The 57,671-nt window shown below is 70.9% G+C and carries 35 protein-coding genes (2 of these 35 cut by a window edge); 19 read left to right on the plus strand and 16 right to left on the minus strand.

Going from position 1 to position 57,671, the window contains the following annotated elements:
* The 10 genes from VZQ01_RS08570 to VZQ01_RS08615 all read left to right on the plus strand — a co-directional run.
* On the plus strand, window positions 1-677 hold the 3' end of the coding sequence (locus VZQ01_RS08570; protein WP_426747504.1) for an MATE family efflux transporter. Its footprint begins 766 nt before the window's first position; only the last 677 of its 1,443 coding nucleotides appear in the window; the start codon falls outside the window, past its left edge; its stop codon occupies window positions 675-677.
* 200 nt (window positions 678-877) lie between these two features.
* Window positions 878-2,104: an inositol-3-phosphate synthase gene (locus VZQ01_RS08575; protein WP_267697281.1), complete on the plus strand. Its 1,227-nt coding sequence runs from the start codon at window positions 878-880 to the stop codon at window positions 2,102-2,104.
* A gap of 7 nt (window positions 2,105-2,111) precedes the next feature.
* On the plus strand, window positions 2,112-3,044 hold the full coding sequence (locus VZQ01_RS08580) for an HD domain-containing protein (RefSeq protein ID WP_426747505.1): 933 nt from the start codon (window positions 2,112-2,114) through the stop codon (window positions 3,042-3,044).
* Window positions 3,041-4,240 (plus strand): class I SAM-dependent methyltransferase, encoded by a 1,200-nt coding sequence (locus VZQ01_RS08585; RefSeq protein ID WP_426747506.1) that lies wholly within the window; start codon window positions 3,041-3,043, stop codon window positions 4,238-4,240. Before VZQ01_RS08580 ends, VZQ01_RS08585 begins: the two co-directional genes overlap by 4 nt.
* Window position 4,241: 1 nt before the next feature.
* The gene (locus tag VZQ01_RS08590; RefSeq protein WP_426747508.1) at window positions 4,242-5,276 is read left to right on the plus strand and encodes a Gfo/Idh/MocA family protein; all 1,035 of its coding nucleotides are present in this window, start codon (window positions 4,242-4,244) and stop codon (window positions 5,274-5,276) included.
* Window positions 5,267-6,100: an MBL fold metallo-hydrolase gene (locus tag VZQ01_RS08595; RefSeq protein WP_223785941.1), complete on the plus strand. Its 834-nt coding sequence runs from the start codon at window positions 5,267-5,269 to the stop codon at window positions 6,098-6,100. The genes VZQ01_RS08590 and VZQ01_RS08595 overlap by 10 nt, the downstream gene beginning before the upstream one ends.
* Window positions 6,097-7,572 carry a YcaO-like family protein gene (locus VZQ01_RS08600; RefSeq protein ID WP_426747509.1) on the plus strand — a complete coding sequence of 492 codons (1,476 nt, stop codon included), beginning with the start codon at window positions 6,097-6,099 and terminating at the stop codon, window positions 7,570-7,572. Before VZQ01_RS08595 ends, VZQ01_RS08600 begins: the two co-directional genes overlap by 4 nt.
* Window positions 7,573-7,575: 3 nt before the next feature.
* On the plus strand, window positions 7,576-8,442 hold the full coding sequence (locus tag VZQ01_RS08605) for a sugar phosphate isomerase/epimerase family protein (protein ID WP_223750341.1): 867 nt from the start codon (window positions 7,576-7,578) through the stop codon (window positions 8,440-8,442).
* The gene (locus tag VZQ01_RS08610; RefSeq protein ID WP_223750340.1) at window positions 8,439-9,725 is read left to right on the plus strand and encodes a glycosyltransferase family 4 protein; all 1,287 of its coding nucleotides are present in this window, start codon (window positions 8,439-8,441) and stop codon (window positions 9,723-9,725) included. The genes VZQ01_RS08605 and VZQ01_RS08610 overlap by 4 nt, the downstream gene beginning before the upstream one ends.
* Window positions 9,722-10,495: a PIG-L deacetylase family protein gene (locus VZQ01_RS08615; RefSeq protein ID WP_426747511.1), complete on the plus strand. Its 774-nt coding sequence runs from the start codon at window positions 9,722-9,724 to the stop codon at window positions 10,493-10,495. The genes VZQ01_RS08610 and VZQ01_RS08615 overlap by 4 nt, the downstream gene beginning before the upstream one ends.
* A gap of 63 nt (window positions 10,496-10,558) precedes the next feature.
* On the opposite strand, the gene VZQ01_RS08620 is transcribed toward VZQ01_RS08615, so the two are convergent.
* On the minus strand, window positions 10,559-11,386 hold the full coding sequence (locus tag VZQ01_RS08620; RefSeq protein WP_426748944.1) for an NAD-dependent epimerase/dehydratase family protein: 828 nt from the start codon (window positions 11,384-11,386) through the stop codon (window positions 10,559-10,561).
* Window positions 11,387-11,484: 98 nt separating this feature from the next.
* On the opposite strand from VZQ01_RS08620, the gene VZQ01_RS08625 reads away from it, so the two are divergent.
* From VZQ01_RS08625 to VZQ01_RS08635, 3 genes are all read left to right on the plus strand, one after another.
* Window positions 11,485-12,267 (plus strand): helix-turn-helix domain-containing protein, encoded by a 783-nt coding sequence (locus tag VZQ01_RS08625; protein ID WP_426747512.1) that lies wholly within the window; start codon window positions 11,485-11,487, stop codon window positions 12,265-12,267.
* A 166-nt stretch (window positions 12,268-12,433) separates the two neighbouring features.
* Complete coding sequence (locus VZQ01_RS08630; protein WP_426747513.1) at window positions 12,434-13,387, plus strand: outer membrane protein assembly factor BamB family protein; 954 nt, start codon at window positions 12,434-12,436, stop codon at window positions 13,385-13,387.
* A gap of 142 nt (window positions 13,388-13,529) precedes the next feature.
* Window positions 13,530-14,450: a hypothetical protein gene (locus VZQ01_RS08635; RefSeq protein ID WP_223750337.1), complete on the plus strand. Its 921-nt coding sequence runs from the start codon at window positions 13,530-13,532 to the stop codon at window positions 14,448-14,450.
* A gap of 383 nt (window positions 14,451-14,833) precedes the next feature.
* On the opposite strand, the gene VZQ01_RS08640 is transcribed toward VZQ01_RS08635, so the two are convergent.
* Complete coding sequence (locus VZQ01_RS08640; RefSeq protein ID WP_223750336.1) at window positions 14,834-15,658, minus strand: helix-turn-helix transcriptional regulator; 825 nt, start codon at window positions 15,656-15,658, stop codon at window positions 14,834-14,836.
* Between the two features lie 101 nt (window positions 15,659-15,759).
* On the opposite strand from VZQ01_RS08640, the gene VZQ01_RS08645 reads away from it, so the two are divergent.
* Entirely contained in the window at window positions 15,760-16,629 is an 870-nt protein-coding gene (locus VZQ01_RS08645) for an SDR family oxidoreductase (protein ID WP_426747514.1), read from the plus strand.
* Between the two features lie 57 nt (window positions 16,630-16,686).
* On the opposite strand, the gene VZQ01_RS08650 is transcribed toward VZQ01_RS08645, so the two are convergent.
* Window positions 16,687-19,287, minus strand: coding sequence for an Ig-like domain-containing protein (locus tag VZQ01_RS08650; protein ID WP_426747515.1), 2,601 nt, complete (start codon window positions 19,285-19,287; stop codon window positions 16,687-16,689).
* A 370-nt stretch (window positions 19,288-19,657) separates the two neighbouring features.
* Window positions 19,658-19,984, minus strand: coding sequence for a hypothetical protein (locus tag VZQ01_RS08655; protein WP_426747516.1), 327 nt, complete (start codon window positions 19,982-19,984; stop codon window positions 19,658-19,660).
* A gap of 34 nt (window positions 19,985-20,018) precedes the next feature.
* Here VZQ01_RS08655 and VZQ01_RS08660 point away from each other — a divergent pair, with 34 nt between their 5' ends.
* Window positions 20,019-20,327 (plus strand): nuclear transport factor 2 family protein, encoded by a 309-nt coding sequence (locus tag VZQ01_RS08660; RefSeq protein WP_223785933.1) that lies wholly within the window; start codon window positions 20,019-20,021, stop codon window positions 20,325-20,327.
* 39 nt (window positions 20,328-20,366) lie between these two features.
* Here VZQ01_RS08660 and VZQ01_RS08665 read toward each other — a convergent pair whose 3' ends face one another.
* The 3 genes from VZQ01_RS08665 to VZQ01_RS08675 form a co-directional block, all read right to left on the minus strand.
* On the minus strand, window positions 20,367-20,957 hold the full coding sequence (locus tag VZQ01_RS08665; protein ID WP_408891257.1) for a hypothetical protein: 591 nt from the start codon (window positions 20,955-20,957) through the stop codon (window positions 20,367-20,369).
* A gap of 14 nt (window positions 20,958-20,971) precedes the next feature.
* Window positions 20,972-21,469 carry a DUF1697 domain-containing protein gene (locus VZQ01_RS08670; protein ID WP_426747517.1) on the minus strand — a complete coding sequence of 166 codons (498 nt, stop codon included), beginning with the start codon at window positions 21,467-21,469 and terminating at the stop codon, window positions 20,972-20,974.
* A 114-nt stretch (window positions 21,470-21,583) separates the two neighbouring features.
* A complete protein-coding gene (locus VZQ01_RS08675) occupies window positions 21,584-22,258 on the minus strand; it encodes a hypothetical protein (RefSeq protein WP_426747518.1) in 675 nt (224 codons plus the stop codon).
* 544 nt (window positions 22,259-22,802) lie between these two features.
* Here VZQ01_RS08675 and VZQ01_RS08680 point away from each other — a divergent pair.
* The gene (locus VZQ01_RS08680; protein ID WP_426747519.1) at window positions 22,803-23,924 is read left to right on the plus strand and encodes a helix-turn-helix transcriptional regulator; all 1,122 of its coding nucleotides are present in this window, start codon (window positions 22,803-22,805) and stop codon (window positions 23,922-23,924) included.
* Between the two features lie 41 nt (window positions 23,925-23,965).
* Here the strand turns inward: VZQ01_RS08680 and VZQ01_RS08685 are convergent, their stop codons facing one another.
* A complete protein-coding gene (locus VZQ01_RS08685; RefSeq protein ID WP_426747520.1) occupies window positions 23,966-24,811 on the minus strand; it encodes a hypothetical protein in 846 nt (281 codons plus the stop codon).
* Between the two features lie 171 nt (window positions 24,812-24,982).
* Between VZQ01_RS08685 and VZQ01_RS08690 the strand changes: the two genes are divergently transcribed.
* The gene (locus tag VZQ01_RS08690; protein WP_426747521.1) at window positions 24,983-26,431 is read left to right on the plus strand and encodes an FAD-binding protein; all 1,449 of its coding nucleotides are present in this window, start codon (window positions 24,983-24,985) and stop codon (window positions 26,429-26,431) included.
* A 142-nt stretch (window positions 26,432-26,573) separates the two neighbouring features.
* Window positions 26,574-27,050: a hypothetical protein gene (locus VZQ01_RS08695; protein WP_426747522.1), complete on the plus strand. Its 477-nt coding sequence runs from the start codon at window positions 26,574-26,576 to the stop codon at window positions 27,048-27,050.
* A gap of 6 nt (window positions 27,051-27,056) precedes the next feature.
* Here the strand turns inward: VZQ01_RS08695 and VZQ01_RS08700 are convergent, their stop codons facing one another.
* Both VZQ01_RS08700 and VZQ01_RS08705 read right to left on the minus strand, forming a co-directional pair.
* Window positions 27,057-27,878 (minus strand): HEAT repeat domain-containing protein, encoded by an 822-nt coding sequence (locus VZQ01_RS08700; RefSeq protein WP_426747523.1) that lies wholly within the window; start codon window positions 27,876-27,878, stop codon window positions 27,057-27,059.
* Window positions 27,879-28,076: 198 nt separating this feature from the next.
* Window positions 28,077-28,262 carry a hypothetical protein gene (locus VZQ01_RS08705; protein ID WP_426747524.1) on the minus strand — a complete coding sequence of 62 codons (186 nt, stop codon included), beginning with the start codon at window positions 28,260-28,262 and terminating at the stop codon, window positions 28,077-28,079.
* A 188-nt stretch (window positions 28,263-28,450) separates the two neighbouring features.
* Between VZQ01_RS08705 and VZQ01_RS08710 the strand changes: the two genes are divergently transcribed.
* The gene (locus VZQ01_RS08710) at window positions 28,451-28,825 is read left to right on the plus strand and encodes a hypothetical protein (protein ID WP_426747525.1); all 375 of its coding nucleotides are present in this window, start codon (window positions 28,451-28,453) and stop codon (window positions 28,823-28,825) included.
* A gap of 1 nt (window position 28,826) precedes the next feature.
* Here the strand turns inward: VZQ01_RS08710 and VZQ01_RS08715 are convergent, their stop codons facing one another.
* The 6 genes in view from VZQ01_RS08715 to VZQ01_RS08740 are tightly spaced (at most 46 nt apart) and all read right to left on the minus strand, a layout consistent with a single transcriptional unit that may run on beyond the window.
* On the minus strand, window positions 28,827-29,843 hold the full coding sequence (locus VZQ01_RS08715) for a fumarylacetoacetate hydrolase family protein (protein WP_426747526.1): 1,017 nt from the start codon (window positions 29,841-29,843) through the stop codon (window positions 28,827-28,829).
* Window positions 29,844-29,857: 14 nt separating this feature from the next.
* Window positions 29,858-35,074, minus strand: a complete 5,217-nt coding sequence (locus VZQ01_RS08720) for a MupA/Atu3671 family FMN-dependent luciferase-like monooxygenase (RefSeq protein WP_426747527.1) — start codon at window positions 35,072-35,074, stop codon at window positions 29,858-29,860.
* Window positions 35,074-39,141, minus strand: a complete 4,068-nt coding sequence (locus VZQ01_RS08725) for a type I polyketide synthase (RefSeq protein ID WP_426747528.1) — start codon at window positions 39,139-39,141, stop codon at window positions 35,074-35,076. The genes VZQ01_RS08720 and VZQ01_RS08725 overlap by 1 nt, the downstream gene beginning before the upstream one ends.
* Entirely contained in the window at window positions 39,134-45,025 is a 5,892-nt protein-coding gene (locus VZQ01_RS08730) for a type I polyketide synthase (RefSeq protein ID WP_426747529.1), read from the minus strand. Before VZQ01_RS08730 ends, VZQ01_RS08725 begins: the two co-directional genes overlap by 8 nt.
* A 46-nt stretch (window positions 45,026-45,071) precedes the next feature.
* Entirely contained in the window at window positions 45,072-54,770 is a 9,699-nt protein-coding gene (locus tag VZQ01_RS08735) for a non-ribosomal peptide synthetase (RefSeq protein WP_426747530.1), read from the minus strand.
* On the minus strand, window positions 54,767-57,671 hold the 3' portion of the coding sequence (locus tag VZQ01_RS08740; protein WP_426747531.1) for a non-ribosomal peptide synthetase. 1,151 nt of this gene lie beyond the right edge of the window; 2,905 of the gene's 4,056 nt are visible here — the last part of the coding sequence; its start codon lies off the right edge, out of view; the stop codon is at window positions 54,767-54,769. The genes VZQ01_RS08735 and VZQ01_RS08740 overlap by 4 nt, the downstream gene beginning before the upstream one ends.

The following is a 57,671-nucleotide window of genomic DNA, read 5'->3' on the forward strand; positions in this document are numbered from 1 at the left end:
AGCTGCGCCGCCGTCACCTGCGCGTGGAGCCCTCCACGCTGCGCTCGCTGCTCAAGCTGTCCGGCGGCGCCATCCTCCAGTCGCTCTTGGGCATGTCCAGCTGGCTCGTGCTGATGCGCATCGTCGCCACCTTCGGCAGCACGGCGCTCGCGGGCTACACGCTGGCCATGCGCATCCTGCTCTTCGCCCAGCAGCCGTCCTGGGGCCTGTCCCACGCCGCGGGCACGCTCGTGGGTCAGAGCCTGGGGGCGGGCGACACCGAGCGGGCCGAGCGCGCCGCGTGGCGCGCCAGCTTCTACACGCTCGGCTTCCTGGGCGTGGTGGCCGTGGGCTTCCTGGTCTTCGCCGAGCCCCTCATCCACCGCTTCACCTCCGAGCCGGAGGTGGCCCTGCACGCCGTGCGCTGCCTGCGCATCGTCAGCTGCAGCCTCGCCCTCTACGCCTTCGTCACCGTGCTGCCCCACGCCTTCAACGGCGCGGGGGACACCACCACGCCCACCGTGGTGAACGCCCTCTTCTCCTGGGGCCTCCAGCTGCCCCTGGCGTATGTCCTCTGCCATCCGTTGGGCTGGGGCCCCACGGGCGCGTTCGTCGCCATCGCCATCACCTACGGCGCGCTGGGTCTGACGAGCGCCGCCCTCTTCCGCAGGGGCGGGTGGAAGCTTCGACACGTCTGATACACGTCGCTGGCATCCGACATTCGGCACGCCCCGGAGACAGAGTTGAAAGCACCCACCCAGGTGCCGACTTTCCCGGAACTCTCGCAGCGTGTGAGTCCCCGGAGTATCCGGGACACCGGAGGCGCCCGACACCCCGGAGCGCTCCCGGCCCCACCGCGGCGAGTCCCAGGGTGCGGCAGTCGGTGGGGGCGTCAGACATGGCGAGCAACGAGCGGCTGGGAGTGGCGATTGTGGGTTTGGGCGGGGCGGTGGCCACCACGGCGGTGGCGGGCATGGAGCTGCTGCGCCGGGGACGCGTGGACACACGAGGGCTGCCGCTGGCGGACGTGAAGGGCCTGGGGCTCGTGGAGTACGACGCGCTCACGTTCGGCGGCTGGGATTTGTTCGACGAGGACCTGGCGAAGGCGGCGCGCAACCACGCGGTGCTGACGGAGGCCCAGCTTTCGGCCGTGACGCCCACGCTGGAGCGCATGCGCCCCTGGGCCGCGGCCTCCAACCCGAGGTTCTGCAAGAACATCGTCGACACGACGGCGAAGAAGGCCCGCTCCCTGCGTGAGCAGGTGCAGGCCATCCGCGACGACCTCGCCCGCTTCAAGAAGGACGAGAAGCTGGACCGCGTGGTGGTGGTGAACCTGGCCTCCACGGAGAAGAGCGTGGACCTCACCCGGCCCCAGTTCGCCACGCCGGAGTCCTTCGAGAAGGCCCTGGACGCGAACGACGCGGACATCGGCCCCGCGATGCTCTACGCGTACGCGGCCATCGTGGACGGCGTGCCGTTCGCCAACTTCACGCCCAGCGTCGCCGCGGACGTGCCCGCGCTGCTCGAGCTGGCGAAGCGCACCGGCGCGCCCATCGCCGGCAAGGACGGCAAGACGGGGCAGACGCTGCTCAAGACGGTGCTCGCGCCCGCGCTGAGAGATCGCGCGCTGCACGTGGACGGATGGTACTCCACCAACATCCTGGGCAACCGCGACGGCGAGGCCCTCGACGACCCGGCGTCGCGGCAGAACAAGCTCGACACCAAGGGCGCGGCCCTGGACAGCATCCTCGGCTACAAGGTCCAGGACCACATCGTCCAGATCCAGTACTACCGCCCGCGCGGGGACAACAAGGAGGCCTGGGACAACATCGACGTCACCGGCTTCCTCGGGCAGCCGATGCAGCTCAAGCTCAACTTCCTCTGCAAGGACTCCATCCTCGCCGCGCCGCTCGTGGTGGAGCTGGCGCGCACGTTGGACCTGGCCAAGCGCCGGGGCGAGGGCGGCGTCATCGACGCGCTGGGGTGCTTCTTCAAGGCCCCCATGTCGCCGGACGGCCAGCCGGTGGAGCACGCCATGGCCGAGCAGCAGCGCCGCCTGATGGCGTGGCTGTCCAAGGGCCGCGTGCAGCGCACGGAGTCCACCCCCGAGCGCATCAGGGGCTGACACCACCATGAACACACCCGCGCGTGACTCGGCGGCGGCCCCGGGCCGCCTCGCGAAGCTGCGTCCGCTCCTGTCGGAGCTGATGGACCTCAAGCGCACCCGCACTCCGGACCATCGGGAGGGCCTGGCGGCCCATGGCTTCCGTCGCGCGTGGGCGGCCCTGGCGGCGGGCATGGACCCCGGCACCGTGGCGCTCCAGGAGACGGCGCGCGCGGTGGCGGCGGTGCGGCTGTGCGGCCTGGACGCGGACCTCCTCCAGCGGGCGGGGCTGTCCCCGCTGGACACGACGCGGGTGCTGCGCCGGGGCCTGGACGCGGTGGCGGGGCCGCTGGACCCAGGCCTGCGCGAGCAGCTGTCGCTGGCGCTGATGCCCTCCTCCGAGGCCACCCCCGGCACGCCGCCGGCGTTCGTGGAGCGGCTGGTGCACCAACCCCGCGCCGGGGCCACGTTCCCCGGCCGGGCACGCCTCGTCGTGCCACCGCAGGAGAGCCACGCCGACCACTGCTACGCGGTGGCGGTGGGGGCGGTGCTCGTGTCCCCCCACTTCGGCGCGGCCCCGGCCCTGCCCTTCCTGGCGGGCCTGTCGCATCACCTCTTCAACGCGGCGCTGCCGGACGCGGGCTACAGCGGCGAGACGCTGCTGGGGGACCTGCTCGAGCCCCTGATGAAGCGCCTCACCGAGGCGGCCCTGACACAGCTCCCGCCCCGGCTCCGCGAGGCCGTGCGCCAGGCGCTGACGCTCACCGGCAACGTGGATTCGGCGGAGGCGCGCGCCTTCAACGCCGCGGACACGCTGGACCGGGTGCTGGAGCTGGAGGCCCACGCCCGCGCGGCGGCCTTCACGCTGCGCCAGGCGCTGGAGGACCTGGAGCTGCTCCACCCCGGCCCGCTGCAGGCCTTCGGCAACGACGTGCTTCGCGAAGCGGAGGTGTGGCCATGAGGCAGCCGTGGGACACCGCCGCGCCGCCGCCGCATCCGCGCCATCCCCTCACGGGACTGCCGTTGACGCGCGTGTCGCCCGAGCTCTGGTCGGATGGCGCCACGTGCTGGCCCGTCGTGGACGGCATCCCCTTCCTGCGCACCGGCCGGGAGGCCCTGCGCGAGGCCGTGGTGAGCGCGCTGGAGCGAGGCGACCGCCATCACGCGCGCGCCCTGCTGCTGCGGGACCAGGATGACCATGCGCGCCTGCCGCCCCCGCCCCTGTCCTCCACCGCCGCCGTCGTGGCGGGCGTCGAGTCGGGGACGATGGGGCTTCGCGAGGCCATGGAGCGCCTGGGCTTCGGGCCGGTGGCGCCCTACTTCGCGCACCGGCAATCCGCGCCCACCTTCCTGAGCGCGCTGGGCCTGCTGGCGCAGCACTGGGACGCGCCGCCGTGCGTGGTGGAGCTGGCGTGTGGCATCGGCCAGGTGCTGCGCGAGGTGTCCCTGCGGGGCACCCCCGTGGTGGGCGTGGACGTGGTGTTCGCCAAGCTGTGGCTCGCGCGTCACTTCATCGTGCCCCAGGCCGTGCTCCTCTGCGCGGACGCGGCCGCGGACCTGCCCATCGCGCCGCTCGAGGGCGCCACCGTGCTGTGTCACGACGCGCTCTACTTCCTGCCGGACAAGGCCCGCGCGCTGGCGGAGCTGCGCCGCGTTGCGGGGCCCTCCGGCCGCGTGCTCGTGGGCCATGCCCACAACCGGCACGTCGACCAGCGGGGCGTGGGGGGCACGCCGCTGGACCCCGCCGGATACGCGGCGCTGATGCCCGGGGCCGCCTGCTATGACGACGCTGGATTCGTCACCCGCTTCCTCGACGGGGGCGCCGTGGCCGATACCCCGCTGCCCCAACTGGAGCGCGCGGAGGCCTTGAGCTTCGCGTGGCCCCCGACGCCGGGACGCAGGTCCATCGACTTCGGCGTGGCCGCGCCGGGCGCGAGGCTGAGCCCCAATCCGCTGCTGGAGGCGCACGACGGCCGGGTGCGCCCCGCGTGGCCCACGCCTGGCCTGGCCGCCGAGTACGCGAGCGCCCACTACCTGTGCTCGGACGCGCCCGGGGACGCGGCCCTGCTGCGGCGGGCCGCCACCGACGCGACGCCCGAGCAGCGGGCCGCGCTCGTCAGGCGGCGGTGGCTTTTGAACCTTCCAGAGAGGTGGTGACATGTCCGGGGCGAAGCCAGGAGGCCGCACGCTGGGCTGGGCGGTGGTGGGGTGCGGTCTGGTGGCGCGGGAGTACGTCATCCCGGCGCTCCAGGGCGCGCGCAACGCGCGGCTGGTGGCGCTGTGCGACTCGGACGCGGAGGCGCTGATGCGCATCCCGGCGGACGACGTCGTCCGTCACACCGCGCTGGAGGCGGCGCTGGCGGACCGGAGCGTGGAGGCCGTCTACATCGCCACGCCCAACCACCTGCACGCCGCGATGACGGAGGCGTGCGCGGCGGCGGGCAAGCACGTGCTGTGCGAGAAGCCCATGGCCATCACGGTGCAGGACGGGCTGCGCATGCTGTCCGCGTGTCGGCGCGCGGGCGTGCACTACGCCACCGCGTTCGACCAGCGCCACCACGCCGCGCACCGCAAGCTGCGCACGCTGGTGAAGGAGGGCGTGCTGGGCACCCTCACCCAGGCGCGCATCCACTACGCCTGCTGGCTGCCCGCGGACTGGGCGCCCGACAACTGGCGCATCGACCCGGAGCGGGCCGGCGGCGGCGCGATGATCGACCTGGCGCCCCACGGGCTGGACCTGCTGGAGGTGGTGCTGGGGGATGAATGGCAGTCGCTCGTCGCGATGACGCAGCGGCGCGTGCATGACTACGCGGTGGACGACGGCGCGGTGCTGATGGGCCAGTTCCGCGGCGGCGCGCTGGGCGTCCTCCAGGTGGCCTACAACTGCCCGGACGCGTACCCCCGGCGCACGCTGGAGCTCATCGGCACCCGCGCGCGCGCGCTGGCGTACAAGACGATGGGGCAGACGCCCGGCGGGACGCTGTCGCTCACCGACGCGACGACGGGCGAGGAGACGTGGCTCCCCCTGTCCCCGGACGAGGACCAGAGCCCCTTCCGCAACCAGGTGGAGGCCTTCTCCGACTGCGTGCTGGAAGGCCGCCCTCAGCCCTTCGCCCCGGAGCGCGACGTGCGCCTCGTGGGGCTCCTGTCGCAGGCGCTCCACGCCGGGAAGGCGTTTCCCCCATGTCACTGACCCGCTATGCCTGTACCCACTGCGGCACCTGGCAGCCGGGGTTTGCTCGCCAGCCGCCCGCGGGCTGCCCCACCTGCCTGGACGTGCGCAACGCCCTGCCGCCGGACGGCTGGGAGTTCCAGACGACGGGACAGGTGTCGGAGCGCCTGAGCACGCACTGGGAGGAGGCGCTGCCCGGCGTCTGGGGCTTCTCTTGCGCGCCGCGCTTCGGCCTGGGCTCCACGGGGTGGCTGCTGCGCCGCCCCGAGGGCAACGTCGCATTCGAGGGCGCGCCCTGGTACTCGCGGCCGGCGCTGGAGTTCCTGGAGACACTGGGCGGCCTCCAGGTGCTGTCCGCGTCGCACCCGCACGGCTTCGGGGCGCTGTGGCAGTTGCAGGAGCGCTTCGACCCGCTGCTCGTCCTGCACCGGGACGCGGTCCGCTACAGCAAGGCCTTCCAGGTGCGCTGGCCGGTGGATGACGAGCACCCCCTGGCACCGGGCCTGACGCTGCACTGCGTGGCGGGGCACTACGAAGGCCAGACGGTCTTGTACGACGCGCGCACCCGCTCGCTGTTCTGCGGCGACGCGCTGAAGGTGGAGCTGGACGCGCGCGGCCGCCCCACGGCGCTGTCGTGTCACAAGGGCTTCCACTACGCGATTCCGTTGAGCCACGCGGAGCTGCGCCGCTACCGCGCGGTGCTCGAGCGGCTCCCGTTCGAGAACGTCTTCACCCCGTTCGAGTTCGCGCGCGGCGTCACCCGCGAGCATGCCCTGGCGCTGTTCGACCGGCTGCTCACGGGCATGCCTCACACCCGTCCCATTGCGTTGGAGGAGCTGTCATGAGCCTGACCGAAGCCCTGGATGCCTATTTCCGTGTCATGCCTCCGGGAGCGTTCCCGATCTTCCGCATCGACCCGCTGGACCGGCTGGGCGTGCCGGTGGTCTCCGCCAGCCTGCGGATGGGAGACCGCCCCGGCGACATCATCCACGCCAACGGCTACGGCGCCACCGAGGAGGAGGCGCGCGTCGGGGCCCTGGGAGAGCTCGCCGAGGAGGTCTGCGCGGACCAGGCCCTGCTGCGCATGCCCCGCGTGCACGGCACCTACGCGGAGCTGGTGGCCACCTTCGGCCCCGAGGCGGTGGTCAATCCCCTCACCCTGAGCCTGCCCGCGGGCAGTCCCTACCGGCCCGACATGCCGCTCGTCTGGGGCGAGATGAAGCGCCTGTCCACCGGCGAGCGGGTGCTGGTGCCCGAGGAGTTCATCGCCGTGCGGCCCGGGAACCTGGTGGGGAAGACGCCGCTCGCCAGACCCTTGACCAACGGGCGTGGCGCGGGACGCACGCAGCAGCAGGCGCTGGCGCACGCGCTGCTGGAGCTGCTGCAGCGCGACGGCAACGGGCTCCAGTTCCGCGCGATGGACCAGGGCGTGGTGCTGGACCTGGAGGGCGCGGCGCTGGACCCGGACGTGCGGGAGCTGCTGGGGCGCTACCAGCGCGCGGGCGTGGAGGTGCTGGCGAAGCTGGCGAGCACCGACTTCGGCCTCGTGAACGTCTACGTGGTGGGCCACGACCTGTCCGTGGGCAACCAGCCGCTGCTCGTGACGGGTTGCGGCGAGGCGACGGACCCGGACCGGAACCGGGCGCTGCGCAAGGCGCTGCTGGAGTTCGCGGGCTCCCGGGCGCGCAAGGCCGTCTCGCACGGCCCGATGAGCGAGGTGGCCCGCGTCGCGCCCCGGGAATACATGGAGCAGTTCGTCCCCCTGGTGGACGTGGCCTCCGAGGAGCCCCGCGCGCTACAGGCCATGGCGGAGTGGTCCCAGCTGCCGGCCTCGGCGCTGCGCGAGCTCACCGCGTGCACGTTGCTGCGCCGGCGCACCGTGCGCTTCGAGGACCTGCCCCAGGTGCCGGGGATGGAGGACCCCGCGCGGCGGTGTGAGCACGTGGTGAAGCAGCTCCACGCGGCGGGCTTCGACATCCTCGTCGCGGACCTGTCGCCTCCGGGCCACCCCGTGCACGTGGTGAAGGTGGTGGTGCCGGGGCTGGAGGTGGAGACGATGACCTATGGCCGGCTGGGCGAGCGCAACGTGGCGCGGCTGCTCGAGCGTCGTGAGCCGCTGGCGGGTCTGGGGGCGCCTCCGCCGGGAGCGCAGCCGGTGCGGCTCACCCCGGAGGCCGAGGCGCGGCTGGGCGGTCCCGCCTGGTTCGACACGCGGCTGGCCGAGGCGCGCGTGGGACGCCTGTATCCCCTCTACCGGGAGCCGGACCGTCACGCCGTGCACGCGATGCGCACGAGCCGTCGCTTCGGGGGGCAATGAGCCATGGCGCTGCGCTTCGCGTACAACACCAACGGCGTGTCCAACCACCGCTTCGAGGACGCGCTGCGCCTCATCGCGGACAGCGGCTACGACGGCGTCGCGTTGACGCTGGACCACCACCACTTCGACCCGTTCGCGCCGGACTTCGAGCAGCGGAGCGGCCAGCTCGCCGCGCTGCTGGAGCGGCTGGGGCTGGGGCTGGTGGTGGAGACGGGGGCGAGATTCCTGCTGGACCCCCGGCGCAAGCATGAGCCCACGCTCATCACGCCGGACGCCGCGGGTCGGGCCCGGCGCCTGGAGTTCCTGGAGCGCGCGGTGGACGTGTGCGCGACGTGTCGGGGCGAAGCGGTGTCCTTCTGGGCGGGGGTCCCCCGCGCCGAGGTGACACAGGAGGCGGCCTGGCCGTGGCTGGTGGACGCAGTGGCCCGGCTGTCGGAGTACGCGGCGGCGCGCGGGGTGGTGCTGGCGGTGGAGCCGGAGCCGGGGATGCTGGTGGACACCGTGGACGGCTGGAGCCTGCTGCAGGCGCGGGTGGTGGCGGCGGGCGCGCCTCCGGTGCGCCTGGCCCTGGACGTGGGGCACCTGCTGGTGACCGGCGAGCGGGCGCCGGCGGAGGCGGTGCGTGAGTTCGCGCCGGTGCTGGGCACGGTGGCGCTGGAGGACATGAAGCGCGGCGTGCATGAGCACCTGCCGTTCGGCGAGGGGGACGTGGACGTGCCGTCGGTGCTGCGGGAGCTGACGCGCGCGGGCTACGACCGGCTGGTGTGCGTGGAGTTGTCCAGGGATGCGCACCGGGCGCATCAGATGGTGCCCGGGGCGCTGGAGTGGCTGAGGGCGCGGCTGCCCACGGGCGCGGAGGTGGCGGCGTGAACACCGTGAGCCCGCTGCGAATCTGCTTCATCTCCCGGCGCTTCTTCCCGGCCATCTCGGGGATGAGTGTCTATGCGCTCAACCTGGTGCGGGAGCTGGTCGCGTGCGGGCATGACGTGACGATGGTGAGCCAGTACCGCAACGACGCCGCGGGGATGGCGGTGTATGGGGGCGGGCCGCCGCCAGGGATTCCGGGCGCGCACGTGCTGGGGTGCGAATCCCGGGGCGAGCAACGCATCAACCAGGGGCAGCCCGCCAGCTTCGAGCAGGACGTGGAGGACCTGGTGGAGACGGTGGTTCGCGAGCACCGGCGCCGGCCCTTCGACTTCATCCATGCCCAGTATGGCTATCCCTGTGGCCTGGCGGCGCTGGAGGCCTCGCGGCGTCTGGGATTGCCCAACGTCGTCTCCATCCAGGGCGGTGACGGACACTGGGTGGGGACGTGCTGTGGGACGCACAAGCAGGCGATGCTCGCGGTGCTGGGCCACTCGGGGGCGCTGTTGATTGGCAGCCGGTCCTTCGCGGAGGAGGTGCGGGGGCACCATGGGACGCCGCTGGAGCGGTTCACCATCGTCCCGGGCGCCACGGACACCCAGCGCTTCCATCCGCGCAACGAGTCGAGGCTGGGGGAGCCGCAGGACGTGCCGGTGTGGCTGTACCACGGCCGGGTGGACGCGCGAAAAGGCGTGATGGAGCTGCTGGACGCGGCGAAGCGGCTGGTGGCGGAGGGGCGCCGGTTCCGGCTGCGCGTGTCTGGAATCGGGCCGGACGTGGAGGCGGTGCGCGCGCGCGTGGAGGCGGAGGGGCTTCGGGGCACGGTGGAGCTGACGGGCGTGTCCACCTACGCGCAGGCGCCGGACCTGTACCGGAGTGGGGACCTGTTCGTGTCGCCCACGTATTCGGAAGGGTTCTCCAACACCCTGCTGGAGGCGATGGCGTCGGGGCTGCCCATCGTGTCCACGAAGGCGGTGGGGGTGGTGGACTGCCTGGAGGACGGGCGGGACGCGCTGTTGGTGCCGCCGAGGGACAGCGTCGCGCTGGCGGAGGCCATGGGGCGGCTGATGGACGACGCGCCGCTGCGAAGACGGCTCGCGACGACGGCGCTCGGCGAGGTGCGGGAGCTGTACTCGTGGCGGACGGTGGGGCGACAGATTCAGGGAGTGTACAAGGCGCTGACCGGCACGCGGCCGGACACGCGGTGGACGAACGTGTATGACCCGGCGACGACGCAGCGGAGCGCGGACCCCTCGTGCAGGTTCCGGGCGGCGCCGCACCTGTTATGAGCACCGCCCTCTTCGTGTCGCCGCACCTGGACGACGTGGCCTTCTCGTGTGGGGGGACACTGGCGGCATTGAAGGCCAAGGGGTGGACGGTGGCGCTCATCACCGTCTTCACGCGCTCGGTGCCGGAGCCCCGGGGCTTCGCGCTGAAATGCCAGACAGAGAAGGGGCTGGGGCCGGAGGTGGACTACATGGCCCTCCGGCGAGAGGAGGACCGGGCGTTCGCGAAGCGGCTGGGCGTGGACGTCCTGGCGTGGGCGGACCTGGAGGAGGCGCCGCACCGGGGCTACGCGAGCGCGGAGGCGCTGTTCCATCCCCCGCGAGAGGATGACGCCATCCAGGCGGAGGTGGCGCGGCGTCTGAAGCCGGTGTTGTGGGAGCTGACGCCCAGCCGGGTCTTCGTGCCGCAGGCGCTGGGGAGCCACGTGGACCACGTTCAGGTGGTGCGCGCGGCGCGGGGGTTGGGCATCCCGTCCCACCGCGTCTGGTATTACCGCGACACGCCCTACGCCGTGCGCCAGCCGGGCGCGAAGCCCGACCCGGCGCTGCCTCGGGAGCCGCGGCCCCTGGCGGTGGACATCACGGCGCACCTGACGACCAAGGTGGAGGGCTGCCTCTGCTACGGCACCCAATTGGGCTTCCAGTTCGGAGGCGCGGAGGGCGTGGGACCGATGCTGGAAGCCTTCCACCGCCGGGAAGCGGAGGCCCACGGACGCTCGGGAGCCGCGGAGGTCTTCCTGGGTCAGCAACTCCCGACGGCATCCCCGCGCTGACGCACGGCTCGGCGGAATGCGTCGGGGCTCGCTGGCTGAAGCTGCTCCGGGAGCACGTCTGTTCTATGCACCCGCCGCGAGCGCGTCGGCGAGGCGGGGGAACACCGGCTTGAACCCGAGGTCCTCGCGGATGCGGCGCCCGTCGAGGAGCACGTCGAAAGCGCGCGCGAACTCGGCGTTCGAGCCATCGGGCGGGGGCTGCCCCACCGATGCGAAGAGCGTGGCGAGGTCAGGCGCCTCGTCGTCGACCACGTTGTAGATGCGGTGCGCCGGCGAAGGCGCCTCGAGCAGACGTGCCACGGCCTGCGCGACGTCGGCGTGGTGGGCAATCGACATGCGTTGGGCCGCCGGGAAGCCGCGCATCATCGGCACCACCTCCTCGATATGTGGGTCCCCGTCGCCGTACACGAACGGCAGGCGCAGCACCCGCACGTCGAGCCCTTCGACTCCGAGGAGGAAGCGCTCGGCGGCGAGCTTGCTCACCGGATAGGCCACGGTCGGCGCACAGGAGTCTTCCTCGCCGACGAGCCGTCCCCCCGTCGAGCCATGGACCAGGCCGGTGCTCGTGAAGATGAAGCGCTTCACGGACGCGGCACGTGCGGCGGCCGCGAGGTGCTGCGTGCCCAGGTCATTGACCGCGTGCGCCTGCTCGGGCGTCGCGCCGCGGAAGAACGCGGCGCAGTGGACCACGGCGTCGACGCCGCGCACGGCGGGCACCAGCGAGCCCGCGTCGAGCAGGTCGCCCTGGGCGAGCTCCACCCGCGCCTCCTTCGGGAAGACAGCGCGTGTGGGCTCACGGACGAGGGCACGCACGTCATGGCTCCGCTCGGCGAGTCGCTGGGTGAGTCGGCTTCCGACCTTTCCGGTCGCTCCGGTGACAAGGATTTTCATGGGCCGACCTTCGCCCGCCCAGGCGCGGCGAGGATTGGAGAAAACGGACACGTGCCCCCACGCTTGCGCCGCCGTCGAGCGCGGGCCAGAGTCAGGGCATGCATGCGGGCCTTGTCCATCGCCATCACATCGCGCCGGGCGCCTCGGTCGCGTCCGCTGTAGCCGCGCTGTTCGTGGACGAGCGCGACCACGACGTGCGGGGCCTGCTGATTCCGCGGCCCGAGGTCCATCTCGTCGTTCGGTTCGGGCCGGCGGCGCGAAGGGGCCTGGACGCACACGCGATGGGCGGAATGCAGCGGGTGCGTCGCAAGCACATCCACCACGGACAGCGGACCGTGACGGCGCGGCTCCACCTGGGCGCGCATGAGGCGGTGCTCGGCGTCCCGGCCTCCGCCCTTGCCGGAAGCATCGTCGCACTCGAGGACCTGTGGGGCGATGCCGCGGCCCGGCGGCTCTTCGAGCGGCTCGGCGACACCGACGACACGGCCCAGGTGGCGGACATCCTGGAGCACGCCATCGCCGAACGCCTCGCGCGCACCGACGGACGCCGCGCCCACCCACGACTCGCCCTCGACGCCGCCGAGCGGCTCTCGAGCGGCACGGTGAACGACGTCGCGGGTGACATCGGGGTGAGCGACAGACATCTGCGTCGCGTGTTCCGGGAGACCGTCGGCGTGGGTCCCAAGGCCTTCGCCAGGCTCGTCCGCTTCCATCGCGCGCTGCGCGCCGCATCCGAGGACGAACACGCCCACTGGGCGGACATCGCCGCCGACGCCGGCTATTACGACCAGGCGCACCTCATCGCCGAGTTCCGCGCGTTCACGGGTCTGACGCCCCAGGGGTTCCTCCGTGAGCTGCGAGCGACGGAGTTGATCAGCTGACACCCGGGCCAGTGCCCCACTGCCCCCCCCAGGCCGGAGACCCCCTCTGTCGGACGCATCTCGCTCCATCTTCTTCGGCGCCAATGCCGCGCGGACCGGACACTTCGAGGGAACCGGACCGCTCGCGGTCAAGCGAGCCCGCTGGAAGTTCGCGCCGCGCGCGCTCGTGACGACGCGCAACACGCCCGCCATCCACGACGGCGTGCTGTTCGCGAACTACGACAACGACAGGCTCTACGCGCTCGACCTCGCGAAGGGGAAGGAGCTCTGGAGCGTGCGGGTCGGCGGCGCCAGCCCCGAGAGCCTCTCGCATCCGATGGTCGCGCGGGACCTGCTCTTCGTCGTCGGCGGCGGGCAGTGTCACGCCGTCGACCTGGGCACGCACGCCCTCCGCTGGAGCGTCTCATGCGACTCCGAGGCGACCTCCTCGCCCATCGTCGTCGACGACGTCGTCTATGTGGGGACCCGGTCCGGCGCGGTCCTCGCCATCGACGCGCGCACGGGGACCGAGCAATGGCGCGTGCAGCTCCGCTGTGGCGGGAGCGTGCAGTCCGCGGTCAGCGTGACGCGAGAGCAAGTCATCGTCGGGACCTGCCAGGGCTTCACCCAGGGACACGTGGTCGCGCTCGACCGCGCCACGGGGGCCGAGCGCTGGTCGGTGGAGACCGGTTCGATGAGCCATGGCGGAGCCCCCGCCGTCCACGGCGACACGGTCTATGCCTTGTCCGGGCTGGGACAGCGCCTTCACGCGCTCGACCTCGACAGCGGCGAGCAGCGTTGGGCCTACCAGACGCCCGGCGCGCTCTGGGGAGCGCCCGCCGTCGCGGACGGTGTCGTGTGCTTCACCGGCTATCACTCGAGGCTCCACGCCGTGGACGAGGAGACCGGGAAGGAGCGCTGGTCGGTCGCGCTCGACAAACCACCCGCCAGCACAGCCTCACCAACCATCGCCGGGGGACTCGTCTACATGGGGGCCCGCAACGCCGTACACGCCTGGACGCTTCGGGACGGGACGGAGCGCTGGCGGTGGAGGGCCCCCTATCGCGTGACGACGGCACCGCTCATCGCCGACGGCACCCTCTACGTGGGCTGTGATCGCGCCGTCGTCGCGCTGGCGTAGCGGCGACCCACGGCGCCGGGGCACTCCGTGGACCGCACGGGGTCTGGGAGGCGGGCGGCGCCACGAATCGAGCAGCCCCACACTTGACGAACGCGGCACGCGTCCCTACCCGTGATTCCTCTCAATGCAGGAGTGTCAAGGAATGGGACTGAGCAGGTGGGGTACGTGTCTCCTCGCGCTGATGTTCGTGGCCTGCGGTGATGGAGTCGGGCTGGAGCCGCCTTCCGAAGCCACCCAGGGGACGCTGCGGTTGCCGCTGACGGCGCAGAGCCCCGAGGGGGCGGTCAAGCTGGTCGGCGCCACGTTCAACATCACGGGCGCCCAGACGGTGTTCATCTCGGACACGTCCGCCGACACGTTGACCGTGCCACTCATCGAGGGCGACTACACCATCGAGCTGGGGGGAAGCTGGCACCTGGAGCGCCTGTCGGCACCCGGTACGCCCCTGAGCGCCCAGCGACTGTCGCCCTCCGTGCTGGCCTTCTCGGTCATCCAGGGGAAGCTCACCGAGGTGCGCTACCTCTTCAAGCTCGCGGGCAGCGGCGGCGTGGACGTGGGCATCCAGGTGGACAACGGGGGCTCCATCTCAGGCACCCTGACGTTCACCCAGCACGAAGGTCCTCCGGACTCCGAGTTCGCGTCGCTGGTGGGCAAGAGCGTGCCCTTCGTCATCAGCTTCGAGACCTCTCGCGTGGTCAGGGAGGGAGGCGGCCCGAAGGCCCTCTCCGTGGAGACCGGCCCCATCTTCGTCCAGTTCGGCGGACCGGACGGGGCCCTGCTGGAGAAGCACGTGTCCCCCTTCTTCAAGGGGCGCTCCTTCCTCTTCAGGGTGACCAGCCTCCCGAACGGGTATCAGGTACTCAGCACCTTCCTGATTGAGGGCGTGGGCAGCGGCGCTCCGCTCGACTTCGTCTCACATGAGAGCCAGCCGTTCAGGGGCACCGTGGACCCAGGCGGCTATCCCGAGACGACCCCCTTCGAGTTCCAGTCCACCATGGTCTTCAGCCTCCACGCGTTCGGGGACCTGAGTGGCACGTTCACCGGCACGGTGGCGCCCAAGTAGCCACGGTGCCTCCCAGCATGGAGACGGCGGCCCTCCCCACGGAAGGCCGCCGCGCTGCCTGCTTCGAGCTCCGGGCCCCCCCTGTCGAACCCGGCAGGGCTGTTGGGTTTCCACGGACCTCGCGAGGTGAAGCGGGAGTCGCGCAGGTTTCGGCCCTGCCCGAACCGCGCTCAGCGTGGCGCGAGTCCTCGCACGAGGGGCGAGAGCACGCCCATCAACCCGCTCGCTACCACGGCCCGAGGAACCTCGGAGAGACGCGGGGCCTGCCCGCTGACGCGAAGGTGCCCCCGCGCGCCAGGGACGAGGCGGCCGCCCGACGGTCGTGGCACGAGTCGGAGCAGCTCTCGGGCCTGCGCTTCGCGTGAGGCCCTTGCGCAAAGCCCCTATGCGCCCCGGCCCTCCATCAACCCGCGAATCTTCACCGCGTCCGCCTCCTCCATCGGGTTGTAGACGAGCATGGCCAGGTCGGGCCGGCCATCCACGGCGAACGACGAGTACTCCAGCGTGAGGGCACCCAGCACGGGGTGGCGCAGCCGCTTCACGCCCTCGCCGAAGGACCTCACGTCGTTCTCGCGCCACATCGCCGCGAACTCCGGGCTGTCCCGGCACAGCTCGTCGACCAGCGGCTGCACCGTCTGGGCCGCCCCGGCGCGCGCCGCGTGGCCGCGGAACACACCGACCACGAACCGCGCCACCGACTCCCAATCGAAGTTGAGCTCGCGCGCCTTCGGGTTCAGGAATATCTGGCGCAACACGTTGCGGCGGTCCGGCGGCAGCGTGCCGTAGTCGGACAGGACCACGGTCGCGGCGCGATTCCAGGCCACGATGTCCCACGTCGCGGTGTGGACCATCGCCGGGCAGACGCCCATCGCATCCAGCACGCGCTGCAAGCGCGGTGTGACGCCCTCGACGGGCCGGTACCGCACCTCCGGTGGCCGCCCCAGCCCCAACAGGAACAGGTGCTCGCGCTCGACGTCGGTCAGCATCAACGCCTGCGCCAGGCGGTCCAACACCTGCGCCGAGGGCGCGCCGCCCCGGCCCTGCTCCAGCCAGCTGTACCAGGTGGGGCTGATGTGGGCCCGCTGCGCCACCTCCTCGCGCCGCAACCCCGCCGTGCGCCGCCGCCCGGCCGGATAGCCCAACGCAATCGGGTCGAGCCGGGTCCGCCGCTCCCTCAAATAGGCACCCAGTGGAGTCTCGTTGGCCATACGCCCATCCTGTTGGTCGCCATACCTGGATAAGCTCTCGACTTTAACAGGATGAAGAACGCGCCCACAGTGCCTGCCTCTCACGCAAACAGGAGGTGCACATGAACGTGTTCGTGACCGGAGCCACGGGGTGGGTCGGCTCGCGCGTGGTCCAGGAGCTGCTGGGGGCCGGGCACCAGGTGCTGGGGCTCGCCCGCTCGGAGGACAAGGCGGCGGGACTGGCGCGGACCGGCGCCCGGGTGCTGCGCTCCACCCTGGACGACCTGGGGGCGCTGGCTGACGCGGCCAGGCAGTCCGATGCGGTCATCCACCTGGCCTTCAATCACGACTTCTCGAAGTTCGCCGACAACGCCAGACAGGACCAGCGCGCCATCGAGGTACTGGGTGAAGCCCTGGCCGGCACGGACAAGCCGCTGCTGGTGACGTCCGGCATGGCGAGGCTGGCGCCCGGCCGCATCCCCACCGAGGCCGACCTGCCGGTCGACCACGCCGACTATCCGCGCCGCTCGGAGGCCTCGGCCATCCAGCTGGCCGAGCGCGGCGTCCGCGTGGCCACGGTGCGGCTGCCGCCCTCCGTCCATGGCGTGGGAGACCACGGCTTCGTGCCCTTCCTGATTCAGCTGGCGCGCGAGAAGGGCGTGTCGGCGTACCTGGGTGAGGGGACGAATCGCTGGTCCGCCGTGCACGTGTCGGATGCGGGCCGGCTGTATCGGCTGGCGCTGGAGCACGGCGTGGGCGAGCGCGTCTATCACGCCATCGCGGAGCAAGGCGTCGCCCTGCGAGACATCGCGCGGGTCATCGGCCGCCGCCTGGGCGTGCCGGTCGAGCCGCGCGGCCGCGAGCACTTCGGCTGGCTCGCGGACTTCGCCCTGGCCGACATGCCGGGCTCGAGCGAGCGCACGCGGGCCGTGCTGGGATGGAACCCCACCGGCCCGGCGTTGCTCGCGGACATCGAGCACCCCGACTACTGACGGGCGCGAGGGAGCGCGGACGGGCAAGCCCCGCCCATCCGCGCCGTCCTCGTGTGACTACAGCTCGACGGGCGGGAGGGCCTCGCCCATCTCGCCCGGGTTGTCTCCGCGGTGGTCCTCGTCGTCGAGCCCCAGCTCCCCGCTGGCGTTGGAGCCCCAGCACTTGACGCTGCCCTCATCGAAGGTGGCGCACGTGTGGTGGTAGCCCGCCACGAGGGACGTCACGGCGCGACCCGCGCCCAGGTTCACCCGGGGCAGTGCCTCGCCCATCTCGCCCGGCGCGCCTCCACGCTCGTTCCAGTCGCCGGACCCGAGCTGCCCCCAGTAGCCGCCGCCCCAGCACTTGACGGAGCCGTCATCCAGGAGCGCGCAGGTGTAGATGCCGCCAACGGTGAGCGCCTTCGCGGTCCGCCCCGTCCCCAGGTCGACTCGCGGCAAGGCGTCTCCCATCTCACCCGCGTTGTCTCCCCGGTGCACCTTGTCGCCGAGGCCGAGCGCGCCGTACTGGTTGCCGCCCCAGCACTTGATGGAGCCATCATCCAGGAGCGCGCACGTGGAGAACTCACGGGCGGCAATCGCCTTCGCGGTCCTCCCCGTGCCCAGGTTCACCCGAGGCAGCGCGTCGCCCATCTCGCCCGGGCCATCTCCGCGCTCCGCCGTGTCACCGAGCCCCAGCTCGCCCCAGTTGTTATCGCCCCAGCACTTGACCGAGCCGTCATCCAGGAGCGCGCACGTGTGACGACCTCCCGCGGCGAGCGCCTTCGCGGTCCGCCCCGTGCCGAGGCTCACGGCAGGCAGCGCGTTGCCCATCTCCCCCGGGCCATCTCCGCGGTGCTCCGTATCGCCGAGCCCCAGCCGGCCATTCCCGTTGTCACCCCAGCACTTGACCGCCCCATCATCGAGGATGGCGCACAGGTGATTCAGCCCGCTGACGAGCGTCTTCGCGGTCCGCCCCGCGCCCAGGTCCAGCCGGGGCAACGCGTCGCCCATCTCGCCAGGGCCGTCTCCGCGGCGCCGCGTGTCGCCGAGCCCAAGCTGGCCCTGCGCGTTGTCTCCCCAGCACTTGACCGCGCCTCCCTCGAGGAGCGCGCAGCTGAAGCCCTCCCCCAGGCCCATCGTCGCCACGCGCGCGTCCGTGCCCACACCGACGAAGGGGAGGTTGCTCATCAGGACGGAGCCACGGCCGCCACCTCGGTTGTCGGTGTGCTCGAGCCCCAGCTGCCCCTTGCCGTTCGCCCCCCAGCACTTGAGCCGTCCATCCGTGTAGACGGCGCAGGTGGTCCCCACCCCGGCGAAGACGGACTTCACCGCGTAGCCACGCACGCGCACCTCGACCGAGCCGGTGCCGGTGGCGCCGTGGGTGTCGGTCACCTGGTACTCGAAGCCGGCGGCGCCCACGAAGCCCGCCGCGGGCGTGAATCGCACGGCGTCACCGACGAGCTCGACCGTGCCGTTGCGCGCGTTCGAGACTCCGGTCACCGCCAGCGCGTCCCCTTCCACATCGCGGTCATTGAAGAGGAGCGTCGCCACGGGGATGCGCAGCGCGACCTCCGCGCGGGCCACGGCGGAGTCCGCGACGGCCATGGGGGCGTCGTTGACCGGGTTGACGGTGACGCTCACCGTCGCGGTGCTGAAGCCGGCCCGGTCGGTGACCTGGTACTGGAACGTCGCCGTCCCGAAGAAGTCCGCCTCCGGGGTGAAGCGGACGTTCTGTCCCTCCAGCGTCACGCTGCCATGGGTGGCCGAGTGGACGGCCTCCACCAGGAGGTCGTCGGTGTCGACGTCGATGTCATTCGCGACGAGCGTGGCGGTCGGGAGGACCAGCACGGTGTCCTCGTCCGTGCTCGCGGTATCGGCGACGGCCACGGGCGCCTCGCCCACGATGACGGTCACCGTCGCGCTGGTGGTTCCGGCCAGATTCCTGACCGTGTATTGGAACGTCGCCGACCCGGTGAAGTCCGCCTCCGGCCTGAAGTCGATCATCCCGCCGTCGATCTTCACGGTGCAATGGACCGCCGAGCCCACGCCAGCGAGGTTGAGCAGGAAGCCATCGCCCATGTCGTCATTCGCGGTGAGCTCCTCGACCTTGATGTACCGCGAGGTATTCCTCCGGGCGTACACGGTGTCGGCGACGGCGACCGGAGCGTCTTCCACGGAGCGGACCGTGACGGCCACCGTCGCGGTGTGCGTCAACAGCCCGTCGCTGACCGTGTACTCGAAGCTGGCGCTCCCGTGGTGGTCCGCCTCCGGGGTGAAGGTGACGTTGCCATCCGCGAGCGTCACGGTGCCATGCGTCGCGGCGCCGACGCCCGCCACCCAGAGCGTGTCCCCATCCACGTCCGTGTCATTGGCGATGAGCGTGGCCGCGGGGACGACGAGCGCGACATCCTCGTCGGTGCTCGCGCTGTCCGCCACGGCGACAGGGGCATCGTTCACGGCGTTGACCGTGACGGTGACCTGCGCGGTGTCCGTCAGGCGGCCATCCCCCACCGTGTACTCGAACGTCGCGGTTCCGAAGAAGTCCGCCTCCGGGGTGAAGGTGACGGTGCCGCCCACCAGCGTCACGCCGCCATGGGTCGCCTTGCCGACGGCCGTCACGGTCAGCGAGTCGCCGTCCGCGTCGACGTCGTTGGACACGAGCGACGCGCCAGGAATCACCAGGGCGGTGTCCTCATCGGTTGCGAGCAGGTCGTCATGCCCGGACGGGGCCGCGTTGGCCGAAGGAGGAGGCGCGGGTGGTTTCTTGTCCTCCCCTCCTCCACACGCGGCCAGGGCCACGCAGAGCAGCAGGGTGCGCGGCCAGGGAACGGACGGAAGTCTCGGGTACGAACGAACGCGTTGGTGCTTCACAAGCCCCCTCACAGGAAGAAGCCCCCCAGGGCCGGAGAAACCCGGTGGGGTGCTGCCCCCATAACGGAGCCCGGCGGCGCAGGTCGCACGGACAAACGCGCCACTCGACGGAATGGACCAGCCCGAGGGCCACCGGGACACGGCGCACAGCCAGTGTCCCGGCCCTGGGACGCACGGGCTACTGCAGGTCGCAGCCGGGGATGCAGTAGTTCACGTTGATGAGCGTGCGCGTGGCGGGCAGGTTCGACTGACAGCCGGCGTACTGCGTGGCGGGGGTGGCCTGGATGCGCGAGGCGCCGCACTTCACCACACAGGCACGGATGTTCTCGAACCAGTAGATGAGGTCGTTGTTCGGGCAGTTGGGCGGGATGCCGATGCCCTGCTCCGTGCTCGCCAGCACCTCGCCCTCCGGCGCGTCGAACTCGGACTCGGCTCCACCACCGCAGGCCACCAGGGACAGGCTGCACATCGCGAACAGGGAAACGACCAGACGCTTGGCTTGCATGGCGACTCCTTCACGACAAGGGGGAAGGAGAATCATGACCTATCCAGGAGTCCCCGAGAAGCAGGCCCCACGGGTCCGCCTGCTCGGAAGCAGCACGCGCGGCTTCACCGGCGCCCGTGTCGGTCCAGCGCCCCCGCTCACCGCCCCCCATGGCGGCTCACCGGGCGTGGACGTCACCGGCAGCGCGGCCGTCGTCAAGGTGTCCGCGCGCACGGCGAAGTGGGACTTCATCGACTACATCTCCCTGCTCAAGGTGGACGGCAGGTGGCGCATCGTGGCCAAGGTGTACCACCGCGAGCCCCGGGCGGAGGCCCCGTCGCGGCCCACGTCCGCCTCGCCCTGAGCCGACGACGTCCCTTTCCCCTCCCCGCGGGCCTGACCCTCACCAGTCCACGATCATCGGCACCTGGTGGTCCCGGGAGTCCACGAGCGCGGCGCGGAGGCTGTCGACCGCGGCCTTCGCGTTGTCGGGCCAGTGCATCCGCTCCAGTGCCGCCAGGGCCCGGGGCGTCGAACCGGTGAGGCGCCGCAGCGGCGTCGTCATCTCGAAGGTCGCCTCGAAGTCGCGGGGAAGAAACAGCATGGCGGCCACATGGACGCGGTCGCCCTCGCCTCTCTTGCGGAAACCCAGGAACGACTTGCCGGGCCTGCGTGCCTCCTCCAGGAGCGCCTCGTACGAGGCGGGGTCCACGCGGTGGAAGCGAGGCTCGGCCTCGGAGCGCTCGTCCCACAGTGGGTCTGGCGTGGAGACTGGGAGCTGCCGCAGGTCCTCCACCAACATGTCGATGACCCTGGCGCGACGAACCGGCGCCTCAGGGCCGCCGAATGGCAGTCCTTCCGGAAGCGGCCGGGCACCTTCCGGCCCGATGATGGAATACGGGACGCCGCTCGCCCACGCGGAGCGCATCGCCGGGGTGATGAAATCACCGACAATGTAGCGGCTGAGAGGCAGAACCATGAAGTCGATGGCCATGGAGGCCTTGGAGCCTAGCCGAGCAGCTCCAGGAGTTTCAGCACGGTGTTCCAGTTGCGCGTCGTGGCCGTGCCGCGCAAGGCCAGCTTCCCGAGCGCGACCGCCAGCGCGCTCTTCCCCTGGCCGTTCGGGTACCAGGAGTAGATCTCCTTGCCCGCGACCTGGAACAGCTCCGGCCCCCAGTCCTGGGCATGCAGGGGCGCCAGCTCCGCCTTCGTCGGCGCGGCCGAGAGGAACGTTACGCACAGGGAGGAGGGGTTCGTCGCCACGTCCGCGAACGGGTTGCCGTCGACGACGGCTTGCAGCTGCTTCAGCGTCCGCAGCGTCGTGGCGATGGGCCGCCCCATGAACTGCTCCAGCGCCTCCTCGATGCCCTTCGTGAGCTCCGCCACGCCGAGCTTCGTGGTGAACACCGCGTTGCCGCTCTGCACGTAGGTCTTCACGTCGCCGCAGCCGAGCCGCGACAGCATCGCGCGCAGCTCGGCCATCGGCAGGCTGTTTTTCGTGCCCACATTCACACCACGGAGCAGGAGCGCGTAACGAGTCATCACGTGAGTGTGCCACGCGGGCGCCGAAGCGCGGTGTCCGGATGCTCACGGTGCGCGCCGCGCTGAACCGCTCGGGACTCACTCGGCCTTGGGGGCGTAGAACTCCGCCGGGCCGGCGAGCCACACGGTGGTGCCGTCGGTGCGCTCCAGCAGCGCCTCGGCCAGCCGGGGCCAGTCCTCGTGGAAGCCCACGACCTGGAGACTGGACGGGACGTAGCCCAGGAACTGCCCGGGCCCCACGGCGACGACGGTCGCGGAGGGCGCGCGATGCGGCTGCTCCGAAGGGGCGCCATACAGGGCCCAGGGACTCCAGGAGCGGCTCAGCGCCTCGTAGCGCAGCGGCGCGCAGCTCGTCTGGGCGATGCGCTTCGCGTCCTCCTCGCTCTGCCCCGAGCAGACCTGGAGGCGGTCACCGAGCTTCACGTCCGTCAGCGGACAGGAGACCTGCAGCGCGTGGCGGCAGGTCCCGATGGGCTGGGGCGCGCCGCGCTCGCTCGAGTAGGCCTGGACGAAGGCGGCGCTCCCCTTCGGGTCATCCCACTGGATGGCCGGGCCCAGGTCCTCCAGGAAGACCCAGGGCACGGTGGTGGCCTCCACGACCGCCGAGGCCACCCACGCCACCTCCAGGCCGTACCCGAGAGGCGCCTCGCTGTACGGGACGAACCCAAGATAGCCGCCCGTCTGCAGGCGCCTCACGGCGCCGGAGCCCCGGAACAGGACCTCGCCGTCCGCCGAGCCCCCGGGGCGAGCCACGATGCCGCCGTCGCCGGACGGGTTGTTCGCCGGATGCGTACAGAGCCGGGTGCAGGTGTTCTTAGCATCCAGGTCGGCCCACGCCTGGCTCGTGTTCGAACAGCCCAGGGTCTCATTGAGCGGGGCGACGGCGGGGAGTGCACAGACACAGGGCTTGTGGACCGCCGTGAACCGGCACGCGGCGTCCACCCACGGCGGCGGGCCATGATGGCCGTAATACCCGACGCCAATGATGCCTCCGGGCGTTCGCGCCTGGGCCGGCGCGCTCCAGGTGACGGCGCTCAGGGCAGCCAGGAGCGCGAGCAATGACATCCTCGACGTGAGACGAATCCAGCACGGCTGCGGGGACATGGGACCTCCAGCGAATGGACAGACACGCGAACGGGCTCGAGAAACATACGGGAGGGCCGTCGAGCGCCGGCATCACCCATCGGGGTGACGCCCTCCGAACCCAGGGGGCGTGAGAAAGGCTGTCGTTGCCGCGCATGGTAGAAATACCCCCGGACGTCGTGCCGACACTCGAAGCCACCGGGGAGACAAGGTCATGCGCGTGAAGCGTCAGCCGGGTTCCATGCAGGGGGAGCAGGTGCTCCTGGAGGTGATGACGGCGTTGAGCAGCTCGCTCGACCTGAAGGAAGCCTTCTCGGAGTCCCATCGGATTCTGTCACGCGTGCTGGCGGCGGACTTCGGAGGGCTGTGTGTGTCCAATCCGGGGGCGCCCGGCCAATACGACTGGCCGATGGTCCAGGACATGCCGCAGGTCTTCTTCGACCGCTACCCGGAGATTTCAGACGAGTGTTTCGTGAGCTCCGCGGTGATTCGGCGGCCGAACACCGTGCTGCGGGACACCGAGATGCTGTCGCGCCGGCAGATGCATGACAGCGCCATGTATGCGTACTGCCGGGAGATGCACATGCCGGTGGAGCGGGTGTTGTCCGTGTTGATGGACATGGGCCTGGGCTGGCACAGCGGCTTCACGCTGTACCGGGAGACCCGGAAGGCGTTCACGGAGAAGGAGCGCGCCTTCCTCCAGCGCCTGACGCCCATCCTGGCGAGGACCGTGCGCAATTGCCGCATGCTGGAAGACCTGGCGCACCAGGGCGACCTCCTGGAGCAGCTCTTCCGGCACACGGGGCTCGACAGCATCGTGTTGAGCCCGCCCACCACCGAGCTGATGCGCACGCCCCGCTCCACGGCGCTGCTGCATCGCTGGTTCCCGGACGCGCCCTGTGGCCGCTTCGGCCTGCCGCAGGTGCTGCTGGATGCGCTGGAGGGGCTCCGGCGCTCCGGCCCCCAGCAGCTCTCCGGACAGGACGTGCTGACCTTCCGGCGCCCGGGGAGGAGCTTGAAGGTGACCTTCCTGCGGTTGCCGGGGCAGTCGGGGAGGATGCCGTGGGCGATGATCTTCCAGGAGGTGCGGCACGGGGCGCAGGCTCCCGCGGAGTGGCGCAAGCGCCTGACGCCGCGCGAGATGGACGTGGTGGAGCGTGTCTTGAATGGCTGGGACAACCAGACCATCGCGGACGACCTGGACAGCTCGCTGAACACCTTGAAGACGCACCTGAAGCGCGTCTACGCCAAGCTGGCCGTGCCCAGCCGGGCCAAGCTCATCCTGCTGGCGCAGGAGCACAGCGCCGAGAAGGAGGGTTGGCCATCTCGCTCGTAGGCAGAGCGCGAGGGCGCTTCGCGGGAGCGCCACCGCGGCGGCTACCGGATGCGCAGCCCCGTGTACAGGTCTCCACTGTTCTGGATGTTGCGCCGCAGCTTCGTGGCGGCATCCGCGCAAGCGCCTCGTCCTGTCTCCAGCCGCAACACATCCCCATCCAGGGTCAGGTCCCCTGTCGACAGGCAGCTCGAGATGTCGACGTCCCAGAGCCAGCGGTCGACGAGCAGTCGCCCTCCGAAAACGGCGGGATGATCCGCGAACTCCTCGGGGAGCCCCGTTGATACGCCCAGGTGACTGAATCGCAGGGGCTCCTCCGATTGGAAGACGACCTCCAGCACGAGGGGACGCTCCTGGTAGGTGAAGCTCGCGCGGAGCAGGAAGCTGGGATGCTCCGGTGTCCCCGGGTCCCACCGCGAGTCGATGGCCCGATAATACGTCCGGGGGATGAACACCTGCTTGCCCCCGATGTACAGGGGCGTGTCGGTGCCTGCCTCGACGGGGCCTCGGATGTGAAGCTTGCCCGGCGGGTCCTCTGGGAAGTCAAAGATGTCGCGCGGGGCCTGGGTGTTCGGCACGGAGTTCTCACAGGACAGCTCCGGCAGGAGCACCTCCGCGTAGTCCTCGCAGCGAACCTCGGGCGGCAGGTCCATCCGCAGCTCCGCGAGCCTGTACTTCAGGGTCTCCACCGAGAAGCGGAGGCCGTCAGCGGAGAGGAAGCGGCTCGGCGACGTATAGTCGATGCCACCCTCTGGGGTCAGCCAGACGGAGTCCGAGCCATAACTCAAACCGAACAGGTAGGTCGTTTCGGGCGCATCATCACCACCGCAAGCACTCAAGCCCAGCGTGGCGATGAGACCGACAGCGCGGTACCAGGAACGTGAAGGCATAGGCGAGGGGACTCTACGCTCGATGCCCTTCCAAAGTCCGGTCTCCGTCTCATGGAGGAGAGAAAGGTTCGACCGGCGACCTCGACTGAGCTCCCGGGAGCAGTCGGCCATCCTTGCGTTCGCTGAGAGCGGCGGGTGGGATGGATGGCTCCGAAGCCGAAGGAGGCGTGAATGTCGAGTCGAACGGTGTCCCGGAGGACGTTGCTCCAAGGTGCGTTGGTGGCGGTCGCGTTCAATCCCATGAGCCGCAGCTGGGCCTCCACGCCGGAGGCCGGCGCGGTCCCCCTGCCCCCTCTCGATGGCGAGCTGCTGCTGGACGAAGCGTCGCGGACCGCGGCCTCGGACGACTTCGGGCACATCCGGCACCACACGCCGTGGGCAGTGCTCGTGCCCGGCTCGGTGAAGGACATCGTGGCCATGGTCCGCTTCGCGCGCCGCCAGGGGCTGAAGATCGCCGCCGCGCGCGGCCTGGGTGAGAGCCACAGCACCTTCGGCCAGTCCCAGGTGCCAGCGGGCATCGTCGTCGACATGTCCGCGCTGGCCACCCTCCACGAGCTGGACCAGGACAGCGCCTGGGTGGATGCGGGCGTCCGGTGGCATGAGCTGCTCCAGGCCTCGCTCCCCAGCGGCAAGAGTCCCCCGGTGCTGACCGATTACATCGAGCTGAGCATCGGCGGGACGCTGTCGGCGGGAGGCATCGGCGGACAGGCGTTCCGCTGGGGTCTCCAGGTGGACAACGTCCTGGAGCTGGACGTCGTCACGGGCCGGGGCGAGCTCGTGCGGTGCTCACGCTGGCGCGAGCGGCCCCTGTTCGACGCCGTGCGCTCGGGTCTGGGCCAGTTCGGCATCATCGTGCGAGCCCGGGTTCGGCTCGTCGACGTGCAGCCCCGCGCCCGGACCTACCTCGCGCTGTACGACGACCTCCACCGCTTCCTCGAGGACCAGCGGCGGCTCATCGAGGACGGCCGCTTCGACTACGTCGAGGGCTCCGTCGTCTCCTCCAACGAAGGCCGGGCGTATCAGCTCGAGGTGGTGAAGTACTTCACCCCGGGCTCGGAGCCCCAGGACTCGCGGCTGCTCGCGGGCCTGCGCTTCCAACCGGGGACGCTCCAGGTGACGGACGGCAGCTACCTCGACTTCGCCAACCGGCTCGCGCCGCTGATACAGCTGCTCAAGCAGCTCGGCGTCTGGGGTTTCCCCCACCCCTGGCTGGACATGTTCGTCCCCGCCCGGTGCGCCGAGGAGTTCGTCCAGGAGGTCCTCGCGCAGACCACCGACGCAGACATGGGACAAGGGCCCATCCTCCTCTACCCCTTCCGCGCCTCGGCGCTGACCACGCCCTTCCTGCGGACGCCCAACGACAGACACGTCTTCCTCTTCTCGCTGCTGCGCACCGCGATTCCCCCGACGCCGGAAAATGTCGCGACCCTGGTGCAGAAGAACCGCGCCATCGTCGACCGGCTCACGGCCCTCGGCGGGAAGATCTACCCCGTGGATGCCGTGCCCTTGAGCCCCGCCGACTGGCGCCGCCACTTCCATCCCCACTGGGAGCGGTTCGCGCACGCGAAGCGACGCTACGACCCGGACCACGTCCTCACCCCGGGACAAGGCATCTTCTGAGCGAGGGTGGCGGAACGTCCAATGACTGTGTCCACGGAGACACAGTCACTCCTCCTGGATGACTGCCATTGATTGACGCCCGCGTGACGACGAGGCGAGAGTTTCGTCGTCACCCAGCAGCAACTCCCAGGAGAATCCAGACATGTCCTCTCGTTTGAGCGGGTGGTCCGTTGCCGTGCTCGCCGTGGTCCTCCATGTCGCGCCGGCCCAGGCCCAGCAGTGCGTTTCGGTGAACTCGACCGCGGGCACGTGGCTCACCGTGGTCGACAACTACGTCAGCTCGGCACAGGCCTCGGTCGCCTCCACGCTCACGGCGGTCGCCACTCCGAGCCCTCTCAACCTCCTGCAGGCCACCAGCGACCTCGCATCATTGACTGTCAATGCCACGGCCATGAACATCTTCTCCGGCTTCGACGCCGAGGTCATCGCCGAGGCCTTCAACGTCGACACCGAGGTCGCGCTCCAGTTGCAGACGCAGGGTGGCATGCGGGGCACCATCGTCCGGGTCCATGCGAGCTTGCCGAGTGTGATTCGTCCAGTCGACGATATCAACGCCATGAACGACTCGCTCAGCGAGCTCACGGACCTCCGGGCGAGCCTGCCGGCATTCTGTCCGTGACGCCCCTCAGGCCGGGGCTTGCTCGAACCCGGAGATGACCTCCTCGAGGACGCTCCGGAAGTAGCCCTCCGAGGGGCCACCGGCGTCACGTAGGGCGAGCAGCAGCGGATGGAAGCTCGGGTCGCCCAGGGCCGCGGCGGCCTCGAGCGCATAGACCATCACCCTCTCGCCCCTCAGCGCGGCGCGCACGGGCTCGACCGCGCGAGCATCCTTGCGAGTCGCCAGTCCCACCAGCGCCTCCCCGACAATCTCCGGGTCCTCATCCCCGAGGCGCGCCACGAGCGCATCCCGCAGCTCCGGCGTGTCACGCGCCTCCATGAGCGTCCCCAGCCCGAACGTCGCCCAGTCCCGGACATCGCGGTCCTCGTCGGCCGACAGGCGGATGAGCACCTCCACCGCCTCCGGCGCATCCAGGACCGCCAATCCATGCGCCGCGCCATACCGCGCCTCGGCCGAGGGATGACCTGCCAGCGCGACGAGCACGGCCAGGGCGCGGGGCTCCACCAGGTGGCTCAAGGCAACCCCGGCGGAGAGGAGGACCTCGGGCTCCCGCTCCCGCCGGAGCAGGTCCACCAGCGCGTCCCCACGCTCCGTTTGGAAGACCGGGTTTCCAGCGCCGAGCTGGCCCAGGATGTCCACGCCGCGCCCCCGCGCCTTCGCGGAGGAGGACCCGAGCAGCCCAAGGGCCGCGTCCAGCACGTCACGCGTCCCCCGCGCATGCAGGGCCCGGAGGGCCTCCCAGGCGCGCGCATCCTCTTCGTCCCCCTCCAGGGCAACCTGGATGAGCTCCTCGAGGCTCCTCGCTTCGCCATGCTCGGGATGATTCATGCGTGAAGTCCTCTCAGGACGACGGAGGGCGACCGTCGTGGCACCAGACCACGGCGCGGGCCTCCAGGCCAGCCACAGGCCGGATCCGGGTCCCCAGCCCATCCGCGAAGTACAGCCGACCAGCCGCGACATCGCTGGCAATCCCATGCACCGTCGTCGGGTTCGTCACCAGGGGAGTCCTGTTGTTGTAGTGACGACCTACACCTTGCCATTCGGGACATCGAACCCGAGGGCGGACGGGCTGTTGATACCGCCTACCACCTGCGTGGGATTGCTGCCGTCCAGCCCGGCGCTCATCACCCGGCTGCCGTTGAAGTCGGACCCGTACAGCGTGCGGTTCGTCGAGTCGATGGCCAGACCGCTGGGGAAGCCTCCGTTCGCCACGTCGACCGGGTTTCCCCTATCATCCGCGACCCATGGCACCTCCTTCAGACGACGCTCCGATGGCTCCTGCCGCCAAGCCCTGGTTGACCCGGACGAGCGCCGCGGTCGTGTCGACGGTCCTCTTCATCGTCAGCTGCGCCCTGCCCGCCCTCGTCCTGTACAACACCGCGACGAAGCAAGAGGACACGATGTCGGGTGTAACGCTCCTGCTCACCGGCTGGTTGGGCGTGTTCGTGATGCAAGGGGGCTGGTTCGCGAACCCCTTGCTGGCCGTCACGCTCCTCCTGCTGTTGATGGGCCGGTATCGAGGGGCCTTCTGGACAGGCTTCCTCGCGGTGCTCGTCGGGCTCTCCTCCTTGTCCTGGTACTTCCACTCCATCCCCGCGGACGAGGGTGTCAGCCCGACCCGGCAACTCGAGCTGCTCTACCCCACGCTCGGCTTCTTCTTCTGGCTGGGGAGCCTGCTGGTGGGGCCTGTCAGTGCGTCCATCCTCGCGAGGCGGGAGGCCGAGCCGAAGGCCACCTCCCCCATCCCCGTGGTCGACGTGCGGCCCCACCCATGACTCACCCCACCTTCGCGCGAGCCTCGCGCACCGGCGCCTCCAGGGCCCGCGTCACGATGCGGTTCTCCTGGGTCCCCAGGTGGATGACCCCGTCCGGGCTCGAAATCGAGGCACGCAGGACGTCCCCCTCCTTCAGGTAGCCCGCCGTGTTGCCCTGCTTCAGGATGAGCTTCGCGAGCGTCTTGTCGGACAGGAAGACGCTGATGAACCTGCCCACCTGTCGCGCAAGCTTCGACAGGTTGCGCCCCGCCGCCACGCCGCCCGGCGTCCCTGTCAGCACCAGGTCCCCCGGGAACAGGTCCATCACCTCCGACAGCTCCGTGAGCGTCTCCTCCGGCGGGTAGAGCATCTCCGAGGTGCTCGCGTCCTGCCTCGGCTCGCCATTGACAGACAGCTGGAGTCGCAGGTCCATCAACCGCGCGCAATCCTCCGCGTCGAGCAGATAGACATACGGCCCCACCGGACAGAAGGTCCGGAAGCTCTTCGCCTTGTGCCACTGTCCCTCCGCGAGCTGGAGGTCCCTGGCGGAGATGTCATTGCCCATCACGATTCCGGCGACGAACTCGTGCAGCCCTCCCCGCTCCACCCGCACCGGCCCCGAAATCCTCCGGCCGATGACCAACCCCAGCTCGATTTCGTAGTCGAGCATCCGGACCCGCTCCGGCTTGACGATGTCCTCCGTGCTCGAGGCCAGCGACGACGAGGCCTTGCGGAAGAACTGGTTGAAGTCCTTCGCGTCCGGGTCCTGCCCCACCTCCAGCATGTGGCTGCGGTAGTTCTGTCCCTGGCAGACCACGTTGCACGGCGACGTCACCGGCGCGAGCAGCTCGAGCTTCGCCAGCGCGAGCCCCTCTCCCTCGCTCCCCGCCGCCGCCATCCCCCGCGCCCTCGCCGCCCCCTCCGCGAGGAACTCCGCCAGGGACTCGTACCGCCCCGGGATGGGGATGACCTGCTCCCGCCGCACCCATCCCCACCGGACCTCGCCTCCCATCCTGAACCGCGCGACATGAATTCCCATGACCCAAGGCTCCTTCAACGTGGCCCGGCGGCCACCGTGAGCGCATCCAGGAAGCAGGTCATCCGGTCCGCGACCTCGCGGACATGCGGCGCCTGCAGCATCGTGTAGTGATTGCCCGGAACCTGATGCAGCTGGGCCTGGAGCAACCGCTCCCCCCAGCTCTCCACCGGCGCGGGCAGCGTGTCCGACGAAGGCGCGGCCAGCTGCTCCGCCTGGAGGAAGAGCACCTTGCCGCGATAGGGCTCCGCCCGGTAGCGGGACAGGGCCCGCGCGTTGCGGGAGAAGACCCGGAAGCGCTGCTCCATCTCCGGCAGCTCCACCCCCGGCAGCGCGCCCAGGGCCTTGGCGTGCTCGACCAAATAGCCCAGGCGCCCCGCCTCATCGAGCGCCTGGAGCTTCACCGCGTCGAGCTTCGCCGCCTCCGCGCCCCCCAGCAGGTCCGTGGCGAACCACGCCATGAGCGCGCCGGGCTCCTCCGCCCGCTGGTAGAGCTCCGGAGACCAGGTCTCCAACAACAGGAGCAGCTCCACCTGCTCGGACCGCGCCTCCAACTGCCGCGCCATCGCCTGCGCGACGATGCCGCCCGTGGACCAGCCCCCCAGGCGATACGGCCCGCTCGGACGGACGCGGCGCACCTCCTCCAGGTACCGCGCCGCCATCTCCTCGATGGAGCCCGCGTCCTGGTCCGGCAGCGCCTGCAGCGCATAGAAGGGCTGCCGGGGCCCCAGCTGCCTCGCCAGCGGCGCGTAGCACAGCACGTCGCCTCCCGTCGGGTGCACGAAGAACAGGGGCGGCTTGTCGCCCGACTCCTGGATGCGCACCAGCGGCTCACGCGCGCGAGCACCGCCCTCCTGCTGGACGAGCAGGGCCGCGAGCTGACGGATGGTGTCCGCCTGGAACAGGAGGGAGACGGGGAGCTGACGCCCCCAGCGGGCGCGCAGCCGGGACATCAACCGGACCGCCAGCAACGAGTGGCCGCCCAGCTGGAAGAAGCTGCTGGTGACGCCGATGGGGCGCAAATCGAACAGCTCCTCCCAGAGCGCCACCAGCTCCAGCTCCAGCGCGTCCCTGGGCGCGACGTACGCGGCCGACAGCTCCGGCGCCGGAGCCTCGGGCACCGGCAGGGCGCGGACATCCAGCTTCTGGTTCGGCGTCAACGGCAGCGCGTCGAGCCGGACGAAGTGGGAGGGAATCATCGCGGGCGGCAGCCTGTCCCTCAGCAAGCGCGACAGCGCCGAGGGGGTGACGGACGTCGCGGCCACGACATAGGCCGTGAGCGCCACCTCGCCCGAGGCGTCGGCCCTCGCCACCACCACCGCTTGACGGACCTCCGGGTGCTGACGCAGCTCCGCCTCGATTTCCCCCGGCTCGATGCGTACGCCCCGGACCTTTACCTGGTGGTCCTCGCGGCCCAGGAACTCGAGGCGCCCCTCGGGCAGACGACGGACCCTGTCTCCTGTCCGGTACATGCGCAGGCCGGGCTCCCCCGCGAAGGGGTCCGGGAGGAAGCGCTCCGCCGTCAGCTCGGGGCGGTGGAGATAGCCCCGCGCCACCCCTTCGCCTCCGATGAACAGCTCTCCGGGCATGCCCACCGGCACGGGCGAGAGCCGCGCGTCCAGCACGTACATCCGCGTGTCCGCGATGGGCCCACCGATGGTGACCAGGGACGCGTCCTCCACCCGCTCGAACGAGGACCAGATGGTCGTCTCGGTCGGCCCGTACATGTTGAGCACCTCGCCCTCCACCCTCGGGAGCACCTGGCGCGCCAGGGCCGAGGGGAAGGCCTCGCCGCCCACCAGGAGCTTGCGGAGCGGACGCAGCGCCTCCGCGCCCCCTGGCTCCAGCAGCAACATCCGCAACATCGACGGCGTGCACTGGAAGTGGGTGACGCCGTGCGCGGCGATGAGCGAGGGGAGGTCCTCGGGCGCGGGCCGCGTGCAACGCTCCTTCAGGGCGTTCAGGGTCTCGAGCCCCGCCAGCGTCGCGTCGACGTCCATCCCGAAGTCGATGAGACACGCGACCTCGTCCACGCCCAGCTCGCGCAGCCTGTCGATCAACGGCAGGCAGCTCTCCACGTTCCCGAACAGGCCCAGCTGGTTGAAGTACCGGTCGATGGCCTTCGCGAGCAGCTGGTCGACGTCCGCCTCCGAGAGCGCCTCCAGCTCGCCCCCATGTGGCAGGGGCCCGATGACCGAGCGCAGCAGCCCGATGGAGCTCTTCAGGTACTGGCGCAGCGGCGCGTTCACCTTCTGGCGGATGTCGTCGACGTCCTCGCCCATGAACGTGTGCAGCATGAGCGTGACGTGGCCCGGCCCCGGCCCGTGGCCCGCGGCCGCCCAGGCCTCCCGATAGATTCGGACCTTCTTCGCCAGCTCCGCCAGGTTCTGCCCCAGCAGGTGCGTGAGCACATGCGCGCCCGCCGCGCCCGCCGCACGGAACGTCTCCGGGTTGCCCGCCGCCGTCACCCAGACCTGGACGTCCGGCTGGACCGGCCGGGGGAGGGACTGGACCGGGACGTCCTGCCCCTGTCCGTTCCGGAACGACACCGCCTCGCCCCTCCAGAGCCTCCTGACGGTGGAGATCTGCTCGAAGAAGGAGCTGCGCGCGTCGGCGAAGCGCTCCGGCGCGAGCACGAAGTCATTGGGGTGCCACCCCGAGGCGAACGAGAGGTCCACGCGTCCGTCGGAGAGGTTGTCCACGATGGACCACTCCTCCGCGACCCGGATGGGGCTGTGCAGCGGAAGGACGATGCTGCCCGCGCGCAGCCGGATGTTCCGGGTGGTCGCCGCGAGCGCCGCGCTGACGACGGAGGGATTCGGGTAGAGCCCGCCGAAGGCGTGGAAGTGCCGCTCGGGCGTCCAGACCGCCTTGAAGCCATGCGTGTCCGCGAACCGCGCACCCTCCAGGAGCAGCCGGTACTTGGCCTTCGTGTGCTCGCGCTCGTCGCTGGCGAAATAGAAGAGGCTGAACTCGAGCGGCCTGCTGGACGCGCCGGTCCCGGTCGATACTCCCTGCTCGCCGCGGAGGACCACCTGGAAGCCCCGGGTGAGCGAGTACAGGAGCTCCAGCACGGAGATGTCGAACGACATGCTCGTCGTGGCGAGCCACACGCCGCGCTCGTGAGCGCCCATGGCGTCATCCATCGCGTCGAAGAAGCGCACGACGTTGCGGTGACAGACCATGCAGCCCTTGGGACGCCCCGTGGAGCCCGAGGTGTAGAGCGTGTACGCGACATTCTCCGCCACCACCCCGCTCCTCGGAGGGTCCACGGGCTCGTCGCCGCCGGCCTGCAACGGCACCACCTTCGCGCCCGTCTCCGGCAGCCGCGTCGCGTGGCCCGCGTCGACCAGGACGACCTTCGCCTGGGAGTCGCCGAGCATGTACGCGAGCCTGTCGGCGGGATAGGTCGGGTCCATCGGCACGTAGGCGCCGCCGGCCTTCAGGATGCCGAGCATGCCCACCACCATGTCGGCGCTCCGGGGGACGCAGAGGCCCACCCGCGCCTCGGGGCCGATGCCGAGCGCCCGCAGACGGTGCGCCAGTCGATTGGCGCGCGCGTCCAGCTCGCGGTAGCTCAGCCGCTCGGCGCCGGCGACCAGGGCGATGGACTCCGGGGACGCGCGCACTCGCGCCTCGAACAGCTCGTGGAGGCACGACGCGGGGGTCCGCGCGGAGCGGGTGTCGTTCCAGGTGTCGAGCACCTGGCGGCGCTCCTCGGGGGTGAGCAGGGGCAGCTCCGACAAGCGCCGCTCGGGGTCCTCGACGAGCCCCTCCAGCAGCGTCTCCAGGTGCCCCACCATCCGGTGGATGCTCGCCGCGTCGAACAGGTCCGTGCGGTACTTCAGCACGCCGCCCAACGAAGCGTCCGTCTCCGTCAGCTCCAGCGAGAGGTCGAACTGGCCCTCTTGCTGCGGGATGTCGAAGGGGCGCAGCACCAGCCCCCCGGGCAGCGCGGGGTGGGCCTCGTCCCCCTGGTAGATGTCCTCCCGGGGCGTGGGCTGGAGCATGAACGCCACCTGGAAGATGGGTGAGCGGCCGGAGTCGCGCTCCGGGTTGAGCTTCTCCACGAGCAGGTGGAAGGGGAAGTCCTGGTGCGCGAGTGCGCCGACGACCGTCTGCCGCAGCTGCCCGAGCAGGGCCCGGAACGAAGGGTCCCCGGAGAGATTTCCCCGCAGGACCATCATGTTCATGAAGTTGCCCACGACCTTCGCGAACTGGGGCTGCGTCCTCCCCAGCGTGGGCGTTCCGACGAGCAGGTCCTCCTGCCCCGAGTAGCGGTGCAGCAGGCCCATGAAGGCGCCCAGGAGCAGCGTGTACAGCGTGACGCCCTCCTGCTCACAGAGCTCCCTCAATCGCCGGGGCAGCGTCCCCTTCAACGACACCGGGACCGACGCGCCCGCGTAGCCCTGCACCTGCGGCCGGGGACGCGCGATGGGCAGGTCCAGCGCCGGCAGCGCGCCGCCCAGCTGTCGGGACCAATAGTCCCAGAGCCGCTGCCCCGTGGCGCCCGCGAGCATCTCGGCCTGCCAGCGGACGTAGTCCACATAGGTCGCCTGCGGCGCGGGCAGCGTCGCGGGAGCGCCCGCCTTCTCCGCGGCGTAGAGGTGCCGCAGCAGCTCCTCTCCCAGCACCAGCAGCGACCATCCGTCGTAGACGATGTGGTGGATGGCGATGAGCAGCACGTGGTCGCGCGGGCCCCGCGTGAACAGCCGCACGCGCATCAGCGGGCCCCGCTCCAGGTCGAACGGGGCCTCGTACGCCTGCGTCACCCGCGCCCGCAGGGACTCGAGGTCGAGCTCCGGGACGGGGACCTGCTCGAACGGGACCTCGGCCTGCTCACGCACCCGCTGGACGGGCTGTCCCTGGTGCGTGGTGAAGGTCGTCCGCAGCGCGCCGTGTCGGTCCACGAGCCGCTGACAGGCGCGTCGCAGCGCGGCGACGTCCAGCTCGGAGACGATGCGAATCGACAGCGCCGTGTTGTAGGCGGCGCTGTCGGGTGCCACCTGGGAGACGAACCAGAGCGCCTGCTGTCCGTGGGAGAGCGGATGGACGGACTCACCGTCGGCCGCGAGCCGGCGCAGGTGCTCCACCAGCGTGGCCTTGTTCGTGGACAGCTTCGCCAGGTGCTCCGGCGACAGCGCGCCCTTGGGGGCCCGGTACTTCAGCCGCTCCCCCTCCACCCAGAGCGTGACGCCCTGCCGGGACAGCTCGGCGATGAGTTCGTCGGTCATCACAGCTCGCCTTCCTCCCAGTCCTGACTCGGGGCCGTCCGGCCCGCGCCGCTCCCGTCGAGCTGCTCGGCGAGGCGCTGCGACAGGTGCGCGATGCTCGCGCCCTGCAGCAGCTCATCGAGCTGCAGGCTCACGCCCGTCTCCGCGTGGATCTTGTGCTTCAGCTCGAGCGACAACAGCGAGTCCAGGCCCAGGGTGCTCAGGGGCTGCTCCGCGTCCAGCCGGACCACCGGCATCTTCAACAAGTTGGCCACCTGCTCCCGCAGATAGCTGTCGAGCAGCGGGCCTCGCTGGCCGGGCTCCGTGGAGAGCAGCGTCTTCGAGAAGGTGCTCGCGGCGGAGGCGGCGTCCTGGAGCGCCTGCGCCCCCGGAGGAGGCGGCAGCGCGTACGGCCCCTTCGTCACGGCGCTGTAGGCGGCATCGTAGGAGACACGCGCGCCCAGCCGCTCGAGGTTGATGCGACGAATCGTGTCCACGTCCATCGACTCGTCCTTGGTCACCGTGAACAGGAGGTAGGCGGCCAGCCGACGCTTGAGCAGCTCCCCCAGCATGTGGATGCCGTGCAGGTGCTTCTGCGTCACCTCGTCCAGGTCGCGGGTCACCCGCGTGAAGTTCTGCTCGAAGTCCGGGTCGTGGAGGAAGTTGGCGATCTCCTGGCTGGACTCGACCGCCTCGACGATGCGCAGGTGGTTGCGGGCGAGCAGCTCCGCCCACTCGGCCTGGGGCACGAAGAGGGTGGTGGACTCCGGGTGCTCGATGGCGCTCGCCATGTTGGACAGCGTCTCCGCCATCACCAGGTAGCCGCCGTTGCGCAGGCTCCGGCTGATGTTCGCGAAGAGGTCCGCCTTGTTCCGGATGTGGTGGATGACCTGGAACGCGATGACCAGGTCGTACGTGGACGGGAAGGCGTCGCGCGAGCTGTCCTGGTAGTGGAGCTTGATGCGCCCATCCAGCCCGAGCCCGCGGATGCGCTGCCGCCCCGCTTCAATCTGGTCGGGCGAGATGTTGCAGCCATGCAGCTCCAGGTGGGGATGCGCCTTGCCCAGGTCGATGAGGTCCGCGGCGTGACCACACCCGATGTCGAGCACGCGGGTGAAGGACGAGAAGTCGAGCCCCCGGTAGAGCGTCTTCGCCATCTCGAGGTTCGACTGGAGGGCGAGGTCGTAGAACTGCTTGTAGACCGCCTCCTTCGAGGGGTCGGCCTCCGGCCGGTACATGGCGATCCACGAGAAGCCGGGCACGGGCTCGCGCAGCGTCGCGAAGCGCAACGAGGGGAACTGCACCGCCGTGTTGACCTCCGCCAGCTGGACGATGGTCCGGTAGAAGGTCACCAGCACATCGGTGTTGGGGATGAGCGAGTCGACCCAGTAGCGCTCACGCTGGAAGGGATACGTCGGCAGCGCCACCCGTCGGCGCGCGTACCCCTTGTCCACCCCCGCCCAGTCCACCTCCACGCCCTTCACGTACAGCTTCGCCGCGCTCCCCAGCAGCATCTCCCAGTCACTGCTCCCGGGTCTCAGGCTCCCCACCCACTGCGCCTCTCCCTCCCCCAGGTACCTCTTCCCCACCCCCGTCAGCGTCGGCTTCGGCCCCACCTCCACGAAGACCCGGTATCCCCTCTCGTACAGCCCCTTCACTCCCTCCCAGTACTTCACCGGCTCCCTCAGGTGCCTCGCCCAGTACCCCGCCTCCCTCTCCTCCCCCTTCACTTCCTTCCCACTCACGTTCGACACCAACTCCAGCTTCGCCCTCTTCATCCCCACCTTCCCCGCCGCCCTCTCGAACCCCTCCTTCATCGGCTCCATCAGCTCCGAGTGGAACGCGTGCGTCGTCTTCAACACTCGGCACTCCTTCCCCCTCCCCTTCAGCCTCCCCTCCACCTCCTCCACCTCCTTCACTCGCCCCGCCAGCACCACCTCCCCGGGCCCGTTCACCGCCGCAATCAGCTTCCCTCCTCCTTCCCCCTTCACCTCCTCCTCGCTCGCCAACACCGCCACCATCTTCCCTTCACCCTCCAGCCCCTCCATCAACCTCCCTCGCTCCATCACCAGCTTCAGCCCCTCCTCCAGGCTGAACACCCCCGCCACGCACGCCGCCACGTACTCACCCAGGCTGTGCCCCATCACCGCCGCCGGCTTCACTCCCCACTCCCTCCACACCTCCGACAGCGCGTACTCCACGCTGAACAGCGCCGCCTGCGACACGCTGCTCCTCTCCAGCAGCGCCCCCTTCCCTCCGTACAACACCTCCACCAGCGACTCCCCCACCTCCCCCTTCACCACCTCCTCGCACCGCTTCATCACCCCGCGAAACGTCTCGCTCGTCTCGTACAGCTCCCTCCCCATCCCCTCGTGCTGCACTCCCTGCCCCGTGAAGAGCAGCACCACCTCCTCCGCCTTCCTCGCCTGTCCCTCCGCTCCCCTCTCCACCCCGCCACCGCTCGCGTACCTCGCAAGCTCCTCCCTCAACTCCTCTCCCGTCCTCCCCACCACCGCCACCCGGTGCGCGAAGCGTCCTCGCCCCGTGTTCGCCGTGAAGCACGCATCCCCCACCTCTTCTCCCAGCCCCTTCGCGTACCGCCCCGCAAGCTCCTTCAGCGCCTTCTCGCTCCTCGCTGACAGCGCCAGCACGTGCCTCGGCCTCTCCGCCCCTCCCTTCCTCTCCACCTCCGGCGCCTCTTCCAACACCACGTGCGCGTTCGTCCCGCTGGCGCCGAACGAGCTCACGCCGCCCACGCGCTTCCCGTCCCGCGCGGTCCACGGCGCGAGCTGGGTGGGAATCTCCACCGGGAGTTCGTTCCAGGGGATGTACGGGTTGCCGCGCTTGAAGTGCAGATGCGCGGGCACCTCGCCGTGCTTCAACGAGAGCACGAGCTTGATGAGCCCCGCGATGCCCGCCGCGTACTCGAGGTGACCGATGTTCGTCTTCACCGAGCCGACCTGGAGGGCCGCGGCGCCGTCTCGCTTCTCGCCGAACACCGCCCCCAGCGCGCGCAGCTCGATGGGGTCTCCCAGCGACGTGCCGGTGCCGTGCGCCTCCACGTAGCCCACCTGCCTCGGGTCCAGGCCCGCGTCCGCCAGCGCCTGACGAATGACCGCCTGCTGCGCGAGCCCGTTGGGCACCGTCAAGTCACTGCTGTGCCCATCCTGGTTCACCGCGGTGCCACGGATGACGGCCAGGACCTGGTCCCCATCCGCCTGCGCATCCGAGAGGCGCTTGAGCACGACCATGCCGCAGCCCTCGCCCCGGCCGTAGCCATCCGCCGCGGCGTCGAACGTCTTGCAGCGCCCATCCACGGCGAGCATGCGCGCCTTGCAGGTGGTGATGGTGCCCTGCGGCGTCAGGATGAGGTTCACGCCGCCCACGAGCGACAGCGAGCTCTCCCCCGAGCGCAGGCTCTGACACGCCAGATGGACCGCGACGAGTGACGAGGAACAGGCGGTGTCCACGCCGAGGCTCGGCCCCTGCAGGTCGAAGAAGTGGGACAGCCGCCCCGTGGCGAACGTGAGCAGGCTGCCCGTGAGGTAGCTCGCATCGATGCTCTCGGCGCCCTTGCCCTGGATGAGCTGGGTGTAGTCGCCGGTGGCGCCGCCGATGAACACCCCCGTCTTGCTGCCCGCGAGGCTCTGGGGCGCGATGCCCGCGTGCTCCAGCGCCTCCCAGGCCACCTCCAGCAGCAGCCGGTGCTGGGGGTCCATGTTCACCGCGGAGCGCGGAGGAATCCCGAAGAAGTACGGGTCGAACAGGTCCACGCCCTCCAGGAACGCGCCGTTGCGCGTGTACATCTTCCCGGGCTTGGAGGGGTCCGCGTCGTAGTACGCGTCGATGTCCCAGCGGCTCGGCGGCACCTCGCCCACCGCGTCCGTGCCTGCTCGCAACATCCGCCAGAAGGAGTCCGCGTCACTCACGCCGCCCGGGAACCGGCAGCCGATTCCGATGATGGCGATGGGCTCCGCCGTCTTCTTCTCCGGGACGCTCTCGCCCACCGAACGCAGGAGCATCCTGGCGAGGTTCACCCGCTTCTCGGGAGAGAGACCACGCACCAACTTCTCCATGACGTCACTCATTTGAGCCCTCACCAGGGAAAGACTGTGCAAGTGATTGCAGCGCGGTCTCCGACAACCGCTCTGCTTCACTCAGCAGTTCGAAGATGGCTTCGTCCTTCAACAACGGGTCCACGTCGGCGACGGCGGCGCCGGCGAGCGCCACCTCGGGCCGAGCGGGAAGGAGCACCGCGAGCGCGGGGACCTCCTTCGCCAGGAAGTCGGTCAGCTCCGCAACCGTCGGATAATCGAACGCGAGCGTCGACGGGAGCTTGTGGCGGAGGCTCCGCTCCAGGTGGTTCTTCAGCTCGACGGACATGAGCGAGTTCATGCCCATCTGGAAGAAGCCCTGCCCCGGCGTCAGGGAGGAGGGCTCGGCGCCCAGGACCCGCGAGGCCTCGCCGCGCACGAAGTCCTGCAACACGTTGCGGCGGCGTCCCAGGGGCGCCTCCTCCAGACGGCGAAGCAGCTCGGAGGTGACCGAGCCCTGCTCCAGGGGAGCCTTCGGGGCCGGCGCCCCCACGGAGATGTGCTCGAGCAGAGGGCGGTGTCGCCGTGCCTCCTGCAGCGGCTTGAAGCGGCTCCAGTCCACCGACGCCACGGTCCGCTGGGTGACGCCCGCGCCCACCAGGCGCTCCAGCAACGTGAGCGCCGCCTCGGTCGGCATCGCCTCCAGGCCCACCTGCGAGAAGAAGCGCTGAGCCTCCTCGGAGCCCGCCATCCCGCCTTCACTCCAGCGGCCCCAGTTGATGCACGTCGCCGCCAGTCCCTGGGACTTGCGGTGGTGCGCGAGGGCGTCGAGGAAGTGGTTCGCCGCCGCGTACGCGGCCATCCCTTGCGAGCCCCACACGGAGGACGCCGAGGAGAACAGGACGAAGCAGTGGAGTGGGAGGTGACGGGTGAGTTCGTGGAGATTCCAGGCGCCCATCGCCTTGGGTTGGAAGACGGACGAGAGCACCTCCGGGCCCGTCTCCTTCAGCGCGCGGTGCGCAGAGACACCCGCCGCGTGGAAGATGCCCACGAGCGGAATGGGGCCCTGTCCGCATGCATCGACGAGCGCGCGCACCTGGTCCGGCTCACCGACGTCGCACCGCATGTAGCGAACCGACGCCCCCTGTGCCTGGAGTTCGCGCAGCGCCTTGACCTGCGCCGTGAGCGGGCTGTCCGACGGGAGCGATGCCCAGTCGCTCGGGGCGGGGAGCTCGGTACGACCCGACAGGAGCAGGTGCCGGGCGCCATGGGCCACCAGTGACTTCGCGACCTGGAGCCCCAGTCCTCCAAGACCTCCGGTGATGAGGTAGGCCCCATCGCTCCTCCAGGGTGACTTGCCCGCGGGAGGAATCTCGCCACGGACGAGTCGGGCCACGTGTCGCGTCTTCCCACGCAGGGCGAGCTGGTCCTCGCCGTCCGGCTCGCACAGCTCCTCGCAGAGCGCGTCGACCTCTTGTGCGTCCGGAGAGGCGGAGAGGTCCACGAGCCCACCCCACAGCTCGGGGTGCTCCAGTGCGAGCACCCGACCCATGCCCCAGATGGGTGACTGCGTCACGGAGATGGGACCTCCGTCGCCGACGGACTGCGCGCCTCGCGTGACCCACCACAGCCGCGTGTTCGCGCCCACGCCTCCGCCCAGCCGCTGCACCAGCGTCAGCAGGCTTCCACAGCCGAGCCCCAGCGTCGTCGCGTCCGGCGCCATGCCGCCGAGGTCGAGGTTCCACAGGTGCACCACACCTCGGAAGGGGCCGCCGCCCTCCGTGGCCAGCGTCTCCAGCACCCGCTGCCAATCCGCGGGGTCCGTCGGGTCGACCCGCGCCGCATCGGCTCCGAGCGTCCGCTGCCCCTCGGCGGGGTTCGTCGACTCGACGCGCGCCGCATCGGCTGCGAGTCCCTGCGCACCGGGCTCCGCGTACAGCAGCGTGCAGCGCTCGCCCCGGGCTCGCAGGCGCGCGGCCAGCGCCTCTCCCGTTCCCGTGCGGTCACAGAGAATCAACCACCGGCCCGTAGCCTCACCCTTCCGCTGCGTCTCGGACTTCGACACGCGCGGCTTCTGGGGCCACGTCACCTCGTAGACCCACTCGCGTGAAGCGAGCGGCGCCAGCCCCTCCAGCTCGGAGTCCTCGGCGGGCGCCGCCCAGGCCCCCGCGTCCTCGAACGCGGTGAACGGGGTCAGCGACGCCAGCTTCGCGCGGTTCACCCTCGCCAGGTACGGCGCCCCCGCGTGCTCGTCCTTCTGGGCGACGAGCAACGCATAGCTCATCAACCCCTTGTCGAGCGCCTTGCCGAAGTTGCGCATGGCATCGAAGTTCCGCTTCACCAGGTCACTGAGCTTGAACCGCTCCGCCACGACCTCCAGGTGACGGTCGAACCCCGGGTCCTCGAGGAAGCACGCGGCCTCCCGGCTGATGTCCACGCCCTCCACCAGCCGGAAGCGGTGGCGCGCCAGCAACTCCGCCCACTCCTCCGCGTTGACGTTGTACGACGCGGTCTCCTCGACGTTGATGGCCGACACGCCATTGGCGACGAAGTCGGCGAGCAACAGGAAGCCTCCGTTGTGGAGGCTCCGGGAGAGGTTCGCGAACAGCGCCTTCTTGTCCGCGACGTGGGTCGCGACCTCGAACCCGAAGGCCACGTCGTAGCGGTCCGGGAAGGCCTCCTTCGCGCTGTCACGTGCGAAGACGCGGACACGCTCCTGGAGCCCACGCGCCCGCACCCGCTCACCGTCGATGGCCGCCTGCTCCGCGGAGATGGTGTAGCCATCCAGCCGCAGGTGCGGGAACTTCCGCGCCAGCGAGATGAGGTCCGAGGCGTACCCGCAGCCGAAGTCGAGCACCTTGCGCACCGAGGACCAACGGACGCCCCGGAACAACACGGAGCGGAGCCCACGCTGCCCCTCCAACAGCAACTCCGTGTGCTCCGGTCGCTCCGGGAGTCCGTAGACGCTCAGCAGCCACGAGAAGCCCGGCACCGGTCGACGCTGGATGCCGAAGGTCAGGTAGACCTCGTCGGGCGCGAGCACCCGCTCCCGCTCCACGGAGTCGTCGTAGAAGCGGGACGGCGTGCCGTCGGCGTGCTCGGACTTCACCGTGTCCGAGGGCACCTCCATCACCTCCGGACGGGAGTCGACGGGGCGCGCCACGTTCCGGAGCGCGGCGGGGCGCGGCTCCAGCCAGAAGCGGGAGCGCTGCCAGGGGTAGCCCGGCAGGGGCGTGCACTCACCCGGCTCCGGATACACCGCGCGCCAGTCGATGGGATGCCCCGCCGTGTGGAGCGCGCCGAGCGACTGCAACAGGACCTCCAGCTCCCCCTCGTCCCTGCGCAGCGAGGGCAGCACCAGCCCCTCCGTGCGTGACGCCCCGACGATGCGCTCGATGGACTGCGTCAGGATGGGATGAGGGCTCAGCTCGACGAAGACATGGTGCGGGCTGACGAGCAGCTGCTCGATGACCGGAGAGAACAGCACCGGCTCGCGCAGGTTGCGCTGCCAGTAGCGCGCATCCCAGTCCGTCCCGTCCGTCAGTCCTCCGGTGACCGTGGAGTACACGGGCAGGTTCGCCGCGCGGGGCTGGAGCCCCCCGAGCGCCTCGCGCAGCTCCGGGAGCAGCGAATCCACCTGGGGCGAGTGGGAAGCGACATCCACCTTGATGGCCCGGCAGAAGACGTTGCGGGTCCGCAGCCGCTCCATGACCTCCTGCAAGGCCACCGAGTCTCCCGCCAGCACCGTCGTCGTCGGACCATTGCTCGCCGCGATGGACAGCCTGTCCTCGAAGCCCGCGAGCACGGCCCGCGACTGCTCGAGCGAGAGCCCCACGAGCGCCATGCCGCCCTGCCCCCGGACGCGGCGGAGCAGCGCGCTCCGGCGGCAGATGACCCGCGCCGCGTCCTCCAGGGTGAGCACGCCCGCCACGCAGGCCGCGGCCACCTCGCCCATGCTGTGGCCCACCACCGCGTCCGGATGGATGCCCCAGGCGCGCCACTGCGCGGCGAGCGCCACCGAGATGGCGAACAACATCGGCTGGATGACACCGATGTCCTCCATCCACGAGGCGTCGTCCTTCTTCTCCAGCAACGCCAGCAGGGCGAGGTCCCCGTGCGCTCGCATGGCCCGCTCGCAGTCCTCCAGCGTGGCGCGGAACACCGGGGACACCCGGAGCAGCTCCCGCGCCATCGTGGGCCACTGGGAGCCCTGTCCCGAGAAGACGAACACCACCTTCGGCCGACGGGGCGAGGCCCGCCGATGGGAGACCGCCGGAACCGGCTCGCCTCGGAGGAAGGCCCCCAGGTGCCCCACCAGCTGCTCGCGCGTGCGCCCCACCACCGCGAGCCGGTGCTCATGGTGGCTGCGTCGCGCGCTCGCCGTGTAACAGATGTCCGCCAGTCGCCCCGGCGCTCCGGCCAGCCAGGTCTGGTACTCGCGAGCGAGCTGCTGGAGCGCGTTCTCGTCGCGAGCGGACAGCGGCAGCAGGTGGGCGGGGCGCTCGGGCGACTCGGTCGGACGCGCGGACTCCCGCTCCGGCGCCTCTTCGACGAGCAGGTGCGCGTTGATGCCGCTCAGCCCGAAGGAGCTGACGCCCGCCACGCGCCTGCCGGACGCCTTGTCCCAGGGACGGAGGCGGGTGGGGATGGAGATGGGCACCTCGCTCCAGGGGATGGCGGTGGTGGGCCGCGCCAGGTGGAGGTGGGGCGGAATCTCGCGGTGCTGGAGCATCAGCACCACCTTCATCAATCCGGCGATTCCAGCCGCGGCCTCCAGGTGCCCGACGTTCGTCTTGATGGAGCCCAGGCCGAGGGGCCGTGAGGCGTCCCTCCCCGGGGCGAACACCTTCTGCAGCGCGCGCACCTCTATCGGGTCGCCGAGCGGTGTCCCCGTCCCGTGCGCCTCGACGTAGTCCACCTGCGCGGGCTCGACGCCCGCGTTGGCCAGCGCCCGGCGAATCACCGCCTCCTGCGCGGGACCGCTCGGCACCGTGAGGCCACCACTGGGACCGTCGTGATTGACCGCGCCGCCCCGGATGACGGCCAGCACCGGGTCCTTGTCCGCGAGCGCGTCGGAGAGCCGCTTGAGCACCACGACACCGCAGCCCTCGCCACGCACGTAGCCGTCGGCCGCGGCGTCGAACGTCCTGCACCGCCCCGTCGGAGACTGGGAGCGGAGCCGCGACGAGACGATGTGCCCGTCCGGGGCCAGGATGACGCTCACGCCCCCCGCGATGGCCATGTTGCTCTCGCGAGCGCGCAGGCTCTGACAGGCCAGCTGCACCGTCACGAGCGAGGAGGAGCAGGCGGTGTTCACCGCCATGCTCGGCCCCTGGGCGCCGAGGATGTACGAGATGCGCCCGGCCATGAAGCTGGAGTCGTTGCCGAACGCCAGATACGCGTCCATCAGCGCCGGGTCCGCCTGCTGCGCCTGGAGCTGCGCGTAGTCGTTGAGCATCACCCCGACGAACACCCCGGTGAGGCTGTTCGCGATGCGCTCCTGCACCTGCCCCGCGTTGGCGAGCGCCTCCCACGTCACCTCCAGCATCAACCGCTGCTGGGGGTCCATGCTCGCCGCCTCGCGAGGCGCGATGCCGTAGAACCGGGCATCCAGCTCATCGAGCCGGACTCCCTTCAGGAAGCCACCCCAGCGCGTGTACATCTTCCCTTCCGCCGCGGGGTCCGGGTCGTAGTAGTCGTCGATGGCCCACCGGTCGGGAGGCACCTCGACGATGGCGTCACCGCCGCCACGTAGCAGCTCCCAGAGCGCCTCGGGGTGGTTCGCGCCGCCGGGGAAACGGCACCCCATGCCGATGATGGCGATGGGCTCGCGCTTCTCGCGCTCGCTCGCCTCCAGCCGCGCTTGCATCTTCTCCAGTGCGACCAGGGCGCGAGCCAGGCGTGCACTGTTCTCGTGCGGGTCCAAGGGGCTGCTCATCGTCGTGCCTCTCTCATGAACGTCGGGGCAGGCAACCGCGGGGGGACTAGCTCTCACCCATCAGCTTCTCGAGAGCCGCGAGCTTCTCGTCGAGCAGCGACCCCAGCTCCTCCTCGGGGCGCCGCTCCAGCTCCGCCAACGTCGGGCCCGTGTCCTCCACCGGCGCTGCCGGCGGGGTGGGGACGAGGGGGCCCAGCTCGAAGACCTCGAGCGCCAGGTGCTCGGCCAGCGACTCGATGCTGGGGTGCTCGAACACCAGCGTGGCCGCCAGGGGGCGCTCGAGGCCCAGGCTCGCCTGGAGACGGTTCTTCAGCTCGACGGCCATGAGCGAATCCAGACCCGAGTCGAACAGCCGCAAGCCCCCCGACCTCGGCGCGGAGGCGTCCCAGCCCAGCACCTGGGCGACCTGCTGGTGCACGTGCTCGAGCAGCAGCTCCTGCTGACGACCTCGTGGCAGCCCCTTCAGCCGCGCCCGCATCGGCGACGCCGTCGCGCGGGGCATGCCCGCCCGAGCCTCGTCGAGCAGACCCGACAGGACCTTCGGCGCGCCGACCTCTCCGAAGCGTTGCAGGTACCGGGGCCACTCGATGGGCAGCACCGCGACCTGAGCGCGGCCCGAGTCCATCGCCTGTCCCAGCAGCTCCAGCCCCTGCTCCGGTTCAATCCACTCGAACCAGCGCCGCGCCTCCGGCACCTCGAGGGCCGCCGCCATTCCGCCGCCACTCCAGGGGCCCCAGTTGATGCTCACCGCGCGCAGCCCGAGCGCGCGACGGTGGTGCGCGAGCGCATCCATGAACGCGTTCGCGGCGGCGTAGTTGCCCTGCCCCGCGGCCCCCAGCAACGAGGCGGAGGACGAGAACATCACGAAGAAGTCGAGCGGCAGCTCCAGCGTCTGCTGATGGAGGTTCCAACTACCGCGCTGCTTCGGTGCGAGCACGCGCTCGAAGCGGGCCCAGTCCTGGTGAAGGAGCGTCCCGTCCTCCACCACACCGGCGACGTGCATCACGCCACGCAGCGGTGGCGCGTCGCCGGAGAGGGTGGCCAGCGCTCGCGCGACGTCCTCGGGCCGCGAGACGTCCCCTCGCACGCACTCGATTCGCGCCCCGGCGGACCGAAGCGACCGCAGCGCCGCCTCCGCCCCAGGACTCGCCTCGTTGCGCCCCATCAACACCAGATGGCGTGCGCCGCGCTCCACCATCCACCGGGCCACGTGGAGGCCCAGGGCGCCCAGGCCACCCGTGACGAGGTAGGTCGCATCCTGTCGGAGCTGGGACACGGAAGGCGTCGCGCGTGAGGACACGTCACCGCGCACGAGACGCGCCACGTACCGCTGGCCGCGCCTGATGGCGACCTGCTCACCCTCGGGAGTCCGCAGCAGCTCGTCCAGCAGGGAGCGGAGGTCCTCGTCGCGCAAGTCGCCATCCAGGTCGATGAGCGCCCCCCAGGACTCCGGATGCTCCACCGCGAGCGTGCGACCCAAGCCCCAGAGCGCCGCATGGGCCAATGAGGGAGGCGCCGCCTCGTGCCCCGTGCGCTGGGTGCCGCGCGTCACCAGCCACAGGCGAGGCGGCGGCGTACCTCCACCACGGCTCAACGCCTGGACCAGATGGAGCGCCCCCATGCAGGCCAGGTCCTGGGTCGACGGCGCGGACAGCCCGCCCCCGAGCCCCCACAGATGCACGATGCCCCGACACGGCTCGCCCCCTGTGGCGGTGAGGTGCTGGAGCAGGCGCGAGAAGTCCTCGGCCCGGGTCGGGTCGACCGCGTACGTCCCACCCTCACGCGCCTCGTAGGTGCTCCCCGCGAGGACCCGGACGCAGCGAGCGCCCCGCGCCTCCAGCGACTTCGCGAGGTCGTCCGCCAGACCGCCCCCATCCGCGAGCAGCACCCAGGTACCACCCGAGGTCGCCCCGTCCGGGAGCGCCGTCAAGGAGCGAGGCTCCCAGGTGAGTTCGTAGGTCCAGTCCCGCCCCGTGCCGAGAATCCGCCGCAGCGCGGAGCGGCTCACCTGTTGGAAGCGCAGCCCCACCAGCTCGACGCACACCCGTCCAGCCTCGTCGAGGATGCGGACATCCCCGGTCGACGTGCTGCCCGCCCGCATCGAGACATGGCTCCAACACGTCGTCCCCGGCTCGCTCCAGACCACGAGCCGCTCCAACCCGACGGGAAGGACGAGCACGTCCTCCGGGGTGTCGCGGCCTTCGCCCAGGAAGAGGGCGCCGCAGACCTGGAGACACGCATCGAGCATCGCGGGGTGCAGTGGCGCACTCCACGTCTCCGCGGTCAGCGTTTCGGGCCGTCGCACCTGGCCCAGCGCTTCGCCTTGTCCCAGGCGGATACGCTCGAGGCCCTTGAAGGCCGGGCCGTAGTGGATGCCGCGCGCGTCGAAGTGCGCATGGAGCTTCGCCGCGGGGACCTCCTCGGGACACCGCGCCAGCAGCTCCGAGAGCGAGCGTGGCTCAGGGGTGACGACGTCGGCGCGCGCCCTGGCGAGACTGCCCGATGCGTGCAGGGTCCAGCTCGGCGCCTTCGCGCCTCGGGCGCCCTCGTCTTCCGCGCTGAAGAGCTGGAAGGTGTACGTGTCATCACCGCTCGGGGACACGACGAGTTGGAGGACACGCTCGGCGGCACCACGCAGGACGAGCGCGTCGTGGATGAGCAGTCCGTCCACCGGATGCACACCAGAGCCCAGGAGCTCGACGGCCGCGGCTCGCGCCAGCTCCATGTAGACCGTGGCCGGCAGCACCGTCGCGCCGAGCACCTGGTGCTCGGCGAGGAACGGCATCGCGCCGGTGCCCACCGACGACTCGAAGACCGTCTGCGTGAGCGCGGGAGAGCGGAGGCGTCGACCCAACAACCCCGCGCCACCCGAGCTCGGCGTCGCGGCTCGAGCGTTCTCACGAGGACGCTCGACCCAGTAGCGCTCACGCTGGAAGGGATACGTCGGCAGCGCCACCCGTCGGCGCGCATACCCCTTGTCCACCCCCGCCCAGTCCACCTCCACGCCCTTCACGTACAGCTTCGCCGCGCTCCCCAGCAGCATCTCCCAGTCGCTGCTCCCGGGCCTCAGGCTCCCCACCCACTGCGCTTCTCCCTCCCCCAGGTACCTCTTCCCCACCCCCGTCAGCGTCGGCTTCGGCCCCACCTCCACGAAGACTCGGTATCCCCTCTCGTACAGCCCCTTCACTCCCTCCCAGTACCTCACCGGCTCCCTCAGGTGCCTCCCCCAGTACCCCGCCTCCCTCTCCTCCCCCTTCACTTCCTTCCCGCTCACGTTCGACACCAACTCCAACTTCGCCCTCTGCATCCTCACCTTCCCCGCCGCCCTCTCGAACCCCTCCTTCATCGGCTCCATCAGCTCCGAGTGGAACGCGTGCGTCGTCTTCAACACTCGGCACTCCTTCCCCCTCCCCTTCAGCCTCCCCTCCACCTCCTCCACCTCCTTCACTCGCCCCGCCAGCACCACCTCCCCGGGCCCGTTCACCGCCGCAATCAGCTTCCCTCCTCCTTCCCCCTTCACCTCCTCCTCGCTCGCCAGCACCGCCACCATCTTCCCTTCACCCTCCAGCCCCTCCATCAACCTCCCTCTCTCCATCACCAGCCTCAGCCCCTCCTCCAGGCTGAACACCCCCGCCACGCACGCAGCCACGTACTCACCCAGGCTGTGCCCCATCACCGCCGCTGGCTTCACTCCCCACTCCCTCCACACCTCCGACAGCGCGTACTCCACGCTGAACAGCGCCGCCTGCGACACGCTGCTCTTCTCCAGCAGCGCCCCCTTCCCTCCGTACAACACCTCCACCAGCGACTCCCCCAGCTCCCCCTTCACCACCTCGTCGCACCGCTTCATCACTCCCCGGAACGTCTCGCTCGTCTCGTACAGCTCCCTCCCCATCCCCTCGTGCTGCACTCCCTGCCCCGTGAAGAGCAGCACCACCTCCTCCGCCTTCCTCGCCTGCCCCTCCGCTCCCTTCTCCACCCCGCCACCACTCGCGTACCTCGCCAGCTCCTCCCTCAGCTCCTCTCCCGTCCTCCCCACCACCGCCACCCGGTGCGCGAAGCGTCCTCGCCCCGTGTTCGCCGTGAAGCACGCGTCCCCCACCTCTTCTCCCAGCCCCTTCGCGTACCGGCCCGCAAGCTCCCTCAGCGCCTTCTCGCTCCTCGCTGACAGCGCCAGCACGTGCCTCGGCCTCTCCGCCCCTCCCTTCCTCTCCACCTCCGGCGCCTCTTCCAACACCACGTGCGCGTTCGTCCCGCCGATGCCGAACGAGCTCACGCCGGCGCGGCGCGGCGTCGAGGCGGCGCGCCACTCCGCGAGCCGCGTGTTCACGAAGAAGGGGCTGTGCGCGAAGTCGAGCTGCGGGTGAGGTGCCTTGAAGTTCAGGCTGGGAGGAAGGCGTCGGTGCTGCAGCGACAGCACCGTCTTGATGAGCCCGGCGATGCCCGCCGCGACCTCCAGGTGCCCCACGTTGGTCTTCACCGAGCCGATGGGACAGACGCCCACCGCGTCGGCGCTGGCACCGAAGGCCTGCTGGAGCGCGGCGAACTCGATCTGGTCGCCCAGCGGCGTGCCCGTCCCGTGCGTCTCGATGTAGCCGATGCTGCGGGGGCTCACACCCGCGGCCGTCAGCGCGGAGGAGATGACCGCGGCCTGCCCCTCCTGGCTCGGCGCCGTGTAGCCAACCTTCACCGAGCCGTCGTTGTTGACCGCCGAGCCGCGGATGACGGCGCGGATGCAATCGCCGTCCGCCAGCGCGTCGGCCAGGCGCTTGAGCACCACCACACCCGCGCCGCTCCCAAAGAGGGTGCCCTGGGCGTCCGCGTCGAACGCACGGCAGTGACCATCCGGGGACAGGATGCCGCCCTGCTCGTAGAGATAGCCGGAGCGCTGCGGCAGCCGCACAGCCACGCCACCAGCGAGCGCCATGTCGCACTCGCGGTTGCGCAGCGCCTGGCTCGCCAGGTGGACGGCCACCAGCGACGAGGAACACGCCGTCTGGACGCTGATGCTCGGCCCCTTCAGGCCGAGCCGATATGAGACATGCGTCGCCAGGTAGTCCTTGTCGTTTCCAATCAGCGTCTGCAGGTCTCGGACCGCGCCCTCTCGGCCCACCGACGAGCCGAGGTGGAACAGGAGGTAGTTGCTGATGATGGAGCCGGCATAGACCCCCACCAGCGACTGGAGGCGCTTCGGGTCATAGCCCGCGTCCTCGATGGCCTCCCACACACACTCCATGAAGATGCGGTGCTGAGGGTCCGTGAGCCGGGCCTGCTTCGGCATCAGCCCGAAGTGCTCGGCGTCGAAGAGCTCCACGTCGTCGAGCACCGCGCCGGCCCGGACGTAGCGAGGGTCCTCCAGGTGCGAGGGCTCCAGCACCGAGCCGCGCAGCTCCTCCTCCGTGAAGAACGAGACCGACTCGACCCCGTCACACAGGTTCCGCCAGAACTCCGCCAGGTTCCTCGCGCCGGGGAACCGGCCCGACATCCCGACGATGGCGATGGCCGACTCCAGCGCGGGGTCCGGACGCGCGCTCGGCACGGGCACGGCCTTCGGACGCGGCGCCTCACGGACAGGCTCGCGTCGCGCCTCGGTGCCCCGCGTCGACACGTACTCCGCCAGCGCGCTGACGGTGGTGAACCGGAACATCTGCGCGATGGGCAGGTCCACGTGGAGCCGCTCTCGCAGCCGCCGGTGGACCTGGACGATCTGCACCGACGTGCCCCCCAGGTCGAAGAAGTTGCGGTGGATGTCCACCTCGTCCAGGTGGAGCACCTCCTGGAGGATGGTGGCCAGGGAGCGCTCCACCTCCGTGCGCGGCGCACGGGACACGGGCAGCGCCACCTGCGCGCTGTCGCTCGGCTCGCGCAGGGCGTCGCGGTCCACCTTGCCGTTGGGCGTCAGCGGCAGCGCGTCCATCAGCACGAAGGACGTGGGGACCATGTAGTCCGGGAGCCGGGCGACCAGGTGACGCCGCAGCTCCTCGGGGAGCGAGGTGGCCGGGGCCGAGCGCGTCGCGGGCGTGGCCACCTTCACCGAGGCGCCGACGCCCCCCACCAGGAAGCTGTGCAGGAGGACATGCCCCGCGTCCAGCGCGAGCTGCTGGCGCAGCGGCTCGAAGTCCAGGCCGCCAATCGGACACAGGCCCAGCTCGCCTCCCACCGCCGAGCCCATCAGGAGCTGGGCGATGTAGCCCGCCTCGAGCAGACAGAAGTCCCGCGCGAGGTCTCCGTACAGCGGCTGGATGGCGTCGAGCTGCCCGACGAGGAACACGGACAACGCCGCGTCGTCGAAGGTGGCCCGGTTTCCCGGCGCGTGCTGGGCGCGGCTCATGACCACGTCCGGCGAGAGCAGCACCAGCGCGTGCTGCTTCGGATGGTAGTAGTACGTCCCGCCCGCGAGCCCCTGGACCCTCCCGGCCTTGACGTGCAGGTAGACCTGCACCGGATAGAGCCCTCCCGCCGACGCGTAGCGGTACTTGGGGAGCAGCGAGTCCTCGAGCTGGACCTGCATCAGGCAGCTCAACAACTCGGAGAGCTGTCCGACGGAGACGGGGCTCGAGCGGAATGACTTGTGACTGCGCCGGTCGACGACGGCCTGGAGCCGCGCGGCGTCGAGGACCGGCTTCGCGAGCGCGATGGACTCACGGGCGCCGACATCCGTCCGCAGCCCAGGCCCCTTCAGCTTGAACTCGAGGCGCGCGATGGGGTCGGAGATGACGCCCAGTCGAGGCTCCGGCTCATGCGCCTCGTCCAGCGTCGCGTCCGAGGGCTCCTTCTCGAGGACGTGGGTCGGAATCGTGGCGTCCGGGACGACATAGGCCACCAGACGCCTCGGCCCCCCCGGCTTGCCGAGCGCCTTGACCACGGCCCCTCTCACGGCCGGGTGGGTATCGAGCGCGGCCTCGATTTCGCCCAGCTCGATGCGGTGCCCCTGGATCTTGACCTGGAAGTCCTCGCGGCCGAGGAACTCGATGTTCCCGTCCGGCAGGAAGCGCCCCAAGTCACCGGTGGCGTAGAGGCGCTCACCGGTTCGCGGGTGGACGATGAAGCGGGCGGCGGTGCGCTCCGCGTCGCCGTGGTAGCCCAGCGCCAGTCCCACCCCGCCGATGTAGAGCTGCCCCGCCACCCACTCGGGGCAGGGCTCGAGCGCGTCGTCCAGCACGTGGAAGCGCTGGTTCACCATCGGGCGGCCGTAGGGGATGCTCCGCCACGCGCGGTCGACCACGCCAATCCGATACAGGATGGACCAGATGGACGCCTCCGTCGCGCCGCCCAGGCTCACCAGCTCGATGCCCGCGCGCTGGCTCCGGATGCGCTCGGGCAACGTGACGGGAATCCAGTCACCGCTCATCATCACCAGGCGCAGCGAGTCCGGCAGGCGCTGCCCCGCGCCCTCGACGAACTCGATGAGCATCTCCATCAGCGCCGGAACCGAGTTCCACACCGTCACCCGGCCCTGGGTGAGGACCGACAGCCAGTGGCTCGGGTCGCGCAGCGTGCCGGGCGCCGGCATCACGATGGCCGCCCCCGCCGCGAGCGTCCCGAAGACGTCGTAGACCGAGAGGTCGAAGCTGAGCGACGAGAGCGCGAACACCCGGTCCTCGGGCCCCACCCCGAAGCGCGCGTTGATGTCGACCAGGGTGTTCACCGCGCCCTGGTGGTCGATCATCACCCCCTTGGGCCGCCCCGTCGAACCCGAGGTGTAGATGACATACGCGAGGCCATTGCCTTGCACGGCGGGAGGCTCCGCGTCCCCGACATCGAGCGCGCCGTCCAGGTCCACCGCGAGCCGCCGGGGCCCCTCGGGCCAGGTGAGCGACGCGTCGAGGTGCGCCTGCGTGAGCACGAGGTCGACGCGCGCGTCCCGCAACAGCTCGTGGAGCCGCTCGGTGGGCAGGCTCGGGTCCAACGGCAGATAGGCCGCGCCCGCGCGCAGGATGGCGAGCGCGGAGAGCACCTGCTCCGGGCCCTTCTCCGCGACGATGGCCACCAGGCGCTCCGGCCGCGCGCCCCGGGCGACGAGCCACGACGCGATCCGCGCCGAGCGCCGCTCCAGCGCTCCGTAGGTGAGCACCTTGTCGCCCGCGATGAGGGCGGGTGCCTGGGGCCGCGTGGCCGCCTGACGCAGGAAGAGCGTCTCCATCCGCTCCGACGGGACGGGCCGCCCCGTGGCGTTGTAGGCCTCCCGTCGCGCGAGCTGCTCGGCCGGGAGCGGCTGCCGCGCGGGGGCCTCCCAGGCGGACGGGTCCTCGACCAGCCGGCGCAGGAGCCGGACATAGGCCCCGAAGAGCGCGTCCATCAACCCCTGGGGGAACTGCGCGTCGACGGAGTCCCAGCTGAAGTACAGCGCGTCGTTGAGCTCGAAGACCTGGTGGTCCAGCCACACCTGCGGCGTCTGGCTGACGACCTCCACGATTCGCACGCCCTCGCCCATCCGCAGCGAGCGCCCCGTCTCCGACAGCAGGCTCGTGAACACGAAGGGCATGCCCATCCCCGTGTCCAGACGGCCGAGCCGGGCCGCCTCGCGCAGGACCTGCACGCTCGACACGATGGAGTGCTCCAGGTCGTCGAAGAGCTGCCCCTGCAGTCGCCGGGCGCGCTGGGCGAAGGACTCGGGCTGGGAGCCGTCCACCTCCAGCAGGATGCCCGAGGTGAAGTCGCCGACGATGCGCTCCACGTCCTCGAGCAACGGCAGCCGGTTGAAGAGCGTCAGGTTGAGCGTCAGCCGCTGGCCGCGGCCGTGGGCGCGCAGCACCTCGCCATAGGCCGCGGCCAGCGCCATGGACGCCGTCACCCCCGCCGCGGCGGCGCGCTCGCGGAAGGTCTTCCACGCGGCGGGCTCCAGGCCGCCCTTGCGACGGGAGAAGCGACGAGGCCCCCGGGTGCCCGGGTCGGCGGCGAGCGGCAGCTCGGGCGGACCGGGCAGCGTCGCCAGCCGGCCGCGCCAGTACTCGAGCGCGCGCTGATAGGCCTGGGCCCCCTGCTCGCGGCGTCGCGCGGCGGCGGCGAAGTACTCGCGGAAGGTGTGCTTCAGCGGCGCGAGCGGCGCCTCCAGGTCCTGGTACAGCACCACGCACTGCTCGATGAGCAGCTGCACGCTGAAGGCGTCCGCCACGAGCAGGTCCAGGCTGATGTGCACGTGGACCTGTCCCCCCGGGAGCTGGGAGGCGCGGACCTCGAAGAGCGGGAAGCGGTCGGCCGGCAGCACCTGATGGGAGAGCTCCGCGCGAATCGCCGCGAGGTGCGCGTCGACGCTCCCGGCCGAGGCCGCGCGGAGGTCGTACGTCGTGACGCGGAACGGCGGCACGGAGGCCAGGACCACCTGCTCGCCCGTGGGCAGCACCACCATGCGCAGCATGTCGTGGTGCGCGATGAGCCGCTGGAGCACCCGCTCGAGGCGGGCGGGGTCCAGCGCGTCGAACGCGAGCTCCAGGTAGCTGTGCGCCGCGACGCCGCCCGCGTCGAACGCGTCCTGCCGCCCCACCCAGTAGGCGTTCTGGATGTCGGTGAGGGGGAACGGCGAGAAGCGCGCGTCCTCCGGTGGTGGGACGACCGCGGCCTGGACCTCCGCCACGCGGGAGGTGGCGCTCAGGTGCTCCACGAGCTGGTGCTTGCGCTCACGCAGCGCCGCGCGCACCTCGTCCGTGACGTGGCCCGGAGGCGCGCGGAACCGCAGCGCCTCGCCCTCCACCCACAGCTCGATGCCCTGCCGCTGAAGCTCGACGATGAACTCGGCCGTCTTCACAACGCCCCCTCTTCCCAGGCGATGGCGCCGCCCACCAGGCTGTGCAGGTACACGTGCGGCTCCTCCAACCGGAACGCGGCGCGGAGGTCGTCGAAGCGCAGCTCCCCCACCTGGCAGAGCCCCAGCTGCTGCTCCGCGGCGCGCAGCTCCAGCAACTGCGAGATGAGCCCCGCCTCGAGCAGCGCGAAGTCCCGCCACTTCTCGCCGTAGAGCGGCGCGATGGCGCGCCTGTCACACACCAGGAAGAGCGAGAACGCGGAGCTGGCGAACATGGACCGGTTGGTGGGCGCGTGGAGGCTGGCGTCGAGCGCGTCCACCGCCGAGAGCCGCACCAGCGCGTGGCGCGCCGGCTCGTGGTAGTACGCGCCCGCCTCGAGCCCCCGAACCCGTCCAGCGCTCACGTGGAGGTACAGCTGGACGCCGTACGCGCTCCCCGCCGAGCCGTACTGGTACTTGAAGCGCCCTCCGACCTCGAGCGAGCGCAGACACGACAGCAGGCGACCCAGCGCCTGGGCCTCCACGGGCTCGGACGAGAAGGTCCGGTGGCTGGAGCGCTCCAGGTGACGGCGCCGCGCCTCGCCCTCGGAGAGCCCGGCCATCGGGACCACGGGCGTCCCCGCATCGAAGGTGCGGACGCCGTGGCGCGCGCGCTTCCAGGCCTCGCGTTGCTCGGGGTCCAGCAGCAACCCCTCCTCCACCTTCGCGCTCGCGGGTGGGGCCTCCGCCGGCGGGTGCCGGGTGTAGTAGGCGACGATGTCCGCGGTGTTCCGCAGCGTGAGGAACTCCGACATCCGGGGCCGGCTCCCGAAGGCCTGCTCCAACATCGTCGCGAGCTTGATGAGCTCCACCGACGTGGCGCCGAGCTGGAGCAACGACGCCTCCGGCTCGACGCTGGGGCGCTTGAGGACCTCGGCGACGAGGCGGGTGATTCGCGTGAAGACCTCCCCGCCGCGCGCCTCCAGGGGCAGCGCGCCGTGGACGGGCTCCTCCACCGGCGTGGGCAGCGCCTTGCGGTCGACCTTGCCGTTCGCCGATTGCGGCAGCGCCCGCAGCCGCATGAAGACGCCCGGTACCATGTAGTGCGGCAGCGTTCTGCCCAGGAACTCCCGCAGCGCGTCGTCCGTGGGCGCGGGCTGCCCCTCCATGGGGACGACGTAACCCACCAGCCTGCGCTGCGTGCGCTCCCCGGGCGCGGCGACGACGGCCTCGCGGATGGCGGGATGGCGGCAGAGCGCGGCCTCGATTTCGCCCAGCTCGATGCGGTGGCCGGCGACCTTGACCTGGAAGTCCTTGCGGCCCAGGAACTCGATGTATCCACCGGGCAGGAAGCGGCCCAGGTCGCCCGTGCGGTAGAGGCGCTCGCCGGTGTCTGGGTGCGTGAAGAAGCGCGCGCGCGACAGCTCCTCGTCGCCGAAGTAGCCCCGGGCCAGGCCGGCGCCTCCGATGAAGAGGTCGCCCGGCACGTGCTCCGGCCGCGGCGCCAGCGCCTCGTCGAGCACATGGAAGCGCTGGTTCAGCATCGGCCGGCCGTAGGGGATGCTGCGCGCCCCGGGCTCGACCTGGGTGATGGGGTGCAGGATGGACCAGACCGCGCCCTCGGTCGCCCCGCCCAGGCTGATGACCTGGATGTCGCGGGACAAGCGGCGGATGCGGTCCGGCAGCGTGACGGGAATCCAGTCACCGCTCATCAACACCAGGCGCAGGGACTCCGGGAGGCGCTCACCGCGTGTCTCCACCAGGTCCACCAGCATCTCCATCAGCGTCGGGACGGAGTTCCACACCGTCACGCGCGCCTCGCGCAGCCACCGCAGCCAGCTCGCGGGCTCCCATGTCGCGTCGGGCTCGGGCAGCACGAGCGTCGCGCCCGCCGCCAGGCTCCCGAAGATGTCGTAGACCGACAGGTCGAAGCCCAGCGACGACAGGCCGAAGACCCGGTCCTCCGGGCCGACCCCGAAGCGGGTGTTGATGTCCTGGAGCGTGTTCGCCGCGGCGCGGTGCTCGACCATCACCCCCTTGGGGCGCCCCGTCGAACCCGAGGTGTAGATGCAATACGCCAGGTCCGCCGGCGAACGTGCCGGCGCGTGCGGCGGCTCCCCGGTCGCGCTGTCCGGGATGCACACCACCCGGACGCCCTCCGGCCACGCGAACCGCTCCGCCAGCCCCGGCTCCGTCACCACGACCTGCACCCTCCCCTCCTGAAGGAGGAGCCGGCGGCGCTCGTCCGGCAGCGCGGGGTCGATGGGGAGATAGGCCGCCCCGGCCAGTGGGATGGCCGTCACCGCGACCACCTGCCTCCAGCCCTTCTCCAGGATGACCGCGACCAATCCATCGGGCCGCGCATCCAGCTCGACCAGTCGGGTCGCCAGCGCGCCCGCGTGTCCACGGAGCTCCGCGTAGCTCAGCGTCCGCTCCGCGCTCACCACCGCGGCGTGCGAGGGGGCGCGTCGTGCCTGGGCCAGGAAGAGCGCCTCCAGGCGCGCCTCGGGGATGGGCGACGCGGTGGCGTTGAACGCCTCACGGCGCGCGGCCTGCGCGGCCGGCAGTCGCACCGGGGAGCGCGCCTCCCAGACGGCGTCCTCCTCCGCGAGCCGACCGAGCAGGGACTCGTAGGCCGCGAAGGCGTCCTCGAGCATGCCCGCGGGGAAGAGCCCCTCCGGGCTGTCCCAGGAGTAGCGCAGCGCCCCGTCCTCCTCCCGGACCTGGTGGTCGAGCCACACCTGCGGCGTCTGGGTGATGCCGTGGACCGTCTCGCCCAGCCACCCGAAGGGAGAGCCCGCGCCCGCGCCACCGGGCCTGTGTCCCAGCAGGCTCGTGAAGACGATGGGCATGAGTGCTCCCGCGGCACCTTCGCGCCGCCGCGCGCGCTCGCGCATCACCCGCATGCCGCTGAAGAGCAGGTGC

This window comes from Myxococcus faecalis (assembly GCF_050039385.1).
Lineage (GTDB): Bacteria > Myxococcota > Myxococcia > Myxococcales > Myxococcaceae > Myxococcus > Myxococcus fulvus.

What these genes read in the sequence shown, in the direction of transcription:
- VZQ01_RS08575 (WP_267697281.1), top strand. Translation starts at nt 878, where the DNA reads ATGGCGAGCAACGAGCGGCTGGGAGTGGCGATTGTGGGTTTGGGCGGG.
- VZQ01_RS08580 (WP_426747505.1), top strand. Translation starts at nt 2,112, where the DNA reads ATGAACACACCCGCGCGTGACTCGGCGGCGGCCCCGGGCCGCCTCGCG.
- VZQ01_RS08585 (WP_426747506.1), top strand. Translation starts at nt 3,041, where the DNA reads ATGAGGCAGCCGTGGGACACCGCCGCGCCGCCGCCGCATCCGCGCCAT.
- VZQ01_RS08590 (WP_426747508.1), top strand. Translation starts at nt 4,242, where the DNA reads ATGTCCGGGGCGAAGCCAGGAGGCCGCACGCTGGGCTGGGCGGTGGTG.
- VZQ01_RS08595 (WP_223785941.1), top strand. Translation starts at nt 5,267, where the DNA reads ATGTCACTGACCCGCTATGCCTGTACCCACTGCGGCACCTGGCAGCCG.
- VZQ01_RS08600 (WP_426747509.1), top strand. Translation starts at nt 6,097, where the DNA reads ATGAGCCTGACCGAAGCCCTGGATGCCTATTTCCGTGTCATGCCTCCG.
- VZQ01_RS08605 (WP_223750341.1), top strand. Translation starts at nt 7,576, where the DNA reads ATGGCGCTGCGCTTCGCGTACAACACCAACGGCGTGTCCAACCACCGC.
- VZQ01_RS08615 (WP_426747511.1), top strand. Translation starts at nt 9,722, where the DNA reads ATGAGCACCGCCCTCTTCGTGTCGCCGCACCTGGACGACGTGGCCTTC.
- VZQ01_RS08620 (WP_426748944.1), bottom strand. Translation starts at nt 11,386, where the DNA reads ATGAAAATCCTTGTCACCGGAGCGACCGGAAAGGTCGGAAGCCGACTC.
- VZQ01_RS08625 (WP_426747512.1), top strand. Translation starts at nt 11,485, where the DNA reads ATGCATGCGGGCCTTGTCCATCGCCATCACATCGCGCCGGGCGCCTCG.
- VZQ01_RS08635 (WP_223750337.1), top strand. Translation starts at nt 13,530, where the DNA reads ATGGGACTGAGCAGGTGGGGTACGTGTCTCCTCGCGCTGATGTTCGTG.
- VZQ01_RS08640 (WP_223750336.1), bottom strand. Translation starts at nt 15,658, where the DNA reads ATGGCCAACGAGACTCCACTGGGTGCCTATTTGAGGGAGCGGCGGACC.
- VZQ01_RS08645 (WP_426747514.1), top strand. Translation starts at nt 15,760, where the DNA reads ATGAACGTGTTCGTGACCGGAGCCACGGGGTGGGTCGGCTCGCGCGTG.
- VZQ01_RS08655 (WP_426747516.1), bottom strand. Translation starts at nt 19,984, where the DNA reads ATGCAAGCCAAGCGTCTGGTCGTTTCCCTGTTCGCGATGTGCAGCCTG.
- VZQ01_RS08660 (WP_223785933.1), top strand. Translation starts at nt 20,019, where the DNA reads ATGACCTATCCAGGAGTCCCCGAGAAGCAGGCCCCACGGGTCCGCCTG.
- VZQ01_RS08665 (WP_408891257.1), bottom strand. Translation starts at nt 20,957, where the DNA reads ATGGCCATCGACTTCATGGTTCTGCCTCTCAGCCGCTACATTGTCGGT.
- VZQ01_RS08680 (WP_426747519.1), top strand. Translation starts at nt 22,803, where the DNA reads ATGCGCGTGAAGCGTCAGCCGGGTTCCATGCAGGGGGAGCAGGTGCTC.
- VZQ01_RS08685 (WP_426747520.1), bottom strand. Translation starts at nt 24,811, where the DNA reads ATGCCTTCACGTTCCTGGTACCGCGCTGTCGGTCTCATCGCCACGCTG.
- VZQ01_RS08690 (WP_426747521.1), top strand. Translation starts at nt 24,983, where the DNA reads ATGTCGAGTCGAACGGTGTCCCGGAGGACGTTGCTCCAAGGTGCGTTG.
- VZQ01_RS08695 (WP_426747522.1), top strand. Translation starts at nt 26,574, where the DNA reads ATGTCCTCTCGTTTGAGCGGGTGGTCCGTTGCCGTGCTCGCCGTGGTC.
- VZQ01_RS08700 (WP_426747523.1), bottom strand. Translation starts at nt 27,878, where the DNA reads ATGAATCATCCCGAGCATGGCGAAGCGAGGAGCCTCGAGGAGCTCATC.
- VZQ01_RS08710 (WP_426747525.1), top strand. Translation starts at nt 28,451, where the DNA reads ATGTCGGGTGTAACGCTCCTGCTCACCGGCTGGTTGGGCGTGTTCGTG.
- VZQ01_RS08715 (WP_426747526.1), bottom strand. Translation starts at nt 29,843, where the DNA reads ATGGGAATTCATGTCGCGCGGTTCAGGATGGGAGGCGAGGTCCGGTGG.
- VZQ01_RS08720 (WP_426747527.1), bottom strand. Translation starts at nt 35,074, where the DNA reads ATGACCGACGAACTCATCGCCGAGCTGTCCCGGCAGGGCGTCACGCTC.
- VZQ01_RS08725 (WP_426747528.1), bottom strand. Translation starts at nt 39,141, where the DNA reads ATGAGTGACGTCATGGAGAAGTTGGTGCGTGGTCTCTCTCCCGAGAAG.
- VZQ01_RS08730 (WP_426747529.1), bottom strand. Translation starts at nt 45,025, where the DNA reads ATGAGCAGCCCCTTGGACCCGCACGAGAACAGTGCACGCCTGGCTCGC.